Origin of the sequence: Vibrio bivalvicida, assembly GCF_001399455.2 — a bacterium.
GTDB lineage: Bacteria > Pseudomonadota > Gammaproteobacteria > Enterobacterales > Vibrionaceae > Vibrio > Vibrio bivalvicida.
Genome location: NZ_LLEI02000021.1, coordinates 634,070 through 691,504 on the forward strand (window position 1 = coordinate 634,070; position 57,435 = coordinate 691,504).

Here is a 57,435-nt window from a genome sequence, read left to right on the forward strand (position 1 = left end):
TCAGGCTTTGATCGATGGGCGCAAAGAATTATCTCTTAACCCCAATCGAGCTCGTCGGTACTTTGAAGATGAGTTTAGCCCAAACGCTGCAGGCTATCGTGATGAGGTGACAAGAGCGGATATATACAATGGCTTTGCCGCCAATATGGCAAATACTATCGTTCTTGCCCTAATTGGTTTGAACTTCTATCTCGCACTTGGGTTAGGTTGGGCTAGCTTTGACGTCGCGTCTACATTTGCATTAGTTATTTTGTTTATGCGTATGCCGTTAATGGCCGCGGTGGGTGCTCTGCCAGGGCTCATTGGCGCCAATATCTCTATGCATAAGCTTGAATCTTTAGATTTAAGCGACAATCAAAACCTCATTGAGTCAAACTCGACCCTTGATGCTTTTGTCAATATCGACCTGCAGCAGGTGACGTATGAGTATCGCGCAGACGGAGATGATCAACCCTTTAAAGTTGGCCCAATTAATTTCAAAGCTAACCAAGGTGAGATGATCTTTATCATTGGTGGTAATGGCAGTGGTAAATCAACGTTTGCTCGTTTGCTCACAGGTCTTTATCGACCGCACTCTGGTGACGTTTTCCTCAATGGAAAGCAGATGTTAAAACACAATTGGTCTGACTACCGTCAACAATTCTCTTCAGTGTTCAGCGACTTTCATTTGTTTCATCAAATCACGGATGGGCAAGGACAAGACATTCCCGAAAGCCAGATTAGCGAGTGGATGGATCGTCTGGAAATGAGCCACAAAGTGACTCAAGAGAATGGTCGCTTGTCGGATGTTCGCTATTCACAGGGGCAGCGTAAGCGTCTTGCGCTACTGATGGCCGTTGCTGAACAGCGAGGTTGCATACTTCTCGACGAATGGGCTGCAGATCAGGACCCTCGCTTTAGAAAAGTCTTTTACCAACAGTTACTGCCTCTGCTTAAGGTGCGTGGCGTGACTGTAATCGCTATTACCCACGATGACCGTTACTTCGATGCGGCCGATCGCATCTTCAAGATGGATAGTGGTCAGCTGACGGAACTCGATACTGTGGATAAATCACAAGCTCAGCAAGCAGTAGAAAGCGTCGTCGCTTAAACAAATATCAAAACAATAAAAACAACGAATCAGTTGAGGAAATTATGAGTATTGACAGCCCAAACACAGAATTCACCGTCGTTATTAACCTTCAAGAGCAGTACAGTATTTGGCCGACTTACCATCCTATTCCAAATGGGTGGAAGGCAGTTGGGGTAATAGGCAACAAAGAAACTTGCCTTGCCCACATTAATGAAGTGTGGACTGACATGCGTCCGAAAAGCCTGCGAGAAGCGTTAGCTGAGTAACATCACTCGCTTTTGCTTAATTTTGGTACCTGCAGTTTAGGTACCTGACATTTAACAGTTTTTAGGTATATGTATGTCAGTGGATGATATCACGATGACTCCGGCTAATGGTGGTTGGAGTCCACTTTCTCATTCTCAGCAACGTCTATGGTTGTTCCATCAACTCATGCCAGAGAGTATTGCGTATAACTTAGGTGGTGTTGCATGGCTATCGGGTGAGGGAATCACTAAAGAAAAAGTCCTAGACGCACTTTCTAAGATATTAGAAATGCACCCAGTCTTGCGTATAAAGATCGAACAAAGGGACGGACAACCTCAGCAGTCTGCGCATTATGACCGAATCCCTGTGGCTTTTGTCGATTTGACCGATGAAGCCGATGCTACTGACATTGTAAAGCGAGAAGCCAAAGCTCAGGCTTACCAGTCGTATAACTTAGGAAATGAGCTACTGTGTAGATTCCACTTATACCAGTTAGCTGAAGATAGGTTTGCTCTAAGCATTGCTGCGCATCATTTGATTACGGATGCTTGGTCACTACAGTTGTTTGTAAGCTCTATTGTTCAATTTGTATCGGGAAAGTCACCCAAAAGCCCCAAAGGAATCAGTTACTTTGATTTTTCTAAAAGTCAAAATGACTTCGATCCTGTAAAAGAGAAGGCGGACTGGGAAGCTCTGAAGTTAATGGGTGAAGAGCCCTGCATTCTTCAAGGCAAGACGACTCAGGAGCAGAGCGCTTATACCGCCGGGCATATAGAAGAATCATTGGGTATTGATGAATCAATCTTGGTCGAAAAGGCTGCCAAACATTTTAGTGTGACTAAATTCGAGGTGTTGTCTTCTGCGTTGTTGCTGACTCTGTCTTCATATGCCAACAATTCTCAACCAACGATCACCGTGCCAGCATTGAATCGAGACTCTGCGAATAGGAGGAATATCGGTTTTTACGTTAATAATGCTGTCTTGGGTGTTCAGGCAAATCCAGAGTTGAACTTGAAAGAAGTTGTGCAGCAGGTGAAAAGCAATCTGCGCAACTCATTGAAGTTCTCTCATTTACCTATTGAGAAGCTTTTAGGCCAGACGCCGCTTCCTACTATTGCATTCAATTATCGTAGTCACGGGCATAAGCTCACTGTGAAAAGCATCGGCGAGCATGGCAACACAATTAAAGGTGTTTTTGAAGAATTCCCAGTGACCGAAACACCCTTTGAACTTGTCCTTGATGCTATTGCAGGAGAGCAGCTATCGCTGCGACTTGTTTATGCACAAGAGAAGTTCACTCAAGCTCAAATTGACAGCATTTTAAGCACATACAAAAACGTCCTGAACCAGATCTGCCAATCTCCTCAACAGTCTTTAGCACAGACTAACGCGCTTTCTAGCTCAGATGCAGTGGCCTTAGAAGCGCACTCAACGGTACAACAAACATGGAATCCAGTGACCTTTATGGCGCTGGTGGCTGAGCAAGCAAAACTGCGTCCTGAAAAAGTTGCCTTAAAACATGGCGATAACACGCTGACTTACGCTGAGTTAGATGCTCAATCGAATGTAATCGCACACTCATTGCGTCAAAGAGAAGTTCAATCAGAAGGTGTTGTCGGTGTGATGATGGAGCGTGGCACCGATATGCTAGTCGCCATGCTGGGCATCATGAAAGCAGGTTGCGCATTCCTACCGCTTGACCCGGATTATCCTGCTGAGCGCATCGGCTTTATGCTTGAAGACAGTGAAGCTCAGCAGTTACTGACTCAGCAGCACTTGATGGATAAGGCTCAAGATCTTTTCATCCATTTAGAGAGTTCCGAAGAGTGCATTGATATTGAATCGTTGTTGGCATCTGAGGTTCCGGCACTCAATGATTGTTCATATCAAGAGATCAACCTAGACCAGCTGGCGTATTTGATTTACACCTCTGGCTCAACAGGTAAGCCTAAAGGCGTGGCAGTCAGTCATCGCGGACTGACAATGCATGTCCAGACGATTGGCGAGCAGTATGGCATGACGCCAGAAGACACAGAGCTGCATTTTGCCTCTATCAGTTTTGATGGTGCTGTTGAGCGTTGGACTGTGCCACTGGCGTTTGGCTCAATGTTGATCATTCGAGACCAACAGTTGTGGACACCAGAAAAAACGACTCAAGTATTGGTAGACGAGAACGTAACCATCGCTTGTTTCCCGCCAAGTTATGCAGGCCCTTGGCTAGATTGGGTTGAACAAACTCAGCCAGATTTGGCTCTGCGCTCATTGACACTAGGTGGTGAGGCATTTACCCGAGAAACCTTTGAGCGAATTCAACGTGTGGTGAACCCACCTCGTATCGTCAATGGTTATGGCCCGACAGAAACGGTCGTTACTCCGATGATCTGGCGTGCTTATCCAGAAGATAAACTGGAAAGCTCGTACGCGCCGATTGGTCAGCCTGTGGGTGACCGTAAGTTGTACGTGCTGGATGAGAATCTTAAACAGGTACCATTTGGATCGGTTGGCGAACTGTACATTGGCATGGAGTCTGGCCTTGCTCGCGGTTACTTGAAACGATCTGACTTGACCGCTGAACGTTTTATTCCGGATCCATTTGCCGCTAATGGCGAACGTATGTATCGCACTGGTGATTTGGTTCGATTCAGACAAGATGGTGCTGTTGAATATCTTGGCCGTGCGGATCAACAGGTAAAAATTCGCGGCTTCCGTATTGAGTTAGGAGAGATTGAATCCCGCCTACAAACGCTTGCTAATGCTGAGTTTTGTGCGGTTGTCGCGCATGAGTCACCGACAGGAAAGCGCCTAGTCGGTTACGTTCAATTAGCTGAAGCAGAGCAAAAATCGGAATCTCAATGGCGTACAGAGCTAGCTTCCCAGTTGCCAGATTATATGGTGCCGTCACGTATCATCGTTAACCAGACACTTCCTTTGACACCCGCTGGTAAGGTGGATCGTAAGCAACTTGCCGTACCGGATTGGGATGAAGAACAGAAAGCGGGAGCGCCGCTGGAAGGGGATATCCAACATCAGCTGGCTGAAATATGGCGTGAGCTCCTTAAAGTAGAGTCTATTGGTTCTGACAGTCATTTCTTTGCACTTGGTGGAGACTCCATTAGCGCTTTGCAAATGGTAGGTAAGCTTCGTCAACGAGGTTTGATGCTGACACCAAAGCAAGTGTTTGACCATCCGGTACTTGGTGAAATGGCGTTATGTGTTCTCGATAGCCAAATCAAACCAGCTGAACAAGGTGAGCTGAGTGGCAAAGTAGCCTTGCTACCAATGCAGAAGCGATTCATCGAACGTGGCTATTCTAATAAAAACAAGCTAGATAAGAATGGCCAGTTAGAATTGTGCAACCAGTACGCAAAACTCAACTTGCCAACTCCGGTTAATGCAGACGCGATTGTCCGAGCACTCAAGCAAGTGGTGCAACATCACGACGGTTTGCGTCTTTCTTTCGAAGCTCCGAATACAACAACATCTAACGCAGCAGAGTATCTAGCTGAATATGTTCCTAGCGCAGATTTTGCCTTCAACCTTTATGCAGAGCAGATAGACACCGATGCTGTGCAGAGTGCGATTAATCCGTCTGTTGGTAAGCAATTGTCTGTCGGCTTGAACGTTGAGACGGGCGAAATGCTGGTTGCCGTTCACCATCTTGTCATTGATGCGCTTTCTTGGCCGGTGCTTATTCAAGATTTGCTGGGGAGTTACCAGCAAGAAATAGGTGTTGACTCTTATGCATTCGCTTCTAAAACGCACAATCAGGCTGACTGGTGTGAGGCATTAGAGAGTCTACCTGTCAGTCATAAACAGTCCGAATTTTGGAATGCTCAGCGAGCAGAACCTGCTTTTGCAGAAGGTTGTGCTAAGCCAGGCGAAAGCAAAGGAATTCATAAGTACAGCTACCACATAGCTAAGGATCTCGCTGAACCTTTATTTGCATCGACTCATGCCTTTGCCAGAATGAGCAAGGAGCAGACTTTGATGGCCTTGTCTGCGCTTGCAGTAAAACAAATAACCTCTGTAAGCGAGGTCGTCATTCATCGTGAAAGCCATGGTCGATTCAGTGAGTCGTTTGGGTTGGATCTTTCACGCAGTGTTAACTGGCATACTGCGCTGTTCCCGCAAAAAGTTTTGTTAAGTGACAGCATTAGTGAACTCTTAGCGAGTGTAAAAGATGGCTCTCATGCAATCACCGATGGTGGTTTGAGTTATTCCGCGGGTGTTGTTCAGCAGAAATGGCAGTATCAAGACCATGTTGATGTGCTATTTAACTTCCTAGGCCGAGCAACGCAGGCTGATGTGGAGGGGGCTGAACTGGGTGAGTTTGGCTTATGGCGACCAGAAGACGCCAAAGCGGATGCCGCAATTGTATTGAATATCAGTGAAACTGATGATGGCTTTGACGTCGAATTGGAGTTTTCACTTTCTGCTCTGCCGAAAGCTCAGTGTGATGTGTATGTTCATCACTTAGAAGCGGCAATCAAAGCAATGACAGAACATTGCAAGTCTAACCAAGCCGTTTTGACACAAGCGGATGCGCCAAATACTAATCTCAGTCTCGCGACGTTAAGCCATGTAAGTAGTAATGCTCATCAACTTCCGAATCAAATTCTACCGCTGTCAACGTTACAGCAAGGGTTGTATTTCCACGCGCAGTTATCGCAAGACACAAGTACCTACGTCAACCAAATTACCTTACCTATATCGGGTGCTGATGCTAGCCAGTTAGAAGAAGGGTGGAAGGCCTTGATGAAGCGTCATTCGATTCTACGTAGTACGCTGCATCAAGTAGAAGGTCAGGCGCACCTGTATGTTTGGGGTGACCTTCCTATCACGAGCAGAGTCTTTGATGGGCGAGAGGAAGTAGGCTTTGAACTAGAGTCGTATAAACGTTCGCTCATTGAACTAGGTTTCGCACTGGAACAAGATGCGAGCGCCCAGCAGCTAAAACCTTTGTGGCGAGTAGATCTTGTGACAACGGGCGACAATGAGATCGCTTGTATCTTCACCATCCACCACATTCTGATGGATGGTTGGAGCACCGGTGTTCTACTTAGCGAACTGTTTGCTCACTACCAAAATATGAGCCTGCCTGTTGTCAGCCATGATTTTGCTGATTATTTAGAATGGGTTGTACAGCAAGAACCAGAAAGTGCTCAAGAGTACTGGCGTGAGTATTTGAATGGTGTTGAAGCGCCAACAATGTTGGTTGAACAATACGGTTCGCACACAGATAAACTAGGGCATGTGCGCCACAACGTGGACTACAGTGCCGAGGTACTGAGTGGCTGGCAGTCTCAACTCAAGTCATCTGGCATCACTCTGAACACTCTAATTCAGGGCGCCTGGTTACTGACGCTTCAACGCTACACGGGTCAGTCTCAGCCTGTTTTCGGCAATACGGTTGCAGGTCGACCATCGTCACTAGCAAACAGTGAAGCCATGGTTGGGCTTTTCATTAATACCTTGCCTGTTACATCAATGGTGGACTGGAAGGCGAAAACCAATCAATGGCTTGCCGATATACAAGAGCAGGCGAGCGCACAGCGTGAATTCAGCCATGTCTCTTTGTCAGAGGTACAAGCACTTTCTTCGCTAGGAGATGCACCACTGGCTGGTGAGAATCTGTTTGATTCGTTGGTGGTGTTTGAAAACTACCCATTGGATGAGAGCCTGTTTAGTGAAACTGGCCTTAAAATTGGCGAGCCTGACAGTTATGAGTTTACGCATTACCCGCTAACGCTGGCGGTATTGCCAGGTGAATCATTACGCATTGTTTTTGCGTACGACTCAGCGAAATTCTCTCAGTCAGATATTGATGCGCTGTCAGCAACGACATCTCATTATCTTGAGCAGCTTGTCGACAAACTGACTCACAACTTGAGTGACATTGATGCATTGGACGCCGAGCAACAGTCTCGCTTGTCTGATCATGTAAAAGCGTCTGAACCTTGGACTTACAAACCCTTCACTGAACTGTTAAAAGAGCAGGTGCTTGCTCAACCAGATAGTGAAGCGCTTGTGGCGAATCCTCTTGGGGGAACGGCCTTATCAGCTAATGGCTCGGAACGGCTTGCTTTGTCATACCAACAGCTAGATGACTTCAGTGATGGTGTGGCCGCTGATCTAATCGCACGTGGAATTCAACGAGACCAACGGGTTGGTGTGATGTTTGCCCGTGGATCCGACATGCTGGTGGCAATGATCGGTGTGTTGAAAGCCGGAGCTGCATTCCTACCTTTAGATCCTTCATACCCTCAAGACCGACTGGCCTACATGGTTGAAGATAGCGATGCACAATGGCTGATTTCTGACGATAGTTCGCAACAGCTGGCACGTGAGATTTGTCAGCGAGATAGCATCATTGCGTATTCTGATATCGATCTTCAGCAGCCTCTTTTAAGTCGTCCTGAAATTTTTGAAGAGCAGCTGGCGTATGTGATCTATACCTCGGGCTCAACTGGTAAACCTAAAGGTGTGTGTGTTTCTCATTCTGGTCTGAGCATGCATGTTCAAACCATTGGCCAACGATATGGCATGACGCCACAAGACATCGAGCTGCACTTTGCTTCAATCAGTTTTGATGGTGCAGTAGAGAGATGGACTGTGCCCCTGGCCTTCGGTTCAAAACTTGTGATTCGAGACCAGCAGCTTTGGAGTGCACAAGAAACATGTGAAGTGCTGGATCGTGAAGCTGTGACCATCGCGTGTTTCCCGCCAAGCTATGTTGGACCACTGCTAGAGTGGATTGAGGTTGAACAGCCAACATTATCGGTACGCTCTTGGACTCTGGGTGGTGAAGCCTTTACACGAGAGACCTATTTCAAGCTTCAGCAGGTACTGAATCCGAAGCGTATTATCAATGGATACGGCCCGACGGAAACAGTCGTGACGCCAATGATCTGGCAGGCTTATCCTGAAACGCCGCTAGAAAGTGCTTACGCACCTATCGGTACTGCTGTCGGTGCACGTAGTCTGTATGTATTGGACAGCGACCTTCGTTCGGTTCCGTCTGGTGTCAGTGGTGAATTGTATATTGGTGAAGAAGTTGGCTTAGCTCGCGGTTATCTTGATCGTCCAGACTTAACAGCCGAGCGTTTTGTTCCAGACCCATTTGCGAATAATGGAGAGCGTATGTATCGCACTGGCGACTTAGTTCGCTGGCGCAAAGATGGCGTAATGGAGTATCTGGGTCGGACAGATGACCAAATAAAAATTCGAGGCTTCCGTGTTGAATTAGGTGAAATCGAATCACGATTACAGAGTATCAGTGGCAGTAAGCTGAGTGCTATCACCGCCTTTGAAGGTTCAGCTGGAAAGTACTTGGTCGGCTACGTAGAAGGTCAGACTGACCTAATAAACTGCGATGATATTCTCGCTCAAATGGCGAAAACACTGCCTGACTATATGGTGCCTTCACAGCTTGTGGTGATGGGGTCAATGCCGCTGACGCCAGCAAGTAAAGTCGACAAGAAAAAACTGCCGCAGCCTGATAATCATGTTCAGCACAAAGCCTATGAAGCGCCAACAGGTGAGATTGAGCAGCTTCTTGCTCAAGAATGGCAAGCCTTGTTTGGACTGGAGCAAGTCAGTCGTAATGATGATTTCTTCGCTCTGGGTGGTCAGTCATTGCTCGCTACCCAGCTCGTTGGACGCTTGCAACAAAAACACCAAATTCGTCTTTTACTCCAGAGTGTTTTTGATTCTCCAAGACTAGATGTGATGGCAACTCAGTGTACATCACTCAAAGAACCCGCAGTTACAATCAAGCCAGTGCCGCGCATGGAATACATGCCAGTGAGTGCTTCGCAGAAGCGTTTATGGTTTGTTCAACAACTGATGCCTGAAAGCTCTGCGTATCACATGCCGCTTGGCCTTAAGTTAAAAGGCGAAGTGAATAGAGAATGGTTAGAACATTCGTTGCGCACTGTGATTGGCCGCCATGAGGCTCTGCGTACCAGCTTCGTGCAGGTAGATGGTGAGCTGATGCAGTCTATCCATTCTGATGACGATGTAAGTCAATTCGCATTAGCAGAATACTCAGCTGATGAGTTCTCCGACCTAGAGGCTCAGCGCCTCAACTGGATCGGTGAAACCTTTGATTTGTCATCGCCTTCATTATTGAGAGCTTACTTAATCAAGCATTCAGAGCAGGAGTTTGAGTTACTTCTGGTTGTCCATCACATTGTCTCTGATGGTATTTCGATTCAAAACCTAATGCGAGAGCTGTCAGCTGTTTATTCGTCGGACGGTCATTCAGGGCAGTTTGAGCCAAACATTGAGACTGACGCGCTGGATTACGCCGATTACGCTAGCTGGCAGCAAGAGTGGTTAAAATCAGACAGCGCCAAAGAATCACTGTTATGGTGGAAAGCGGCGTTAGCAAAAGATATTGAGCCGCTTGTGCTCCATAGCGATGTCGCGAGAGATCAGCTAGAAACCACCGGTCAGCGTCATCACTTCACTCTGACCAAGCAGCAGGTCAACGAGATTGAGACTCTTGCTGAACAAAGCGCAACAACCCCATTTAACGTTATGTTAAGCCTGTGGCACTTATTACTTCACAAGTATTCTGGGCGTGATGAAATACGAGTCGGTATCCCGGTTGCGGGCCGAACACAGTTGGACACTCAGCAGATGCAAGGCTGCTTCATTAACAATTTGGTGATCCCTGCGCAGTTAGATGCGGCCATGAGCTATGAAAATCTGCTCCATGAGACAAAACGTTTTACTGAGCAGGCGTTGACCCATCAGGATGTGCCATTTGAAGTACTGGTAGAGTCACTTGGTGTGACGGGTAATTTGCAGCACCATCCGTTGTACCAGACGAGTTTCAACTTCCAACGTATTGAGCGCTCAATTCTCACTGAATGGGGAGGATTACAAGCAGAAGCGTTTGATCCGGGCGTGGTTGCGGCTCAGTTAGAATTAAGCTTAGATGTTCAGGCTTATGATGACGGCGAATGGAGTGGGTTTGTTAACTACGCTGCGCCTGTATTCGATAAAACGTTTGTCGAAGCGTTACTTGGTCACTGGCTCAAGCTGCTTGAACAAGTTGCATTGCATCCTAACGCGATGCTGTCTGAACTCAAGTTGGTTGATTCTGACGAGTTCGCACAAATTGAAGCATTCAACGCGACGAAGAAATCTTGGGGTGAAATGCTCCCTCCACCAGTCGCTGTTGAAGCTCAAGCAAAGCGCAAACCTGAGGCGATTGCTTTGTCCATGGGGTTGCAGTCGATGACTTACGCTGAATTCGACACCAAAGTGAATCAGTTGGCTCAGTGGCTCCGTCAACAAGGTGTGGGCGAAGAAACCAGAGTTGGCCTTGGTTTACCACGTTCGTTTGAACTAGTGATTGGCTTACATGCGATTACTCGTGCTGGTGGTGCTTATGTGCCATTGGACCCAAGTTATCCAGCAGAACGTTTGAATTACATTCTTGAGTCTGCGGATGTATCCATTTTACTGACCGATAGTGAGACCTTGCCACAATGGCCAGAAAATCCTCAATGTCAGTATGTGGCGGTAAATCAGGCTGAGATCTTACAGCAAATCAACGAGCAGAGCTCTGAGGCTCCAGTGGTAAATTGGCAGGCTGATCAGTCTCTGTATGTCATCTTTACCTCCGGTTCTACAGGACTACCAAAAGGCGTGGTAAACACCCAGTCGGCACTGCACAACCGCTTGGCTTGGATGCAAAACGAGTATCAGTTAGATGCCAGTGACTGTGTCCTTCAGAAAACACCGTTTAGCTTTGATGTCTCCGTGTGGGAGTTCTTCTGGCCACTTATGTATGGTGCAAGACTAGCGATTGCTGAGCCAGATCATCACCGACAACCTGAGCTATTGCATAACACCATTCGAGAGCAGGGCGTAACGACGATCCATTTCGTTCCCTCAATGCTTCATGCTTTTGAAAGTGAAACGGATATTGGAGAGTGCAGCAGTCTGCGCCGCATTATTTGCAGCGGTGAAGCCTTACCTGCTGAGTTGACAGAAAAAGTGTTGACGGGTGCGCCAGATTGTCAGCTACATAACCTTTATGGTCCGACTGAAGCGGCTATCGATGTGACTTACTGGCAATGTGAATTGCCTGTCGGTAAGCGCATCCCGATTGGTCATGCAATTAGCAACACTCAACTTCATGTATTGGATGATTGTTGGAACCCAGTCCCAGTCGGTGTGCCTGGTGAGCTATACCTTGCGGGTGATGGTCTCGCGCGTGAATACCTATCCAGACCGGACTTGACAGCCGATCGCTTTGTGCCAAATCCGTTTGCGTGCGAGCAAGATGGGAACATTGGTTCTCGTATGTACCGCACCGGTGACCAGGTGGTTCGCATGCCAGATGGCAGACTTGAATATCTGGGTCGATTGGATCATCAGGTAAAAATCCGTGGGCTTCGTATTGAGCTGGAAGAAATTGAGAATGTTCTTAACCAACACGATGACGTCGATGAGTCTGCTGTTATAGCTTACGAGCATCAAACAGGCACGCAGCTTGTCGCCTACGTGGTTTGTGGTGATTGGAGTTTGGAAAAAGAAGTGGCTGCTAAAGCGCACTTGAATGACCAACTTCCAGACTACATGGTTCCCGCGATCTACGTTGCACTGGATGAGATGCCTCTTTCACCAAATGGCAAGCGTGATCGCAAAGCGCTGCCTTCTCCAGAGTGGAGTCAGGTGGAATATCGCGCCCCAGAGAGTGAACTGGAAATTTGGTTTGCCAACACTTGGCAGCAAGTCCTTGGCTCAGAAAAAGTGGGCTTAGACGATAACTTCTTTGCGCTCGGAGGTCATTCTCTGTTAGCCACACGTATCGTCGCTCAAGCACAAAAAGAGCTCGATTTAGCGATCTCATTAAAAGACTTCTTTGCCGCTGGGACGCTACAGGCGTTAACGGATGCACTTCAATCTCAGTATCAGGCAAACAATGAACAAGAACAGGATGAACTCGACGCCATGGCAGCACTAATGGACGAGTTGGAATTGTTATGACCCAAGAATCAAACTTAAAAGCACAACAAAAACCAAAAATAGACAAATTTGCATTAGCAAAACGTTTTCTAAACCTTGGTGAGCAAGAGCAGGCGAAATTTATCGCTTTGCTTGACGCCAAAGGAATGAGTTTCGAAAAGTTACCGATTGTCCCAGCAGAGGAGGTGCGTGATGTGCCTCTTTCTCCGGCGCAGAAAAGACTTTGGGACATTTATCAGCTTGATGCTGGTAATAGTGCTTACCATATCAGTGGTGGTTTTGAGCTAATTGGTGAGCTCTCTACCGATAAAATGGAACTGGCGCTTGCTGGTGTCATGAGTAAACACCACGCCCTAAGAACGCGCTTTGTTGTTTCGGACCAAGGTGAGCCGAAGCAACATGTTGACCAGCACTGTATTGCTCACGTTGAGCTTAAAGATGCTAGGCATTTAGCGGAAAGTCAGTTGAGCGAATGGACTGCGGAATTTATTGCCAAGCCATTTGATTTACTTCATGAAATGCCAGTTCGAATGGCGTGCATTCGCGCATCTGAAGATAAAACTCATGTGATCATTGTGATGCATCATATTGTGTCTGACGGCTGGTCTATTGGATTGTTTATGCAGGACTTGGTCACCGCCTATCAGGGTGAGTCTCTAGAGCCATTGAGCATTCAGTACAGTGACTTTTCTGTCTGGCAGGATGCACTGCTAAAAGTGGGTAAAGGGGATAAGGATCTTCAATTCTGGCAGCAAGAGTTAGGTGAGAAGCAGCCGCAAAAACTGTTTGAGTGGACGGGCGATATTGAACCTAATCAGCGTCGAGAAGCACAGCAGGTAAGCCTAAAGTTTGGTGGTAATGTTTCTGAACGCATTGCACGCCTTGCAAGGCAAAATAACGTCACCACTTCGAGCTTCTGGCTAGCCATTTGGCAGGCTGCGCTGTTCAAGTTGACAGGACGTAACGATATCAATATTGGTATGCCAATGGCTAACCGCGCCCGACCAGAAGTATCTGACGTTATTGGCTTTTTCGTAAACACTAATGTGGTTTCGCAAGACATACAACCTGAGCATAGCTTTGGTCAAACAATGACTAGATCTCACAGCAAAGTGCTGGAGATTCAGGAACACCAGCTATTGCCGTTTGATCGTGTGGTTTCTTCATTGTTGAGGGAAAGGTTGGTTGGCGAAACGCCTTACTTTCAAGTGTTGTTTAACCATCAGGTAAATCAAACCGAGTCGGTTGAATTTGCTCCGGGTGTGGCGGCAAAGCCGCTGGTGCTTAAAGGTAACTATGCTCTGTTTGATGTTGCCTTGGATGTGTTGGAATCTTCGAGCGGTACTTTGGTTACGCTGACCTATGCCAAAGACCGTATCGACCCCGAGATAATGGTCTCGCTTACTAGCACTCTGAACCTGTTGGTCTCACAAGCAGAGGAAAACCTAAATACACCATTGGCTGCGCTTAACTCACTGGATGAGGCTCAACTCGCCAGATTATCCGAACTGTCGCAGCCAGAAGGTGGGTGGCGTTATCAACCCGTGACTGAACTGTTCGACCTTCAGGGTATTAAGCAACCGTCAGCCACTGCATTAAAACACGGCCAGCAAAGTGTCACGTTTAAACAGCTGGAAGAAAAATCGAACCAGTTGGCGAACCAGTTAGTAGAGCTGGGTGTCGTTCGCGATCAAGCTGTGGGCGTTCTTTTTGAGCGCGGCAAGGATATGATCATAGCGATGATCGCCATTATGAAGGCTGGTGGTGCGTTTCTACCGCTTGACCCTGATTATCCGACCGACCGATTGGCTTACATGATCGAGGATTCTGCTGCGAGCTTGGTCATCAGCGAGCAATCATTGCGCTCACGTTGGGAAGAGATTAATTCACACGTCCTTTCACATTCAGATCAGGCGGCTTCAGTTTCACCGCTTTATCTGGATACGTTAGATTGGCAAGGCCTATCAAAAGCCAAGCCAGAAGTAGAACTCTTGCCAGAGCAGTTGGCTTACATCATCTACACATCAGGGTCGACGGGTAAGCCTAAAGGCGTCGCGATCGCCCACGATGGCCTGAGTATGCATGTGCAAACGATTGGTGCTCAGTATGGGATGACGCAAGATGACGTTGAGCTTCACTTTGCTTCAATCAGTTTTGATGGGGCGGTAGAGCGCTGGACAGTGCCATTGGCGTTTGGTTCTCGCTTGGTGATTCGCGATCAGCAACTTTGGAGTGCGGAGCAGACCTGTGATGTGCTCAAGGAGGAAGGGATTACGATAGCCTGTTTCCCTCCAAGCTATGTCGGTCCTTTATTGGACTGGATTGAGACGACTCAGCCTCAGTTGAATGTACGTTCTTGGACTTTGGGTGGTGAAGCCTTTACCCGTGAAACCTATGACCGCCTGCAATCTGTTGTAAATCCGCCACGTATTATCAATGGCTATGGGCCAACAGAAACCGTGGTAACACCAATGATCTGGCGTGCTTACCCACGTGATAAGCTGACCAGCGCCTATGCACCTATCGGTCAACCTGTTGGGGCTCGTAGGCTTTATGTGTTAGATGGCTTGCTTAACCAAGTTGCCCAAGGCGCAGTCGGGGAGTTGTACATTGGTGAAGAAGTTGGCCTCGCACGCGGGTATCTGGGCAAGCCAGATATGACCTCAGAACGTTTTATGCCGGATCCATTTACCAATAATGGCGATCGCATGTATCGCACCGGTGACTTAGTTCGTTGGCGGGAAGACGGTGTCATGGAATATTTTGGCCGTGTTGACCAACAGATAAAAATCCGTGGATTCAGAATCGAGCTGGGTGAGATCGAATCAAGGCTTCAGCAAATATCCGGTGTCGAGACTTGCGTGGTTGCGGCGCATCGTCATGGCTCTATGACCCACCTTGTGGGTTACCTGCACGGCGCTGAAGCAAATAAGATTGATAGCGTTTCGATATTGTCTGAGCTTGCTGAGTATCTGCCTGAGTATATGGTACCAGCGCATCTCGTAGTACTAGATGATTTGCCGTTAACTCCAGCAGGTAAGGTAGATAGAAAAGTGCTACCGGAACCAGAGTTCAAATCTGAGCTTTCGCAAGGTTTGCCACCGCAAGGTGAGAAAGAAACTCTCCTTGCTGAGATTTGGCAAGAGCTAATGGGTATTAATTCTGTTAGCCGAGAAGATAGCTTCTTTGCGTTAGGGGGAGACTCTATATTGAGCCTTCAGCTTGTGAGTAAACTAAAACTTGCAGGTCTCAACGTATCTCCAAAGCAAGTATTCCAAGCGCCAGTACTGAGCGAGTTAGCACAAGTACTCGAAGCAGCGGCTGAGCAAGAGCAAAGAGAGTTACCAAAAGAACCATTTGGTCTGATGCCAATTCAGGCTCATTTTATGGCGCAAAACTTTGCTCAGCCAAACCATTGGAACCAGCATGTGTGTGTTGAATTGAAGCAAGATATGGATATTCAGGCACTGGATACTGCGCTTAAAGGGTTAGTGGAGCACCATCCCGCGTTGAGGTTGTCGTTTTCTCAAAATGAGGGTAAATGGCAGCAGCAATACGTCGAGAATGTTTCCCATGATCTTGTTTGGAAAACTCAGCTAGATAGCTTAGAAGCATTCGAAGTGTTTGCTCACGAGTTGCAAACAAGCCTTGATATTGGAGAAGGTCGACTGATTCAGGCAGGCTACGCTCAAATCGAGGGACAGAAATCTCGCTTGGTGATCGTAATTCATCACTTGGCTGTAGATGGCGTCTCATGGCGAGTCCTGATGGATGACTTATGGCGGGCATATCAGCAAACGCTTTCTAGTGACGAAAAGTCAACGAAAACAGTTGAGCTACCGCCTGTTTACAGCTCTTTGGATATGGCAGTGAATAGCCTCAACAAATGGGCAGCAACAGAACAAGGCAAAGCTAGGAAAGCAGTGTGGGATAAACAGGCTTTCCATGCGGAAAATACACACACTAAAGCAACCTATGGCAACAAACATTCACTAAAGGTTGAGCTAAGCCGAGAGGTAACGTCAGCTTTACTGACATCTGAAAACATCACTGTTGAGCTTGTTTCTGCTTTGACTGTAATTATGGGAAACAGCGAAGATGGTCAAAGCGTGTATCTAGAGAGTCATGGTCGTGATGAGTCCGTCTTTGAAGGTTTAGATCTTAGCCGCATGGTGGGCTGGATGACGAGCCTATATCCGATGACTTTGAATGCCTCAGATTCTAGAGACGATATCGCCGATCGTATGGCGCTATTGAGCCAAGACTCAGGCATTGGCTATGGACTGCGTTACTTAGACGGTGAGCCTCAAGAACAAAGTGCGGCGCTAACCTTCAATTACCTAGGGCAGTATCAAGGCAATAGTTTTGCGCATTGGTGTCAACCGGTGTCGTCAAATTCGCATGATCAAGCAGATGGTAACACTATGTTGACGCCTTTGGTCATCAATGCTCAAGTTGTGGATGGTGTATTAAGCGCAGATTTTGAATATGCAACGAGTTATTATTCTCAATCAGATATCGAGGCCAAAGCGACTACATGGAAAGAAAAGCTTGAATTGGTACACTCGGCATCTAAATCTCAAAAAGGCGAGGCGATAGCAGCCAAAGCTGACCTCAAATTGATCGAAAAGCTTAATACCGATGTTGATGGGATTTCACCTGTATTCTGTATTCATCCAGTGACGGGCCGAACAGTTGGTTATCTAAAATTAGCTCAGGCATTGGCGGGCAAACGCACCGTTTATGGTATTCAGTCTCAAAGCTTCGTCTATCCAAATCGCTTTGACATTTCGTTTAGCGCAATGGCTGATACTTATTGCGCGACTATTCGTGAAATACAGCCATCAGGGCCTTACACATTGATTGGTTGGTCGCTCGGCGGCGCGCTTTGTCAAGAAGTCGCAGCTCGTCTCGAAGCAGCAGGTGAAAGTGTTGCTTTCCTAGGCCTATTGGATTGCTATGTACCGGGCACTGAAATTGCTGAAGACCAATGGGAATCACCGACAGCAAAAGCCAAGCTGATTGAGCATCTAGAATTGCTCTTGGGTAAGTTATCGGAAGTGCAAAAGCAAAGCTGTCTTGCAGGGTTTGACCAATCATCACCGGATAAATGGCCAAACGTGTTCTCATCTTGGTTGGTGTCTCAAAACTTCGATCACTATCTGTCTGAAACTGCACAGCAAATGCTGTACAGCTGGGCGGTAGAGCAGCACATGAGAGCGCTGTGTAACGACTATAAATTGCCGAAGACCCTCACTAAACCAACCGCATACTGGGCCGGTCAGCCAGAAGGGCGAAATAAACTACTGTGCGATGAGATATCTAAAGTTAACGCCCTCTCAACTAGTGAGGTGTTTGATACTGACCACTTAGGAATTGTTAAGGATGAAATGGTCGTTAACAAACTTAGGCACTTATTAATAAACAATACATTATAGATCCATGACAACTAATTTATAGATTCCATTTTTATATAAAACTCGTTACACTCCATTATGATTTGAATACAAATGATAATAATTATCATAAGACATACGAAATATATCGGTTCAGCCGAATGTTAAGGAGAAACATATGAATCGGCAGTTTATGCTGAGCCCAGCTTGTTTGGCAGTAGCCTTTGCTTTATCTGCTAGTGTGGTTAATGCAGCAGAAGACGAAACAATAGTAGTAGTAGGTCATCAACACGAAAGCTCTGTTGGGCCTGACTTTAGCTATCTAGGACAAAAGAGTCGTACAGCGACCAAAACAGATTTGGCTATTCATGAAACACCGCGTGCTGTTTCTGTTGTCACTCGCGAACAAATGGATGACCGAGCGTCTATCAGCATTTCTGATGCACTACAGTACACACCAGGTATTCAGACTAACCATTACGGTGATGATAATAAGCAAGATTGGTTTGTTGTCCGCGGTTTTGCTCAAGCAGGAACTGGCCTTTACCAAGATGGAACACGTCTTTATTCAGCCGGTTTCTACAGCTGGCAGATTGACCCGTTTGGTCTTGAGCGTGTAGAAGTTCTGCGCGGTCCGGCATCAGTGCTATACGGACAAAACCCTCCTGGTGGCTTGATCAATACAGTCAGCAAGCGCCCACAGTTCGATGGTGGCTCAGGTCAGGTAGCTGTTGAGTATGGATCGTTTGATAGAAAGCAGATTAGCGTAGACGTCAACCGCGAGATTAATGAAGACGTTGCCTTTCGTTTGGTGGCAATGGGCCGAAAGAATGGTACTAAAGTCGACAATGTTGATGCTGAGCGTATATTAATTGCACCATCATTAGCGTGGAACATTAGCGACACGACTAACATTACTTTCCTAACTAGCTATCAGAAAGATGACTCAGACCCGTACTTACAGTTTTTGCCAGTTGAAGGCACGTTAACACCAAACAAAAATGGTCAAATACCGGATAACTTGGCTATAGGTAATCCGGACTGGGAAAAATTTGAGCGTGAACAGTTATCAGTGGGTTATGAATTTGACCATGAATTCAACAATGTAGTGAGTTTTGGTCAATCGACAAGATACAGTCGTATGGATATAGATTTACGCCAAATGTACTTCTCATCATACGCTAGAGATGTCCAAACGTTAGGTCCGCTTCTCGATCCTACAAATGATCGCCAAACTATAGTTCGCAACGCGACGACAGATAAAGGTCATTCAGATGCGTTTAACATCGATAATCGATTAGTTTTCAACTTTAACACAGGGCCAGTTAAACATACTTTATTAACGGGTATCGATTACCAACAAATCAAAATTGATAGTCAAGATTACGCGGCAGATCCAATTGTTGCAGATGGAAACAGCCCAATCCCTGTTCCTGGACTTGGAACGGTTTCTGACCCAAGATTCAACTTATATAATCCAAGCTATAGCAACAACGTAGTTCTACTTAACTCAACTACTCTTCAGCCACTAACGGATGCTGATTTAGAAACAACCGTCACTAAAAATCGTCAAGCTGGTCTCTATCTACAAGATCAAATGCGAATTAATGATTGGGTAGTGCAAGCAGGTGTGCGTTACGATGACACGTCGAATCAGCAACGTAACCAGACTACAGGGAAGGCTTATGAAGCTGATTACCAAGAATGGACTTCAAATGCGGGTGTTGCGTATGTAATGGGCAATGGTTTTACGCCTTATGCTAACTACGCTCAATCTTTTGAACCACAAGTCCGTACAGTAACCAATCAGCCAGCGAAGCCAGAGCGCGGGGCGTCGTTTGAAATTGGTTTGAAGTATCAGCCTCGAAGCTTCGATGGTTACTTTAACCTGTCTGTTTATGATGCAGCTAAGACAAATGTCGTACAAGTTGATGGCTCAGATATCAAGCAAGTGGGTGAAATCCGTAACCAGGGGATTGAACTTGAAGCAGTTGCTAATGTAACTCAATCTCTAACTCTTATCGGTAACATCACTCATCTTGATTCAGAAATCAAAGATGACAAAGACAAGTCGCTTGTTGGTAAAACGCCTCAGCAAGTGGCAGATACGCTAGCTTCAGCGTGGGCTAAATACCAGTTCTTTGATGGTGTGCTTAACGGTCTAAGTGTTGGTGGTGGTGTGCGTTATACAGGCGATACTTATGCTGGTAACGATAATACCCAGAAGGTGTCAGCTTACACATTGTATGATGCGACGGTGAGTTACCGTTTCCAAGACTACAAGTTCCAAGTCGCTGCGAAGAATATCTTTGATAAAGAGTACATCGCAACATGTACAAGTAATTACTGGTGTTACTACGGTGACCGCCGCAACGTCATTGCGAGCTTGAGCTATGACTGGTAACCGTCATGCCCTAAACACTCTGCCTATAGGGCAGAGTGTTCAGCAGCAAGGGGATAAATGCTGCATCGATCTTGGTGAAGGTAGAATAACGGTTAGTAACGAGAGCGATGGATACTGGATAGTTAGTGAGAATACATTAACGGATTCAGAGTATGTTAAAGCTTTGGTAGTTTTGCTTGAGCAGCGCAAAGATATTCGATGTATTGAGCTTAACGAAAATTCTGCCTCTGCTTTAGAAGACATCGTTCAAGTTAGCGCAGAAGGAATTAGACTTGTTTGGCGAGAGAGCTTACTTCAACTGCCGGAGTTTTGGTTGCAGCAGCAACGTCGATTAATTCCACACAAACAGATTCTTGCGGGTAATGGCTACCATCCTTTGCGTCCAAGACCTCAAAAAGGCGAGTTGTACAGCCGCTACATTCCTGAGCTAGGGCAGACGCTGTCTCTTATTGGTCTTGATGTAGAGCAACACGCAGAGCTGTTTTCAAAATGGCAAAACAGTGAACGAGTGGCCGCGTTTTGGGAGCAGACAGGCACTTTAGAAGAGCATAAAGCTTATCTAGAGGAGCAGTTGGTCAATGATAAAAATCAGCTATTGATTGTGTGCCTTAATAACGAACCCTTTGCCTACATTGAAGCCTACTGGACAAAAGAGGATCGTATCGCGCCGTATTATGCAGCAGGCGATTACGACCGCGGTATTCATATGCTTGTTGGTGAAGAGCATCACCGTGGCAGTCATAAAGTGGCCGCTTGGCTTCCTTCAGTATGCCACTTCCTTTACCTGTCCGATCCTAGGACAGAGAAAATCGTCAGCGAACCAAGAGCAGATAACGCCAAGATGATTGGCTATCTGCAGAAATTCGGTTTCGCCAAGTTAAAAGAATTCGACTTCCCTCATAAGAGGGCAGCTCTAATGTGTCAGTTGAGAGATACCTTCTTTAGCGATTGCTTTTAGTATCGCAACCCAGTTTTAGGGTGTCTCGGGGATAGAGAGCCAAAGAGCTCAACGGAAAAACATGAGGTTACAAAAATGACAGACCAGATTAAGGAATATGATGTGCTTGGCGTGGGCTTTGGCCCTGCTAACCTGTCAATTGCGATTGCGTTAGAAGAAACGGCGCAGAACCAAGAATTAAGCTACTGCTTCCTAGAGCAGAAATCTCATTTCGAATGGCATGGTGGCATGTTGCTAGATGGCACTCGAATGCAGATTTCTTGTTTGAAAGATTTGGTTACGCTGCGCAATCCAACCAGCCCTTATTCCTTTGTAAACTACCTACATTCACATGACCGCTTAAGTTCATTCATAAACTTGGGTTCTTTGCACCCTTCACGTGTAGAATTCAATGACTACCTGACTTGGGTTGCAAACCAGTTTGATTCTGTCGTGACCTATGGACAACGCGTTATCGATATCGACCCGATTGAAGTTGACGGAGAAATTACTAAAGTTCGCGTTGTTTCGACAGATATCAACGGCGAGAAAACAGTCCGTATTGCCAAAAACCTATTGATTGGAATGGGAGGTATGCCGAAGCTGCCGGAACTGTTCAACGGTATAGAGGATGAAAAAGTGATTCACTCTTCTAAATACAAAGTGTGGCGTGAACAGTTCAATGCGAGTACTGAAACACCTAAGATTGCGGTCGTAGGAGCAGGTCAGAGTGCAGCAGAAATTTTCGTTGACCTAACAAATCGTTATGAAGAAGGCGAAGTACACTTGGTTAACCGTAACTTTGCTCTACATCCCGCCGATGACAGCGCATTTGTAAATGAGATCTTCGACCCAGAGTTTACTGACCACGTTTATTCAAGCTCGGATGAAGAGCGTAAGACGATTCTGTCACGCTTTAATGGTACAAACTATTCCGTGGTAGATACTGAAGAACTGAGTGCGATTTATGAGCGCTTATATTTGCAAAAAGTTACAGGGGAAGGTAAGCACGAACACCTGCGCTGCCATGATATTCAAGAGGTAGGGCAGAAAGAAGGTAAGATTTCGCTTCGATACAATGACCGTATTCATTCGCAGCAGAACTGGCACGATTATGATGCAGTTGTTCTCGCAACGGGTTACCGCTATGACCAATTCAACCGAATGTTGGATAAGCTTGAGCCTTTGATGTCTGATAAACAAGTTGAGCGACACTACCGTTTACCAATGCAAGATTCTTGTAAGGTAAATGTGTTCCTCCAAGGTTGTTGTGAGTCGTCTCATGGGCTAAGTGACACCCTGTTGTCCGTTCTTGCCGTCCGCTCAAAAGAAATTGTTGATTCACTCTACTCAAATATTGTGCCGGAAAAAGAGCTAACACAAGCTTAAAGCAACTCAATAGAACTTGTCGCATCGTTAAGCTTGCGACAAGTTTTGTTTTAATTAACTCTTTCTTATCTTTATCCCCTTTTGTTATTTTAGATATTCCTCGTTATCAATTGGTGAACTAATTTCGATGTAAAGGAGAGAGAAATGAGCTATTTAGTCGAAGGTTCTTGTCAATGTGGTCAGGTTTCTTACAAACTTAGCCAGCCACCAAAGATGGTGATTGCGTGCCACTGTATAGAATGCCAAAAATTGTCTACGGCACCATTTAGTGTGACAGCCGTTGTTGGCGCGGATGACATTGAATTTCGTGGTGAGTTAAAAGAGTGGCGCCGCTTAGCTGACAGCGGTAATAAAAATTATGCTAAATTCTGCCCGGAGTGCGGTAACCGAGTGTATCACTTCAACCCAGATGACCAATCAACACTCAAGCTCAAACTCAAAGCCAGTACGCCAACCAATCATGATGTTTTTGAACCCACGGTGCACGTTTGGGTGAGTGAGAAACAAGAATGGTACCAATTACCTGAAGGTGCCAAAGTTTTTGACAAACAGCCTTAGTTCTCGTGTGCTAACTGGGTTTCATCCAAACGGGCATAGAAAGAATGGACTTCAATGATGGTGCTTAATTCGCTTAGGCGTCGGATCAATTTAGCATTAAGCTTTGTTCCTGCTTTGAGTAAACAGCCCCCCGTTTTTGCACAGATGTTCTCAAGTACAATCATGTCTTCCTTGAGCTCGGAGAGGTTTTCAATCTTAAATACGTGAGAAGAAACCTCTCGAATTCTCGGTGCGTTAGGTTCTGGATCTGTGATTGAGACTTCAAAGTTGACCTCTGTTGAAACTGTGCCGTAGAGGTGCTTTTGATATAAACGCTTTGGCTCAGAGACAGCAGATTTTATTTGCTCTTGAGCATTTTGCACCGTGACAGGTTTAACCAAAAAGGCATCAATTTCCAATGTCATGCAAGCTGCGATGGTTACGGTATCTGAAAGTGTTGTTACAGCGATGATACTTGTTACATCAGCAGCCGCGCTCTTGCCTTCACGCACCAATTTGATAAGTTCGAGCCCGTTGATTTTTGGCATGTTAATGTCTGTGATAATTAAGTCAACTTTGTGATGGTCTAACTTGGAGAGTGCTTCTTCACCATTTTGAGCACTTAGTAAATTTTCATAGCCTGCTCTTACTAGCATATTGATGAGGGCTCTGCGGGAGAATTTATGATCTTCGACAATGAGAATCGTATAGTCACGCGGATTAAATGGATTCATAACGAGGTTTCCGTATTTTCGATAATCGATTGTTCTATTAGATATACTCTTAGCCTTTCTGCCTCAGTCGTGCTTTCCTCAAGGCTCTCTGAGAGCGTTATCCAGTCTTTTTGCGGCGCTATGTTCTGAATTCTTTCAAAGGTATCGGCCAGAGCTTGTGCCCCGGCTGAGCGCGCTGCTCCCTTGGCGGCATGGGCAATCTGCTGAAGGTTACGTTCGTTTCGTTCTGATAGAGCATGTTTTGCTGAAGTCAGGTCTTCAGAAACAGACTCCCAATAACCCTCTAGAAGAGGGAACACGATTGACACATCCATTGTACCCAGTATTTCATTAAGAGACTGCATACAAATTGGGGACTTCGCTTCTGTCATTCTTTTGGTGGCTTGATCGTTTTGCTGTAACGTAGGGGACGATAGGGTTAACCACTTGGAGATGGATGAATTGAGTTTTTTTAGTTCAACGGGTTTGGTTAAATAGTCATCCATTCCACATGTCATGCATTGCTCTGAGGCTTCTTTCATTGCGTTGGCAGTAATGGCAATGATGGGGGTATGTCCCAAGCTCTTGTCCTCACGCTCGATTTGTCGTATTTGTTTGGTCAGCTCGTAGCCATCCATCACTGGCATATGGCAATCAGTTAAGATCAGATTGAAGTTTCCGGTTGACCATATTCGAAGCGCCTCTTGGCCTTGGGAAGCGAGTTCACATTGATACCCTAGATGTTTTAGTTGGCGCTTTAGGACATCCCTGTTGGTAGGCTGATCATCGACGACGAGTATCAGCTCACCATGTTCTTTTTCGGGAGTAAGCTCACCCCTCATACTATCAATATGGCTGACATCTGGGCTGATAAAGCCTTTAACAACAGATATCGCAGTAGTCAGTTCACTTGGCTTAAATGGACTGCAGTTCATGACGTAGGTATTAGGATTTAAGAACTTGGTTTTGGTGCCAGCATCTGAGGTGAAAAGAATTAACTTACTCTTATCGAGTTGTTCTTGCTCAAACTTGGAAAGTTTTTTATTCATGTAGCTTTGATAGATATCTGGCCCCAATATGACTACATCGATCTGAATTTCTGTTTTTTCAGCGTGATTGAGGACGGTGATTGCTCGCTGGATGGTTGGGACAAAGTGTACTTTGCAGTCGTAGTTGGACAAATTGATATCGCAGAAGGTAATTACATCTTGCTCATTGGACACAAGAAGGACTCGTGTGCCATTGATGTATTGAGGTAGCAAGTCAGTAGGAGGCGACTCCACTTCAATAAAAGGCAACTCTAAAGTGAATCGGCTACTGACTCCAAACTGACTTTCGACGTTGATGCTGCCACCCATCAGATCCAGTAAAGAATGGGTAATTGATAATCCAAGCCCTGTACCACCGTATAGCCGAGTAGTGCTGGTATCTGCTTGAGTAAAGGCGTTGAACAGGTTTTTCAACTGCTCTTCTGTCATCCCGATCCCGTTGTCTTCAACCATTAAATCAATGCAAGGAGCGATGCCATTAGAGCCTAATGAAGCGGATACCCAGACCTTACCCTTAACTTCGCTTGTACTGTCGGTAAACTTAACTGCGTTACCGAGTAAATTGAGCACAATCTGACTAATGCGAACACTATCACTCATGATCACCTTAGGTAGGTTAGGATCATAGGTAAGGTACATTTCTATACCTTTGTTACTTGCTTGGAGGTGTAAGACGTCCATAGAGCGCTCAAGCAGGTTTTGCAATTCAACAGGTGTGCTCTCAAGTGACATTTGCCCAGCTTCGATTTTAGAGAAATCAAGAATATCATTGATAATATGTAACAGTGTAAGTGCAGAGTCCTTGATAGTGGAAACCATAGAACTTTGTTCTGAATCAAGCTCACTTTCGCTAAGTAAACTGAGCATGCCTACGACGCCATTCATGGGCGTTCGGATCTCGTGGCTCATATTTGCTAAGAACATAGACTTTGCTTCGTTGGCCGCTTGGGCTATTTCACTTTCTTGTTGAAGAGAAGCCTGCGCTTTCTTTTCTTTGGTGATATCTATATTGACCCCGCCCATTCCAATTGGGAGAGTGCCGTTTTCTGAGAAAACTACGTCTGCCGCGGCTTTGACCCAGCGCACGTCCCCATTGGGAAGCAATATTCTGAATTCTGAGATAAACTGGCTTAAATTTTCTCTCGCAGACAAAAGGGCTTGTTCTGCGAAATCGACATCTTCTGGGTGTACTCTTTCCTGCCACATTGCATAATTGTTGTCGCAGGTTTTAGAGTCAACGCCGTAGATGTCGTACATGCGTTCATCCCATGTAACTTCATTGCTCTCAAAATCCCAGTTCCAGATTCCAATTCCCCCTGCCTGTGTTGCAAGGTTGAGATTTCTCAACACACTTTCTAATTCACTTTCGCTTTTTTTAAGTTCAAGTTTTACGTCAAATTCAGAACTTCGGTCATGAATCGTTATAAGTATATATTTACAGTTTTTAACCGAGATATATCGAGCTGAAACGGACAGCGAGAGAATCTCAGTATCACGATGTATATAGAAAAGCTGATTGAGTGAAACTTCTTGATACATAGGAACATGGTTGAGCTGCTCATGGATTTGGCTTGGTTTTATGTCACCCAGTAAAGAGTTGATATCTAGGCCGATCAGATCCGAACGCTGGTGACAGAAAAGAGATAGTGCGGAGTCATTTGCATCAAGAATTTGATTATTTTCATTGAGCAAAAGCATTGCGTCGACGGCCTGTTCAAAGATCACACCTATTTGTAGTTCATGCTCGCTAATACGCTTTTTTTGATCGGCGACTAATTCTTTGAGTTGTCGGTTGCTGTTTCGTAGCGCCGCTTTCGTTTTTTGAATCTCAGAGATATCGGTATTGGTTATGACTAAGTAGTTGAGAGAGCCATCATCTCGATACATAGGCTGGATATCAACTTTGAGCCATGTAGTCGAGTTTCGTGACCGAGTAACAAAGTCTGAGCATATGCCCTTGTCAGCCTCAGTACATAATTTGTCGAGGTCGGCAGAAGAAAGAAGTGGTGAGTAAAATTGAGTTAGGTTTTGTCCGACAATAGTAGAACATTTACATCCAAATAATCTGCCAAAAGCTGGATTAGCATAGAAGATGGAGTGCGAACCTTGTACGCCATCACAGATAAGGATTCCTTCAGGTAGGACGTCTAAGACACTTTTTTTAATTTCATCGGCAGGAGGGCCGAGCCTATCTTTTTTAACAAGGATAGTGGAAAAAGGATTTTTCATGGTGCCAACCTTGGTTGTTATCTTTTTCAGTCCATGAACTCATATCTCTTTATGTGTTCTATTTCATAATATAGTTGGCGATAATCACTTGAGCAAACGGAAATAACTCATTGTGTTTTCTGTCATTGTAGTATTCGAACACGCATAAAAAGAAAGGAAGCTTAATTATCAAACCTCATAGAACATAACTTTGAATATAAAATATTAGTGTGCGAATTATTCGTGGATAGGCGTTGTTTGTTGGCAAGGTGGTAAGTTAAATATTTGTTTGGCGAGCTTTGTTGGTTTGTTGCGTCGTTACTTGCTTGTAATGAGTTTGCTCCATGAAATTATGTGGTTTTCACCTCTATTTTAAGCGTTTTGTAATGTCTATGTTTCATTGTGACGGTAGGGGCGAGTTTGGTTGATTGTTTCGAGTTCATAGTAATTTGACGCGATATTTTCTGCTGTTCTGTCAATGTTTACGAAAAATCATTTGAGTACAAAGTAAAAATGAGGCATTTTATATTTAATTGATCGTTCAATTAAAAATGAAGGGAGCAACAGATGCCAAAGGTTGGTATGCCTGATATACGCAAGCCTCAGCTTGTACAAGCGACTATGGCCGTGATTGATCGAGTGGGTTTGCAATCAGCGAGCATTTCGTTGATCAGCAAAGAAGCTGGAGTCTCATCAGGAATCATTAACCATTACTTTGGCGGTAAACATGGGTTACTCGAAGAAACCATGCGCGAAATATTGCGTCAACTTTCTTCTACCGTGACTGAGAGACTGAGTAAGCTACCACAAGGTGCTCATCAGCAACGGATTAACGCTATCATTGATGGAAACTTTGTCGGCTATCAAGCAGAAAACAAGGTAGCAAAAACTTGGCTAGCCTTCTGGTCCTACTCGGTTCATGACCCAGCGTTGAAACGCTTGCAAAGGGTTAACGAAAAACGATTACTGTCACATCTAAGAATCGAATTGAAAGCACTATTTAATCAGGATCAAGCAGAGATCATTGCTCACGGTATCGCTGCGCTTATTGATGGTATCTGGTTACGTGGGACGCTCAACCCACAAGGTATTGATGCAGAAAAAGCAAGATTGATCATCAATGATTACCTAGATAAACAGCTCACTTTCTATTCTCATAAATAATCACAAAAGTCAGATCTTTACATGGAAATGAAATCACTATTTATAGATGGCAAAACTTGCCAAGCAACCTCTAATGAAACTTTTACGACCTTTAATCCAGCCAATGGAGAGCCGTTAGCTGAAATTCGACAAGCAAGTGAACATGACCTTGCCCTAGCGATTGAAGCTGCCAAACGTGGTTTTAAAGTTTGGTCAGCGATGTCGCCAATAGAGCGTAGCCGCATAATGTTAAAGGCAGTAGCAATTTTACGTGAACGTAATGATGAGCTAGCTGCGTTAGAAGTTGCAGATACAGGTAAACCACTGCAAGAAGCTATCGCTGTTGACATTGAAACAGGCGCAGACGTTATTGAGTACTTCGCTGGCTTAGCTCCTACGATGCAGGGTGAACAACAACCGCTAAGTGAAACACAGTTCTTTTACACGCGCCGTGAACCGCTTGGGATCTGTGCAGGTATTGGTGCATGGAATTACCCAATTCAAATTGCAATGTGGAAGTCAGCTCCAGCGCTTGCTGCGGGCAATGTCATGATTTTTAAACCTTCTGAAGAGACACCTCTATCGGTACTTAAACTTGCTGAAATCTTTACTGAAGCAGGTTTGCCTAGTGGGGTATTTAACGTTGTGCAAGGCGACCATCGTGTCGGGCAAATGCTGACCGCTCACCCTGATATTGCCAAGGTGTCATTCACCGGTGAATCAGGGACAGGCAAATTGGTCATGGCTGATAGTGCCAAGACATTAAAACAGGTAACGATGGAGCTGGGCGGAAAATCTCCGATGCTCGTATTCGATGACGCCAAGCTTGATGATGCGGTATCTGCAGCCATGGTGGCGAACTTCTATACCCAAGGTGAAGTTTGCACACATGGTACTCGAGTCTTTGTCCATGAATCCCTGCATGATGAATTTGTCGCACAGCTCAAAGCGCGCACTGAAAAGCTTATCGTCGGTAACCCAATGGATATGGAGACTCAGATTGGCGCGCTAATTTCACGTGAGCATCTGAACAAAGTTCTAAGCGCCATCGAAAGTGCCAAGGCGAGTGATGCCACGCTGCTTACTGGTGGCTATCAAATCAAAGATAACGGATTGGACAAAGGAAACTTTGTGGCTCCAACGGTGTTTATTGATTGTGATGACGATATGGCGCACGTTCAGGGAGAGATATTTGGCCCCGTCATGTCCGTTCTTAAATTTAGCGATGAGTCTGAAGTGATCCAGCGTGCAAACAATACCGATTATGGCCTAGCAGCAGGCGTATTTACGCAAAATATCTCTCGCGCGCATCGAGTGATTCATCAACTTCAAGCTGGAATTTGCTGGGTAAACACTTGGGGGGACTCACCTGCGGAAATGCCAGTAGGCGGATATAAACATTCTGGTATTGGGCGCGAAAATGGCCCGGAGACGCTGCGCCATTACACGCAGACGAAAAGTGTCTTGATTGAGTTAGGCGGCTACGAAAGCCCTTACGAGTAACTTGTAAGAATACGGAGATTCACAATGAAACAAGACTACGACTATATCATCGTAGGAGCTGGCTCTGCAGGTTGTGTATTGGCTGACAGACTTAGTGAGAGCGGAGAACATCAGGTTTTACTGCTCGAAGCCGGTGGAACAGACAAGAGTATTTTTATTCAGATGCCGACCGCTTTGTCTTACCCGATGAACACCGAAAAGTATGCATGGCAGTTCGAGACTCAGCAGGAATCAGGTCTAGATGGCCGTCAGCTACACTGCCCACGGGGCAAAGTGCTCGGGGGTAGCTCGTCTATTAATGGTATGGTTTATGTTCGTGGCCATGCTTGTGATTTTGATGAATGGGAGCAACACGGCGCCGCTGGTTGGAATTACCAGTCGTGTCTACCTTACTTCAAGCGCGCGGAGTCTTGGAGTGGCGGTGGCGATGATTATCGTGGTGCTGAAGGTCCATTGGGCACGTGTGCTGGTAACGATATGCAGCTCAATCCTTTGTATCAAGCTTTTATTGATGCAGGTAAAGAGGCAGGTTATCCAGAAACCCCCGACTATAACGGTTATCAGCAAGAGGGTTTCGGCTCAATGCATATGACTGTTGACAAAGGGGTACGTGCATCTACTTCTAACGCCTACTTAAGGCGCGCGTTAAAGCGCTCTAACCTTACATTAGTCAAAGGTGTAGTCGCTCGGAAAATTCTCTTAGAAAATGGCAAAGCGGTCGGGGTTGAGTTTGAAAAGTCGGGCTCGGTTAGACAAATTGTTGCGCAAAAAGAAATTATCTCTAGTGCGGGCTCAATTGGCTCTCCGCAACTTCTGCAACTGTCGGGCATCGGGCCAAAGTCGGTACTGGAGCAAGCGGGTGTTGCATTAGAGCTTGAATTACCCGGAGTAGGGCAGAATCTTCAAGACCATTTAGAAGTCTATTTTCAATACCATTGCAATCAACCAATTACGCTTAACAGCAAGCTTGGCTTAGTCAGTAAAGCCAAAATTGGCACAGAGTGGATTCTGACTCGCAAAGGACTTGGTGCGACGAATCATTTTGAATCTTGTGCATTTATTCGCTCTCGCAGCGGACTTAAGTGGCCAAATATTCAGTACCACTTTTTACCTGCTGCGATGCGATACGATGGCCAAGTCGCGTTTGATGGGCATGGGTTTCAAGTTCATGTTGGACCAAACAAGCCAGAAAGTCGCGGCTCAGTTGAAATTACGTCAGCGAATCCAAGTGCGAAACCAAAGATTGAGTTTAATTACATTGCGACCGAGCAAGATCGTCAGGATTGGCGCGACTGTATTCGCTTGACTAGAGAAATCCTTCAACAGCCAGCGATGGATGCTTACCGAGGTGATGAAATACAACCGGGGTTCAGTGTTACGACAGATGAAGCGATTGATGATTGGGTAAAGCAAAATGTCGAAAGTGCTTACCACCCTTCATGCAGTTGCAAAATAGGTTCAGATAGTGATCCGCTAGCGGTACTAGATCAAGAGTGTCGCGTTCGAGGTATTGAAAGATTACGAGTCGTGGATTCATCAGTATTCCCGACTATTCCAAATGGGAACTTAAATGCGCCAACCATCATGGTTGCCGAGCGAGCTGCCGACATGATTTTAGGCAAACCGTTGCTTAAAGCGTGTGACCTACCTGTTTGGTTAGCTCCTGATTGGGAACAGCAGCAAAGAATTAATAAACCTAAAAGAGCGGTGGAATCTGCTCAACAAAGTCAGTAATCATTACAAGGAAAACATTATGTCTATGATGACAAAAACACTAACTACTATAGTAATAAGCTCGTTTGCACTGAATGCTTATGCAAACCAATGTGAAACGGTGCGTTTTGCCGATGTCGGTTGGACGGATATTACTGCAACCACAGCGGTAACTTCTGAGCTGTTAAAAGGAATGGGGTATAAAACTAAAACCGACTTACTGTCTGTCCCTGTTACGTATTCTTCGATGGCAAACGGTGATATCGATATCTTCCTCGGCAACTGGATGCCAACTATGGAGGGAGATATCGCTAAATACCGTGAAGCAGGCAGCGTTGAAACCGTTCGCGCTAATTTAGAAGGAGCAAAGTACACATTAGCGGTGCCCAAATATGTGTATGAGGCAGGTGTGAAGAGCTTTGCTGACCTTGCTAAACATGCAGATAAGTTTAAAGATAAAATCTATGGTATTGAGCCTGAAAACGATGGCAACAGGCTTATCCAATCGATGATCGATAGCGATGCCTTTGGCTTGAAAGATTTTAGCCTAGTTGAATCTAGTGAAGCTGGTATGGTTTCTCAAGTATCTCGCGCCGTACGCCGCAACCAATGGATTGTGTACTTAGGTTGGGCGCCACACCCAATGAACAGCAATGTTGAGATGACCTACCTTGATGGCGGTGACGAATTCTTTGGCCCTAATTATGGTGGCGCGAACGTCTATACCAACGTAAGAGCAAACTACTTGTCTGAATGTCAGAATGTGGGGCTAATGCTTAAAAATCTACAATTTAGCTTGGAGATGGAAAATGCGTTAATGGAAGCCATTCTTAACCAGAATGTTAAGCCTTCCAAAGCCGCACAGCAATGGCTGAAACAAAACCCTCAACAAGTTGAAGCTTGGTTAGACGGCGTGAAAACGCTTAGTGGCGATGATGCTGCAACAGCAGTTAACAGCTACATCAACTCAAACGCATAATAAAACGGTGGGGTAGCCTCGCTACCTCACCGACAAATTAAGGTTCTATCGTGAATTTTATTACAAACAACAAAATCCCAGTGGGTGAGTGGATGGAAACGGGCGTTGATTGGTTGACTCTCAATGCAGCGGGTTTTTTTGATGCCATCTCTATCTTTCTTGAAACCGTTATTCTTTTTGTTGTCGATATTTTTAAGTGGATGCCACCAGCGTTGCCGATAGTGTTGACAGCGGCTATTGCTTGGTATCTACACCGTAGCATTCCTTTGGTGATATTTGTCATCGGAGCTTTATTGACCATTTTAAATCTTGGCTATTGGCAAGAAATGCTGGAAACCTTTGTTCTTGTCTTTGCAGCGACAACGATTTCCGTATTAATTGGTGTTCCAATTGGTATCATGGCTGCGCATCGTCCGTGGTTGTATACGTTACTTCGGCCAGTTCTTGACTTAATGCAAACCGTACCCACATTTGTGTATCTGATTCCGACATTAGTGTTGTTCGGACTAGGAATTGTTCCTGGCCTAATTTCGACCATTATCTTCGCGATTGCAGCCCCAATCCGATTAACCTACCTTGGTATGACTAAAGTACCTGAAGAGCTAATTGAAGCGGGTAAGGCTTTTGGTGCCAGTCGGATGAAACTGTTGTTTAAAGTAGAGTTACCTGCCGCAATGCCGAGTATTATGGCGGGCGTTACTCAATGTATCATGTTGTCATTATCTATGGTGGTGATTGCGGCTCTAGTTGGTGCAGATGGTCTGGGTAAACCAGTGGTTCGTGCGCTGAATACCGTCAACATCTCGCAAGGTTTTGAGGCCGGGTTAGCCATTGTATTGGTTGCGATTATTCTAGACCGCTTATGCAAAACACCCAATCAAAAAGAGGCATAGTCATGGATGCAATTACGATTACTAACTTAGATGTGGTGTTTGGTGATAAACAAGAACAAGCATTGACACTCCTTGACCAAGGTAAGTCTCGTCAAGAAATTATTGACAAGACAGGGCAAGTTGTCGGGGTTGATAACGTTTCTCTCAGTATTAAAGAGGGTGAGATTTGTGTGTTAATGGGGCTATCGGGTTCCGGAAAGTCGAGCTTATTACGCGCGGTGAATGGCTTGAATGATATTAGCCGCGGAGCTTTAGAGATTAAGGATGGAGACCAGATTGTCGACGTCGCTGATTGTAGTGAAGAAACCTTGCGTCATCTGCGTACTCATCGTGTCTCTATGGTGTTTCAAAAGTTTGCATTAATGCCGTGGCTAACTGTTTTGGACAATGTTGCATTTGGTCTGGAGATGCAAGGTATGGGCAAAGCAGAGCGCCGTAAAAAAGCACGTGAACAGTTAGAGATGGTGGGTCTAGCAGAGTGGGAAAGTAAATACCCCCATGAACTGTCCGGAGGGATGCAGCAACGCGTCGGGTTAGCCAGAGCGTTTGCTATGGATACCGATATCTTGTTAATGGATGAACCATTTTCTGCTCTTGACCCACTTATTCGTGCTCAGTTGCAAGATGAACTTCTTCAACTACAGAGTCGGTTGAATAAGACGATTCTGTTTGTTAGTCACGATTTAGACGAAGCGCTTAAGATTGGCAACAACATCGCGATTATGGAGTCAGGCAAGCTGATTCAGCATGGAAAACCTGAACAAATTGTCCTTGCACCAGAAACGGAGTATGTGAAAGATTTTGTTGCTCATACAAACCCACTAAATGTACTTAAAGGTCGCTCTCTAATGCAGTCTCGTGAAGAGCTAGCAAGACGCAATGATCAATGGGAGATTTGTTCGTCAGACGAGCTTTGGGTTGAACAACTGCCTCAAGGCTTGAGTTTGGTTGATTCGAATAAAACGCTGGTTGACTGGAATGATGATTCTCTTGCGATAGATGACATTAACAGCTCTATGGTTGTTCAAGCCAGTCCTGAAATCGGGATGCGCGAAGCGATTGAGCTTAAACAACGTAGTAACCAACCTATATTACTTGTTGAAGAAGATGAACTTGTTGGTGTATTAAGTGACAACGAACTCTACGACGCACTGCTGGGTAACTTTAAAACCAAGCAAGTTGCCTAACTACTTCCCCTAACGCTTCGTTAGGTGTCGTTGATTAATAAATCTTAATCTATGCTCAAGGCTGGCTAAATCTGACTTTTTGTATTCTTTGGATGTAACGATGAACTAACGGGGACAAAAAGTCGGTAAGGCGCTGATGGTGCCTATCGCACTTTTGCTATCGCTTGGGGTTATAACGAATAAGGCTCGCGTGACTAATGCGAGCCATATCTAAACGTTTGACTATCCGCGCATCATAGCGCAGGCATATGCGGTGGTGAATGCTTGCTCTTGGTATTGCTTAAGGCCCGTATCTTTAAACTGGATTCCAAGTGGGTTTCTTTTCAAACTTTCCTTGATAGCTGTAGGGGCGACCACTTCAGCTTTCAAGTCTTCAATGAGTTGGATCGCAGCTTCAAGCTTGAAGCCAACCGCTCCGCCTGCAAATTTACCTTTTGTTTGGCGTTGACGAATGACAACTTTTTCAATTTTGTAGTCCTCAATCAACTTGGCAAAAGAGAATTGGAATTTTCTTACCTCTTGTGTGTCGTTTGCATTGCCAATGCTTAGCTTTGCTACGCGGCAATCAGGCAAATGAACGACACCATTTTCATGAGAAAGAAGACAAATTACCGCATCGTTACCTTTTAGCTCTACACCACAAATTTTCATGTTTTCACCTAGTTGTTTGTTAGCGACGCCATTATATCGACCATTTGTGACTTATCGAGCTTTTTATGCATGGATAATAAGGATAATAGAGAGGGGAAGAAGCCCAGAAAGAGTTGAGCTTCAGAAAGCATAGGTTCGAAACAACAACTTTATGAGCAGATCTTACCTAACTTTGGTTCTTGAGTGATTGAGTATTCATCGTTAAGAGATTGGTAAATGATCGCATTCCAAACTTCACCATTTTCAAGTTCAAACTCAACAGCGTAGTTCATTCCAGCAACGACTTGAGTGCGTACATCAGTGATCTTCTTTAACGGAGAAGACGTTGTGATTTGGCTGAGGACAAGAGCAACGGCTTTTTCTACCTCAGGTGATACGTGACCTAGAGGATGCCAACCTCCCGGCATCGCTTCGTTGTTACACATGGGTTTGTGTGGCATAGCTGAAGTCTGCTCTTGGTTGGTTGAAGTTGCTTGATTGCAACCCGAAAGGATGACTACACAGGTTACTGACAATAAAATAGCTTTCTTCATGTTTACTCCATGACTCAATCATTATTGAGTCAAGTTTTCCTTGTGGATTATCTTGACTCTATTAATAGATGAAATTGTACTCATAATTGAGTTTTTAAAGTCATGGGAATGCAATAAAAAAGCCGCTTTAGATAAAGCGGCAGACAGGTGTAACTAAAAACGGTTAGCTATTGCCGCTTTCGCGGTATTTATATTGATAGTCAACATCTAGCACTGCTTGGTACTGAATGTTTCCGGGTGTACTTGCTAGCTCTTCGATCTGTACCGTCATATCATTTAGCTTGACGCTTGGATAAACGACATTTGTTTGTGAAATGTGTAACTTGTTTTTCAATTGTGCTGGGTTCATTGTCTTCATCTCATCCATGAGGTCAAACGCGGCATCATAAGCTTGTTGCTTAGTTGAGTATGTGTCAGTGGTGAAGCTTGTACTTGATGAGGCTGTATCGGTTGACGCAAATACTGACGCGCTCATAACTAACGAAGCCAATAGAATCACTTTTTTCATAATCTTTTCTCCTGATGGGTGACCTTCACGTAAAATACTACGCCAGTATGCGTAAGGAGTCTGTCAGGCTGTGTAAGGAGAAGCCCAGTTTTTGTAAAGCTTTCCTTTACGTTTGTAACCCGCTCATGACTAAGTCAATATAGGGTTAGTCACCGAGTGGAAATGTTATGGCTAGGTCAACGGGTATCTATTGCCGCTATGTTACAGTGTGTTGTAGGTAAACTTGCTTCGAACAGCATTTAAGTGCTTGCTCTGGTAGCACTTAAATACTAATTGACCTAGATTGGTATTGAAGTTGCTAGAATTGTTGTTACAGACACCAGTACTTAAAGTGTCTATGTTAAGAATAATGGTGTTTGCAGTGTGTTGCGCAGGACGAAGCAATGAGAAAACTAGGAATACTGTTAACCGTGTGTTTAGCTCTATCCGGATGTAGTACCAAGTTTGTGTATAACAATATGGATTGGCTATTACTCGAGTACTTAGACGATTATGTTGAACTCAATGACTCTCAGGAAGAGATAGTCAGTCAGAAGATTGCAGTGCTGAGTGAATGGCATCGAACGGAAGAAATCCCGAATTACATTGAACATCTCGATGAGTTAATGACAATAGATCCCACTACTTTTACGCTAGAGCAACTTGAAGTGCAGGAAGTGAAGTTCCAACAACATTCACAGCGCCTTGTCGCGAGAGTTGCACCAGAACTTTATGCTGTTGCCCGCGAGCTATCCAATGACCAAGTAGAAGAGTTGATGAACAGCATTCGTGTTCGTCACACTAAATACAAAAGGAAATACCAAAAGCTTCCAGACCCAGAAATTAAAGCCCGCTATAAAGCTCGTATTGAAGAGAATTTGGAAACTTGGATTGGCAACCTTACCAAGCAGCAACACATACTATTGGATAAATGGGTCGACGAATTGTATGTGACTTCCCACGACTGGATTCACCACCAGACTAAAATGCGTATCGAGGTCAATGCCCTTTTATCTAACAGGCTAGATATGGCAAAGTTTCAACCTGAATTTCGACAGCTAATGTTTAACCCCAATAGTTTCTATGCTCCAGAACTAGAGCAAAAAATTGATTTCAATAAGCAGGTCGCAAACCGTTACCTTATACAAGTGATCAATTCAATGACCTCTAAACAAACCAAGCACTATCGTGATGAATTGCAGGATTGGAAAGAAGTTGCGCTAGATATTCAGTAGATTAAGCCACAAAGTTCACCACTCGGTATTTGTTTGATGTCGGGTTCAGGTTAGAGTGACAGACTCCTAACACAACTTAGCGAACACTATGGAATGGATTCTGTTGTTTGGGGCAGGTGTTCTAGGAGGGATACTGAATAGCATTGCTGGTGGTGGGAGCTTTATCACCTTTCCAACACTTATGTTCGTCGGTGTACCTCCTGTTATTGCAAATGCGACCAATACTTTTGCGGCATGCGCGGGCTATCTCAGTGGGACTTACGGCTTTCGTCAAGACATTGCCAAGTCAAATGCCTCTCTCACGCTGATCATTACTCTTAGCTTAATTGGCGGAGGGTTAGGCGCGTATTTATTGCTGAGCGTATCGGAAAGTCAGTTCCTTATTGCAATCCCTTGGTTACTATTGTTTGCAACCTCTCTTTTTTTGTTTGGAAGCCAAATCAATAAGTTGGCGAGTCGCTTGGCAAAATCGACATCGTTGCATCCATTTTGGGCGTTGGGTTCAGTTTCTTTGCTGTTAGTTGTCGTCTCTGCATATGGAGGCTTCTTCAATGCGGGGCTTGGTGTAGTCGTACTCAGTTATTTGGTGTTGGCTGGGTACACGGATATCAACCAAATGAATGGCCTTAAATTATTGATTTCATTGTCTGTTTCAATCATTGCGATAGCGGTGTTTATTGCCGAAGGGTCAATCGACTGGTTACGTGGGGGAGCGGTGATGCTGGGCACATTATCAGGCGGTTATGTGGCGGCAAGAGTTTCTAGGCAAGTTGAACAGTACTATGTGAAAGGTTTTGTTGCCCTTTCAAGCGTGGCAATGACGGTCTACTTTTTTTATGACGTCTATCTATAAACACTACTCAACCAGCATGCGGGCCTTCACACAGATAGCTATTTTGAGGTCTATTTAGGTTAATTTAGCTTGCTCAATGGCATAATTCAGTGAGTCAAGTTGAGGCCAATTATTTGTCTTATATGGCCACTTTAACCAATGATTAGGAGGCTTTATGAGTAGAAAACTCGGCAGAGTCATGTCTAGTAGCCGCATGATTACCTTCGTAGCATTTCTTGCAGCAACATTCGCTTGGATTCTAAAAATGCCAGCATTGTTTACTGTATCGCTTCTTGCCCTTGTCGCTAGTGGTGCTCTTTATCTCAATGATAAATTCAAGCGTCGGAATCAAGAAAAGAGCGCCTCGAGGCGCTCTGAGAGCGAATTAGAAGAAACCTAGTGGGTTTACATCGTAGCTGATTAACAGGTTTTTCGTATTTTGGTAATGGTCGAGCATCATTTTGTGTGTTTCTCGTCCTATACCCGATTTTTTGTAGCCACCGAAAGCTGCGTGAGCGGGATAGGCGTGGTAGCAGTTGATCCATATACGTCCAGCTTCTATGTTTCGGCCCATGCGGTAAGCCAAGTTCGCATCACGAGTCCAGACCCCTGCACCCAATCCGTATTCAGTGTCATTGGCAATCGCCAACGCTTCTGCTTCATCTTTGAATTTGGTAATAGCAATGACTGGACCAAAGATCTCTTCTTGAAACACGCGCATCTTGTTGTTGCCTTCAAGCAACGTAGGTTGAATGTAGTAACCAGATTCAATATCGTCTTTTTGCTCTGCTACTTGACCTCCAAACACAACCTTTGCACCTTCTTGGCGACCAATTTCAAGGTAGCTTAAGATCTTGTCAAACTGCTCTTGAGAAGCTTGCGCACCTACTTGGGTATCGGTATCAAGTGGGTTGCCTTGCTGGATGCTCTTAGCTCGCTCTGCCACCTTGGCAACGAACTTATCATAGACAGATTCGTGCACTAATACCCGCGAAGGGCAGGTACACACTTCCCCTTGGTTAAAGAAGGCCAATAAAGTCCCTTCAATACATTTTTCAAGGTATTCGTCTTCGTGTTCGAAGATATCTGGGAAATAGATATTTGGGGATTTACCCCCAAGCTCAACTGTCGACGGGATTAGGTTCTCTGCTGCACATTTAAGGATATGGTTGCCGATTTCAGTAGAGCCTGTAAATGCGAGTTTGGCAATGCGGTTACTCGTCGCGAGTGCTTGGCCTGCTTCACTACCAAATCCATTAACAACGTTGATCACTCCGGCTGGAATGAGGTCACCGATTTTTTCCATTAGTAGAAGAATGGATGTAGGCGTTTGTTCAGCAGGTTTTAACACCACGCAGCAGCCTGCTGCAAGAGCAGGAGCAAGTTTCCAAGCCGCCATTAACATCGGGAAGTTCCATGGGATAATTTGACCAACGACACCAATGGGTTCAGGGAAGTGATAACTCGCAGTATTGGCATCTAGCTCAGCGGCACTGCCTTCTTGGGCGCGGATACAACCGGCAAAATAACGGAAGTGATCGACAACGAGTGGTAAATCGGCCGCCAGTGTTTCACGTACCGGTTTACCATTTTCCCACGTTTCAGCGACTGCAAGTTCTTCAAGGTTTTCTTCAATGCGATCCGCTATCTTTAGCAGAATATTCGAGCGCTCGGTTACGCTCGTAGCAGCCCAACTTAATCTGACATTATGAGCGGCATCAAGCGCTAGGCTAATGTCCGCTTCACCTGAACGGGCAACTTTACAATATGCTTTGCCATTGACGGGGGAGGTGTTAGCAAAATATTCGCCCGAAACGGGTTTTACCCACTTTCCCCCAATGTAGTTGTCATAATGGCTTTTAAAGTTAACGACGGAGTTTTGGCTGCCCGGTTGTGCGTAAATCATAAAATGTCCTTATTTTTCTCATTCATTATTGGCTTGATGTCATCACACTGAGGTGAACACTTCTTATGGCATCGTGTTAGTTAACGCAAATCACAGACCATATGTTAATAACTTGTTGTATTTATTTTCAGGCGCTAGAGTGGTCAAGGCTTAAGCTGGCATGTTTAAAACAATGGTGAGAGGAACGGCTTGTTAATGAATTGTTCAACTGTTCCAAAATGGTACAACCCAATTGTTCAAAGTTGGAACAGGTATGGAACTACAAACGATACAATCTGATAAATGGCTAGCTTCTTCATGGCAAAGAAGCGAAATCGCAGGCTTAAAGCAAATCAAAAAGCCGGAAGATATCAATGTTTCAAACGCGTTACTAAAAGAGAGGCGATACAAAGCGCAAGGTGTAATAGAGGCTGTTGAAGAATGTGCTCTTCCTCTATTCAGTCAAGTGTTGTCGCGCAGTGATAGCCGATTAATCTTGACTGATGACGAAGGGGTGATTCTTGCCAGTTGGGGGCAAGAGAAGTTTCGTGAGAAATTGATGTCTATTGCCTTGGAGTCGGGAACCTGCTGGCAGGAAAAACTGAAAGGAACTAACGCCATAGGCACTGCCCTGTTCGAAAAGAGAGCGGTATCTATTATTGGCGAGCAGCACTTTATTAAACAGCACCGATTTATAAGTTGTTCGGCAAGTCCATTGTTTAACCACTTTGGCGAGCTAGTGGGGATTCTGGATATAACTAGTGAGCAAAGTAAGCATGATATGACTACCCAACTTTTGGTACAGAACATGGTGCAGTTGGTTGAAAACTACATGCTGACACACATCCCAGAAGGCGCATTGCAGATAAACCTTGCCCACAATGAATCAGTATTACAAAGCGGCTGGCAGGGAATTGTTATTGCAGATGATAGCGGCCACGTGATCGCTCATAATCAGGTGGCGAGCCGGCTTATCCCTCACGTGTCCCTAGTCGGGGAACACTTTGAAGACTTGCTAAATCAGCCTCAACAACAGTGTCAGTTTTTTGTTGAAAAAAAGAGTTTGGGCAATAAATTTCGCGGTAAGAAATGGCTGAGTGTGGCAAGTGAACTCCATTACGGCGATGACAAAGTAGAGCAAGCGTGGCAGCAGGCCAATAAGGTCATGGGTTGTGACATTAGTTTATTGATACTGGGTGAAACAGGAGTGGGTAAAGGTGAGTTTGTAAAAGCGCTACATAAACATAGTGCACGCAATAAACAACCACTTGTAACAGTTAACTGCGGCGCTTTGCCCAAAGATTTAATTGAGTCTGAACTGTTTGGCCATGCATCAGGTGCGTTTACGGGGGCGAATAAACAAGGCTATTGTGGGCGTATAAGGCAAGCAGACAAAGGAATCTTGTTTTTGGATGAAATAGGGGAGATGCCGCTAGATGCGCAGTGTCGTTTGTTAACTGTGTTGCAAGACAAGATCGTTATGCCAGTAGGATCTGCCCAGTCCTATAAAGTGGATATTCAAGTAATAGCGGCGACACACCAAGAGCTCACTCAATTGGTTGCTGAGGGGAGATTCAGGCAAGATCTCTATTACCGCCTCAATGGATTAGTGGTTAGCTTACCTTCTCTCTATCAACGTGAAGACAAACTAGCAATAATTCATGCGATACACGCTAAACACCAGCAGAACGGGCAAAGAATTACCTCTTCCTTAATACAGTCGCTACTTCGTTATCGATGGCCGGGCAATCTAAGGGAGCTAGATAACCTGTTGAAGGTAACCTGTTTGATTGCAAGTGATGTTAGCGAAATTGGGATTGAACATGTTCCATCACACTTTGCCCAGCCGTTACTAGAAGTAGCAAGCGAGAGCGAGATTGAAACATTGGATTTGAAGTCGACATTGAATTCAGCATTAATCGATACCTACCATACCCATAATGGGAATGTCAGTAAGGTATCTCGCGTTCTTGGAGTCAGCAGAAATACGGTTTATCGCAAACTGAAAGCATTGGGTCTCATTAAAACGAAATGAACGGCTTAACCGCCCAATTATATAAATATCATCGAATTATTCATCGTCAATCAAAAGCGCTATCTACTGTGCTTCATTAAATCCATAACCTAACCTTGAATATCACCTTTTGTGGTTTTATAAAATTCTCAACTCAATCACAGGTTGATAATTTATTGAGATTGTCAAATAGAATGCAATAAATAAGTGTCGGTCTGCCAATTTGTCTTAAATGTGATAATTGACGATCTTATGTCCAATAATTGAGAATGCCTGGTAGCTTTGCTGGCTATTAAGCGATAATGAGATCTAATCTCCATTTATTGAAGGGTTTGATAATATTTCTGTAATATTTTATGGCTGAGATTTAACCATCTAAAGAACTTATTTTGTTTATCAAAAATGAGACTTTACTTTCTGCTTGTTAATAAATGAAAATGATTGCGCTTTTATTTATCTATGTGGAAGCCATACGTAGAAATTAAATGTTTATTAACTCAATAACTCTAAGAGCTACGACTTAGAGGCGGTAGCGTACCTAAATATGGATATGACAACGCACAGTAAGGTTAAATTCGGTGAAAATGAATCAAGCGCTCTCTATCGAATAGTTGATGGAATTGTGATTGTTTCATTTCTTTTGGCAGTATCCACAATTTACCTAGGTGATTTCTCTAAGATTTATACTATTTCAGGACTATTGTCGGCTCTCTTGTTTGTATTTTTTGCCGAGCAATCAGGGCTGTATAGATATAATGGGGTGTTTGTTCAACGACACGAATTTAAGAACATTATTGGTGCTTGGCTGCAAACTTTACTTGTCCTTTTACTTTTCGCTTTTTTTACCAAATGGACGGAAGTGCATTCTAGAGTGGTGATAACTACATGGATGCTTGCGACGCCGCTCCTAATCATCTCAAGTAGATTAGCTGGAAACCAGCTTATTCGTTCGCATTATAAAAAGCACCAGTATAAGCAAAAGGCGATAATTGTTGGCGTGTCAAATGCTGGTATTCGCTTGGCGCATGATATTGCTAATGATAAGTCTTCTAGCCTTGATTTTGTTGGCTTTTATGATGACAGAGAACCAAGTCGTTTGGCTAAAGATGGCTTGAGTAAGCCGATACTAGGAACCATAAAAGATTCGGTCGAGAAAGCCAAGAAACGCGAAGTTCGACACGTTTATATCGCTCTGCCTATGGGAGAAGTTAAGCGAGTAAAAGATGTGGTTAAAATGTTTTCTGATACTACTGCTCGAGTCTATTTGATACCGGATATTTATACTTATGAATTAATGCAAGCGCGTTGGAGAACCATTGGTAATAGTCCAACAATTAGCGTTCAAGATACTCCATTTTATGGACTGGCGAGTGTTGTGAAACGCATCGAAGATGTTGTGCTAGCGACTCTGATTGCGTTGTTAATTAGCCCGGTTTTATTGTTCGTAGCCATTGGTGTCAAGTTATCTGGGCCAGGGCCTATTATTTTCAAACAAATACGCTACGGATTAGATGGAGCGGCAATTAAGGTGTGGAAGTTTCGCTCTATGAATACGACCGATAACGGAAATATTGTAAAGCAAGCGACGAAAAATGATCCCAGAGTGACGAGGTTTGGCGCTTTTATTCGACGAACCTCTCTTGACGAACTGCCTCAGTTTATCAACGTAATTCAAGGAAGAATGTCTATCGTCGGACCACGACCACATGCTGTTGCGCACAACGAAGAATATCGCCAAATCGTCGACAAATATATGTTGAGACATAAGGTTAAGCCCGGAATTACCGGATTGGCCCAAATTAGTGGCTATCGAGGTGAAACCGATACGCTTGAGAAAATGGAAAAACGCGTCGAGTACGATCTCAAATATATCCAAAACTGGAGCCTGTCATTAGATTTGAGAATCATATTTCTAACCATATTTAAAGGTTTTGTCGCAAAAACAGCATATTAAGGATTTTAGATGAAACTTAATAAATCAACAATCGCACTTTCACTGCTTACAAGTTGTGCCTGCTATGCTGCTCATGCGAATGAAGAGCGTGGCTATGTTACTGAGTCGGGAATAAGAATCACACCGCTGTTTGAAAGTAGCCTCGAGCACAATGATAACATCGGTCGTTTTTCTAGCAGTCAGAAGCCAGAGTCGTCAGGTGTTTTGGTATTGGAGCCAGGTATTGCTTTTGAGTCTGACCGTGGTGGCAACGAGCATCTGGTAGCATACCAGATTTCTTCAGGCACTTATTTTGATAGCAGTGACGACAATTTTTTAGATCACAAGTTTATTACCAACAACTTTATCAGGTTAAATTCTAAGCACGGCGTGTCTTTGAATTATAACTTGCTCTTGCTCCATGAGGAGAGGGGTACCGGACTGAGTGCGGGTGATTCACTTTCAACCGTAGTTACCGATCCGGTTGAGTATCTGATTAACGACATCAATAGTACTTATGTTTACGGTAGTGAAGGTGCCAAAGGAAGGCTAGAGCTTTCATTGGGTTACTTGGATCGTAGTTATAAGAATTACCGTGACATCAGCAATCCTAACCTAGCTCAGTTGAGTACTAAATATAAAGATTTTGATGAAGTTAGTGGCGGTTCGGCATTTTACTATCGAGTGATGCCTGCGACTCAGGCCTTGTTTGAAATTGAGTTAGTCAAGCGCAACTATGATTTAGCTGACCCGGCGACAACCCGCTCTCAAGATAGCCTTGATCAATTCTATATGATTGGCTCCAAGTGGGATATGTCTGGAAAAACAACCGGTAAGCTTCGACTTGGTCTGCAAAACAAAGATTACGAAGATTCTCAAAAGGATCAGTTTACCGGATTTAGTTGGGACGTTGATTTGACTTGGAATCCACTGGAACACTCGCAGGTGACGTTATTGGGTGGGCAGCGCGTTCGTGACCCTGAACAAGGACGAAACTATGTGAAAGACAAGTTTCTAACATCGGGCTGGAAGCACCATTGGAAAAGCAACTTTTACAGCGATATTGAACTCTTGCTACGAAATAGCGACTACTCAAGCTCAAACCGTGATGACGATTTTTATTCAAACAGATTAGCACTTGGTTACACCTTAAATGATATCACTGATTTAGTTCTAGGTTGGAAGTACGAGAGGGTCAACTCGACCATAAATGAAAACAGTTACAAACAGAACGTTTGGTATTTGTCTGTAAACCTAGTTCTGTAATTGCACCAAGATATTAAGGATATTTGAAATGAGGTTGAGCTTTCATACCTTGCTACTGTTAGCCACTGCATTGTTCAGTTTACAGGCAGTCGCTTTTCAAGGGACATACAAATTGGGTGCTGGGGACAAGATCCAAATCTCTGTTTATGGTGAAGATGATTTGTCTATAGATGAGCTGTACATAAATAATAGCGGTAGCTTTGACTACCCGTACCTAGGCCAACTCGAGGCGATTGGTAAAACTCCTGAACAGCTAAAACAAGAGATTTACATTGGATTGAAGGGTGATTACTTGATCTCGCCAAAAGTACGCGTCTCAGTCGTTGGTTTTAGAAGTATCTATGTCAATGGTGAAGTTAAAAAGCCCGGTGGTTACGAATACCAGCCAGGATTAACCGTTGATAAGGCCATTGCTTTGGCGGGTGGTTTTACGGATAGGGCTGCTCGGAACAAAGTATTCGTATCTAAGGCAGGCGATGATGAAACGAAGAATAAAGCCAAACTTTCCTCTTCCGTATTGCCTGGTGACATCATTGTCATCGAACAAAGTTTCTTTTAGCCCCGTTTAACATGGATTTAAAAATGAATTCCCAATCTGAGACTGTTCCACATTCTCAACTTCTAGACCTAGGCTACTACATACACTTGATTAAAACGAGGTGGTTGCCAATAGTGATTTTTGCAGTGCTTTGTAGTGCCATCACGGTACTCGTAGTGTTGTCGATCACACCAGTATACAAGGCGACCGCAACTTTGCTCATTGATTCGTCGACAAAAAAAGCGGTTTCCATTGAAGAAATCGTTGGTTTTGATACGAGTACAAAAGAGTACTATCAAACTCAGTTAGAGATACTCAAGTCTAACCAAGTCGCGCAACGAGTTATTGACAAGTTAGACTTGGCAAGTGTCGAGGAGTTTAACGCGTCATTACGACAGGTTGATCCCGGTCTTTTTTCTCAGCTTAAATCGGCGCTAAGTGAACTCACTATTCTTAAAGCTTATCTGTCAGAGAAGGATAGGGAACAATCGGCCCAAATTGACGAAGAGCAACAGGTAAATCGAAAAGTTCTTAAAGCATTTAAAGCGAAGCTATCGATTGAACCTATTCGTAAAACCCAACTCGTTAAGATTAGCTTCGAGGCGGAAGATCCAAAGCTTGCAGCACAGATTGCCAATGAAGTAGGCCATGCGTTTATTGAGAACAATTTAGAGTCAAAGCTTCTCGCTACAGAACAAGCGACAAGTTGGATCAATTCGCGTCTGAGTGAACTAAAGAACAAGCTCGATGAATCTGAAACCAAATTGTTAGCGTTTCTAAAGCAGCAGGAGTTGATTGATGACAGTGGCATCGTAGCGTTAACCAGTTCAGAGTTGTCGAACTTAACGGATCGTATTGCAAAAGCGACAGAAAAACGTATAGAAACACAGTCTATCTATAGCGCCTTAAGAAAAAGCGAAAGTAAAGAGGTGGCAGCCTTAGCTTCTATACCATTGATTTCTAATCACCCCCAGATTCGCGATATTCGTCAAGCTGAATCAGAAGCCGTGAAACGGGTGAGTGAACTCTCTAAACGCTACGGACCTAAGCACGATAAAATGATCCAAGCGCAGGCTCAGCTGGAAACTATTTCACTTCGTGCAAATCGCGTGGTTGCCAAGTTGGTCAATGGTATTGAGAAAGAACTAGCAAGCGCGGTTAACCAAGAAATGTTGTTAAGAGAAGAGCTACTAGCCAAAAAAGATGAGTTTCAATCACTCAGTATCGTTAAGAGAGAATACGATGTTCTAAAGCGAGATGTTGATACCAACGCCAAGCTTTATGACTTGTTTCTAACGAGACAAAAAGAGGCTTCTGCAACCAGTGACTTCAGTTCTTCTAATGCTCGATTCAGCGACTATGCCCTTATACCGGAGTCACCAAGCAAACCAAATAGAAAACTGATCGTGGCACTTGCCTTTGCGCTGAGTTTGGGATTTGCACTTGTCGTGGTTATTGCCCAAGATGCTTTCAATAATACTATCGAATCATCGCGAGACTTTGAGAATAAACTCGGGTTGCTACCGACAGGTACTATTCCGAAGATCAAAGATAAGATGTATAAGAAGTCACCGCTCGACTCTAGTGTGTTTGGTAATAACAAGTTTGTTGTTTTCCAAGAATCTATTGACTCAATTCGTACTTCTTTAGTTTTGAGTCTGCACAACACGCAAAGAAAGCTCATCGCTGTTTCATCCTCTGTTCCAGGAGAAGGAAAGACCACAACTTCTGTGAATCTGGCGCTCTCTTTTTCTAAGTTAGAAAAGGTTCTTTTAATCGATTGTGACTTGAGAAAGCCTTCAATTGCTCAACGATTCAAATTAAACCCATCTACACCTGGGTTGGTTAATCACCTGCTGATGAATCACCCGCTTGAAGAGAGTATTACAAGTATTGAAGGAAGCAACTTAGATGTTATGAGTGCTGGTATGGTTGCTCCCGATCCTCAGGAGTTGTTAGGAAGCCAAGGCTTCGCAGAAATGATTCGAGATCTAGAAACTAAATATGACCGAATTATCATCGATACGCCGCCGATACTGCCAGTAAAAGACTCGTTTATTGTCGGAAAAATTACAGGGGGAATTATCTTAGTTCTTAAAGCGAATAGTACGACTAAGTCTGTTTACAAACATACGATGACGCTCTTTACCAAACACACAATTGCTATCGATGGAGTGGTGCTAAATCAAGTTCCAGCACCGAAAAAAGGGAAGCATACATATTCAGAGTACGCCACTTATGCGTATGGACAATCGTAGGGATGACAATGGATAAGAATATTAAGGTACTTTCAGTTTTTGGGACGCGTCCAGAAGCCATCAAGATGGCACCATTAGTCCATGAACTGGCTGGCGCAGAGGGGATCGATTCCAAAGTGTGTGTGACGGCGCAGCACAGAGAAATGCTTGATCAAGTCTTAGAACTTTTTGAAATCAAGCCCGATTTCGACCTAAATATTATGAAGCCAGGTCAGTCCCTCTACGAAGTAACGTCAAACATTATGTTAGGTTTAAAACCAATTTTGGAGTCTTTTAAGCCAGATATTGTGTTAGTTCATGGTGATACGGCAACAACCTTATCAACCAGCCTAGCAGCTTATTATCAGCAGATCGCGATTGGTCATGTAGAAGCAGGCCTGCGCACGCAGAACATATACTCCCCATGGCCAGAGGAAGGAAATCGCAAGTTAACGGGAGCGATATCTACGCTGCATTTCGCACCGACAAGAACTTCGTACAACAACTTGCGTAAAGAAAACATTGAACAAGGGATTCATATCACTGGTAACACCGTCGTTGATGCGCTACTTGCTGTTACTGAAAAGTTAGAGAGTGATCCGGAACTCTCTGTACTGTATGCAAATACGTTTGCGCAGATAGACAGCGATAAAAAAATGATCCTTGTAACCGGACATCGACGCGAGAGTTTTGGCAGTGGTTTTGAGAATATTTGCCAGGCATTGAAAGAGATCGCCAGTAAACATTCAAATAGTCAAATTGTCTATCCAGTGCATTTAAACCCAAATGTGAGAGAGCCAGTGAATCGACTGCTTTCAGGTGCAGATAACGTTGTTTTAATTGAGCCTCAAGACTATTTACCTTTCGTTTATCTGATGAACAAAGCACATATCATTCTGACGGATTCAGGCGGTATTCAAGAAGAAGCGCCTTCTCTAGGTAAGCCTGTACTGGTTATGAGAAACACCACAGAGCGTCCAGAAGCCGTAGAAGCAGGAACTGTTAAATTGGTCGGTACAGACAAAGATACCATTGTTCACGAGGTCGAAACGCTGCTGCTAAATGATGAGGCTTATCAGAAAATGAGTTTGGCGCATAATCCTTACGGTGACGGCAAGACAAGTAAGCGCATCGTTAACATCATCAAAGAACATTTTTAGCAGTTATTTCAATTTAGTTATTTTTCAAATTTTGGCATTTAGTTGAAGGGATTTTTATGTCTTTTAAAACAGTTTCTGTAATCGGGTTAGGTTATATCGGTTTGCCTACGGCAGCCGTCGTCGCATCACGAGGTATTAACGTTGTTGGTGTCGATGTTGACCAAAATGCTGTAGAGACTATCAATGCGGGCAATATCCATATTGTTGAGCCAGATTTAGATATTATCGTCAAAGGTGTTGTAGCTACTGGAAACTTAAGAGCAACGACTGCCCCAGAAAAAGCAGACGCCTTTATGGTAGCCGTACCAACGCCATTTCTACACAGTGATTGTGGTGATCATAAACCCGATCTGTCATATGTTGAATCGGCGGCACGCTCAATCGCTCCAGTTTTAGAAAAAGGCAACCTAGTTGTATTGGAATCGACTTCACCTGTTGGTGCGACAGAGAAGTTAGCCAACTGGCTCAAAGAAGCACGACCAGATCTTAGCTTTCCTCAAGATTGTGGTGATAGCGCAGATATCAAAATTGCCCATTGTCCAGAGCGGGTTCTACCGGGTTATGTTATTCAGGAACTAGTCTCTAATGATCGCGTCATTGGTGGTCTATCAGCAGCATGTAGTGAAAGGGCTTCTGAACTGTACCAAACGTTTGTTCGCGGAGAGTGCATCGTTACCAATGCTCGAACTGCCGAAATGGCCAAGTTGACAGAAAACTCTTTCCGAGACGTCAACATAGCGTTTGCCAATGAGCTTTCCATTATTTGTGAAAAGCTAAAAATTAATGTATGGGAATTGATCAAGCTATCTAACCGCCACCCAAGGGTTAATATTTTGAACCCTGGTCCGGGTGTCGGTGGTCACTGTATTGCCGTTGACCCTTGGTTTATTGTCGACAGTGCCCCTGATGACGCGAAACTCATTCGTCAGGCAAGGCTTGTGAATGATTCGAAGCCATTCCATGTCATAGAGCAAATTGAAAAATCTGCCGATGAGTTTAAACGCCCAGTTGTCGCTTGTTTGGGGCTAGCATTTAAAGCTGACATTGATGATCTGCGTGAAAGTCCAGCACTACAAATAGTTGAAGAGTTGACTCAACGTAACGTCGGTGAACTGTTGCTCGTAGAACCTAATATTGATGAGCTTCCAGAGAAATTGAAACAAAAAGATCTAGAGTTAACCTCATTTGAAAGCGCGATTGAACGAGCGAATATTGTTGTTGTTCTCGTTGATCACAAACAATTCAAATTGGCTGATAAAACAAGCTTTGCCAAAAAAGTGATTATCGATACACGAGGTCTATAAAGCATGGCTAAACTGAATAACTATGATGGTATTGTGTGTTTTGGCGGTGCTGACTGGTGGTATCACAACAAAGGCCACTTTGATATGAAGGTGATGCGAGAGCTGTCAAAAGAACAAAAGGTACTGTTTATCAATTCGGTAGGTATGCGTGTTCCTACATTAGGAAAAACTTCCAACATTGCTGATAAAATTAAGCGGAAATTGAAGAGCATTTCTCGTGGTTTTGTACAAGTTGAAGATAACTTTTACGTTTATTCACCAATCTATGTACCAGGAAAAATGCTTTCGTTTCTCTCTAATCTTTTCCTAAAGGCTCAAGTCGCATACATCACTAAAAAGTTGGGCATACGTCAGCCACTTATGTGGGTGGTAACGCCAACGATTTCAGATGCTATCGATCTAAAAAAAGACAATGTGGTTTACCAGCGTACGGACAAAAATGAAATGCTGGCGGATGGAGATACCCAGTTTATTAAGAAGAGTGTTGATAAACTGATCAAAGATTCGGGATTAGTCATCTATTGTTCGAAAGCGTTACAAAACGAAGAACATAAACTAGCAAAATCAACTTTACATGTCTCTCATGGGGTTGCTGATGTGTTTTTTGATCAACAGCTAAAGCAACGAGAAACCGAGCTAGCATCAACGACTAAACCAAAGATTATGTTTGTAGGGGCCATCGATTCTCACACGTTTGATATTGACCTTTTAATGTACTCAGCTAAGCAGATTCCGGATGCTGAATTTTTTCTAGTAGGAGAGGTCAGTATGGGAGAGCACTTTTCGAAACAGTCGATACCGAAAAATATTCACTTCCTTGGTAAAAAGAGCCAAGAAGAAGTGCCTGCTTACCTACATGCATGTGATGTCCTGACTATGTACTGGCAGAAAAACGAGTGGATTAAGTTCTGTAGTCCAGTCAAGTTTAAAGAATATTTGACCGCTGGAAAACCAATTGTTTCAACGTTTTTCAATGGTTGGGATGAGTTTGGTACATCGAACATCGAAGTCACTAATGATTATGATGAATTTGTTGAGCACTTACGTACAGCTGTTATTAAAGGGGAATGCCAAAAGCTTAATATGGACAGAGAGCGCTGGTCTTACAAAGCAGGCTTGATCGCTGAGAAAATCAATGAAGCTTAAGGTCTTTACCGCTCTTGCGGATCAAATGTTTTACTCTGGGGGAACGTTTGTCTTCTTTGTGTTTTTGGCCAACGTGGCGAGCGAACATGTTCTGGGCGCATATTCCCTTTGTTTAGCCACGGTCATTTTCTTTCAGGGAATTCAAAGAAATTTGATTTCGATACCTTTATCGATTTCCAGTGATTTCACTGAATCGTTTGTGAGGTCTTTAAATCAGACCTCATTTTTCTCATCACTGATTATCGGCGTGATTAGTACGGTAATTGTTGTTGTTTTCTGCATTATGAATTCTCTTAGCGTTATTGAGTGGGCGACGTATTGCTTGGTATTGAGCTTGTCTTTGTGGGTCTATGAGTTTAAGAGAAGGCTATTATGGCGTAGAGGTGACTACCAGAACATTCTTAGGCTATGTATTACCAATGCGTCGTTTCTATTCGTCTTGAGCTCGGTTCTATATGTTTTATCTCTCGACGTTATTTATGCCTACCCAGCTTCATTCATTATTGCTACGTTGTTGGTAAAGGCTGAAGTTAAAATAAGCTGGCGTTTCGATAGGCAGTTCGTAAGTAAACAACTCAAATTGCAGAAATATGAAATCTTGAGCGGGTTTGCTTTTGGTGGCTATAACAACTTATTAATTATCTCTTCAGGGTTTATTTTCGGTCCAGGAATGGTTGCATTGTTATCTGTTGCTCGAAACCTTCTTCAACCTGTACAAGTATTGATCAGTGCAGTGGACTCGTTTGATAAAGTGGACTCTTCAAAAAAGTACCATTCACAGGGTAAGTCAGCATTAATAAAGAGCTTGATGAAGTCGATGGCGATTGTTGGGCTGATTGCAATGCCATATATGACAGCTACGATTTTCTTCTCTGATGAAATAAACGAATTGCTGTATTCCGGGAAATACCAAGATTTGGTGCAAGTGCTCCTTCCGTTTTCTATTGCTTACGTATTCATGATATTTGGTCACTTTCTAGAGAACGCGTTGTACATAACGAAAATGGCCAAACAAATGTTTATCAATCGGGTTGTGTGTGCACTGAGCGCTCAACTGTTTTTAGTTGCATCTATTAGTTACCTTGGTGTGTTCGCAATGCCGAGTTCGATGGCAATTGGCTGGCTCATTATCGTCGCACTTTCCTTACACAAAGTTATGGGAATAGATCGTGATCATCAGAATTAGCAACAAGTTCGTATTGGCAATATATATCTTGCTGATTGTTGCCACTGTTTCTACGTTTAGGAATAGAGGTGTCGAGTCCGAGGGTATGGACCTACAGTTGGTTATTAAAGCGTTTGTTTGGTTGTTCTGCGGTGCGATTAGCCTGTTCTTCGCATTAAGGATTAACTTGAGGCCAATGTCATTGCCTCAGTGGATGATTTTAATATATGCAGCTTTAATTCTGATTCAGTCACCAACTTCTCCAGCAGGAAGCTATTCGATAATGGCATCGCTTGTTTTTTGCATATTCGTGCTAACGAGCATCGTCATGTTTCGCCTGTTTGATTATCAGCAGGCAACGAATGCGTTCCTATTGGCCTCACTAGGGATCTGCATACTTTCCTTGATTTTCTATGTCGCCATTCCAAGTATTGCTCTTCAAGAGTACTGGAATGATATGGGGTATATCGAAGGGGTAAGGTTCAAAGGTCTTGGGAGTAACGCCAATGCTATTGGCCAAGTTTCAGCGCTAAGTTTATTTCTACTATTGGTAGTAAAAGGACATGGTCGACCAGAACGAATAAAATATGTCTTGTTTACCGCTATTCTTGCTGTTCTTTTATTGTCGCAAAGTAGAACGTCAATGTTAGCGCTCATTTTGGCGACTAGTTACTACTTTTTGCACAGGCGCTATGCGTCTATCGTCTATTTGCTATTTATCGGTTTGACTTTAGCGACGACTATTTGGGCGACAGAAATTTACTTGAATATATTACCATCACTAACCAGAAGTGGAGGTCTTGAAGAGCTATTTACCTTTACTGGACGAACAATGATTTGGGAGGTTGTTACCGAATTGATCGCTGAAAAGCCGTGGCTTGGGTACGGGTATGCTGCATCAAAACAACTCCTTCCCCTTCATTTTGAAACAAGTTGGGGTTGGACGACAGTCAATAGCCACCAATTTATTCTGCAGCTTTTGTTGTCATCAGGTGTTATTGGTTCATTGCCTGTATTCATTATTCTAGCAATTCAAGTCTACTTTTTGGTTACTTTTAAATCAAAGTTAGCTTCTTCACTTTTTATTTTTATCCTCGTTACTGGAGCGTTGGAAAGTGGGGCGATTGGACCAATTCCCAACTATTTAACCCTCCTATGGTTAGTAACAATATCAATGTTATTTAAAGAGTATGAGCGAGAGAAAAGCACCACCGAGCTTGATGTTAGGGGCTCATGTACGACTATCTTGCGGAGAAGCTGAGGTGTTTTTTATACAGGCACAAGTTTGTGATAGCCATTTTCGAATTAAATTCTCATTTCTGCATAGAAATGATTGGTAAACAAGGAAAGAAAAAGTGACGTTAGCAGAGGTCCGAAATAATGCTCTTGTGGTTAAACAACAAGTATTGTCAGAGTCAGTCTTAGATGAGTTTAGTGGTTATGACCCATTTGATGGATTGAATAGTCGTCTATTTGATGTTCTTCCTAGACTAAAGAAAGGATTGGTGGGTTTAGCTTGGATCCAGCTCTTTAAACGCTCTCCAATCAATTTTCGCCCTTTGGCGGGTGTTCCTAAAAAACGTAATCCGAAAGGGATAGGTTTGTTTATTCTGGGCATGCTTGAAGACTACAAAAGAACGAAAGAAACAAAGTATCTCGATTTAAGCGTAGAGCTTGGCGACTGGCTATTGACTCAAGAGTGCGATAAGCAGCAATGGAAACACAGTTGTTGGGGTTACCACTTCGACTGGAAAGCGAGAGCTTTCTACGTGCCCAAAGGTAAGCCAAACGTAATCACAACCGTTTATGTTTCTCAAGCTTTGTTAGAACTAGCCAGAATCCTTGATAAACAGGGGCTGAGTGGAAGTGAAAGATTCAAAGCTCCTGCGCTTGATGCAGCGAATTTTATTGTGAACTCACTCTATACGGAGTCTGATCGACGTTGCTTCTTTGCCTATATCCCAGGAGAAACCGCGTTTGTGCATAATGCGAGCTTATGGGCTGCTGCTTGGGTGGCGACGGTTGCTAATGAAACTGATAACGATCATTACAAACAACTTGCGTTAAAGGTTGCCAGACAATCTGCACGAGAACAGCGTTCAGATGGTTCTTGGGTCTATGGTGCAAGGCATCACCATCAGTTTATTGATGGCTTCCATACAGGGTACAACTTGGAAGCTCTCGACATTGTTCGACGTTGCCTAGCAACGGTGGAATTCGATGAAGTTATTGGTAAAGGGTTAGATTACTATCGCACCCATTTTTTTGAGCAAGATGGTTTAGCTAGGTATTACAACGATAATCCATATCCGCTCGATCCACATTCGGTTGCGCAGTCGATTATTACCTTTTCAAAGTTGTCTAAATCGAAGAGTGACGCTGAGTTGATCGGCAAGATCATAAAGTGGTCAGTCGAGCATTTGTATTTGCCAGGCAAAAAGCAATTTGTTTATCAAGTTAATAAAAAAGGCACTAACAAAATCAACTATATGCGTTGGACACAAGCGTGGATGTATTACTCATTTTCTTACTACTTAAATCAGGATGAACACTAATATGCAGCGAATTATGGTTATGAATAGCCCTATGGATTCTGGCACGATGACTGAAACCGTAGATTTGATAAAAAGCAGGATTAGTGACAAACAGTTTACCCAGCATGTTGTTGTTAATGTGGCCAAGATCGTCAACATGCGAAAAGACGAAGCGCTATCAGAAAGCGTCACCGAGTGCGATATCATTAATATAGACGGTATGGGTGTGGTTTGGGGCGCTCGTTTTCTTGGTCATCAAGTGCCAGAACGCGTGGCAGGGGTCGATCTTTTCCATTCACTTAATGCGATGGCCGAAGAGGAGTCATTTCCAGTGTTTTATCTTGGAGCAGAAGAGAGCATTGTTCAAGAGACAGCAGCTAGGATGCACAAGAAACATCCAGATCTCGCTATAGCAGGAACACACCATGGCTATTTTTGGGATGATGAAGAGAGTGTTGTGCAATTGATTAAGCAATCTGGAGCGAGACTGCTCTTTGTTGCAATTACATCCCCCAAGAAAGAGAACTTCATTAATAAGTGGAGAGATCAGTTAGGTGTCGACTTTGTTATGGGGGTAGGTGGTACTTTTGATGTTGTCGCTGGCAAGGTTAATCGCGCTCCTTCTTGGATGCAAAAGTACGGTCTAGAGTGGTTATACCGAGTAATCCAAGAACCTCGAAGAATGTGGAAGCGTTATTTGGTGACAAACTCGAAGTTTGCCTGGTTACTCCTAACGGAGAAATCAAAGCGATTGTTGGCCAATAAATAGCGTTTATGCACATTCTTCCTCTATTTATAGCGTTGATCTTAGTTATCTCCTCGTTATTCCAGTTGGTTCAGGTTGCATATACAAGCAGTCTGACTTATTCACTTTCACTGTACAGTGATGAAGCAAACTTCGAGTTTGATGAGCAACGTGTTGGTAACGAGAGGCTGTTGGTTGAGACGACTCTTTATCTGCCCAATGTTGGTGCTCATCAATATGAACTGGCTGCGAATATCTTAAGTTGGCATTCCTTTTTACGCTACCAAAACGCATCGCTTGAAGAGGTTAATCAGTACCTAATTGAGAGTATTCGGTCGAGACCGACTTGGTATGCTCCCTATTTGCAGATGTCTCGTTTCTCTGAAAAGCATTCTGTGCCAGCGGCGATAGAGTATCCGGAAAAATTGGCTATGCGATTTGGGCCATACATGAATGAGACGAAGTTAGTGCTGTATGACAAAAAATTCTCACAGTGGGAAATGCTTACCGAAGAGGAACAAATTGCGCTTACCGTAAATTTTTTGGCTAGCGCACAAAGCTACCGATTCCGCAGATCTTTAAAGGATTTGCTCGAGTCGTCTAAGGGTGCTGAAAGAATGTGTAAGCTTCTGGCGTTTAACGCGATTGACCATTCGTCATGTCGCGAATCATAACTTGTCACTAGTATATCTACAGACAGGTTAGAATACAGGATTGTATATTGTGTGGATAAATTCGTTCAATAATTTCAGAGCTATCGCTATTGTGTTTATTGTGGCAGCTCATAGTTATGGAATATCAGGAGTACAAAGAACGGATTTCTTTGACTATTTTATAAGCAATATAATAGCAGGCGGAACCTCATTGTTTGTTTTTATTTCTGGATATCTTTTTTATGAAGTTTTTTATAAAAATTTCGACTATATCTCTTTTTTAAAGAAGAAGGCTAATAATGTTCTATTGCCGTACTTGTTCCTAGGAATTGTACCGATATCGGTTTACTTGGTGTTTATTCAAGGTGAATTTAATGGCTATTTTGATGCAACACAACCAGGTTTGATACACGAATACCTTATTCCGTCGATAAAGTACTACGTCTCAGGTCGGTTCTTGCCAGCGTATTGGTATATTCCATTTATATTGATCACCTTTGTGTTGTCTCCTCTACATGTTCGCTATGCGAATTTATCATTGAGGTTACAAATTATTACCATTTTTAGTCTTTGTACAGTCGCCTTGTTAGTTCATCGGCCAGTAGAAAATGTCAATGTATTTCAAAGCTTATTTTACTTTTCTCCGGTCTATTTGATAGGGATTACTACTGCGATAAATAAAGAATATGTTTATAGCAGCTTGAAAGGGCTTTGTTGCTTAAATCGATGGAACTAAATCAAGAAGCTACGATCTGATCGGCT

At 44.0% G+C, this 57,435-nt stretch carries 37 protein-coding genes (1 of these 37 running past the window's edge); 31 read left to right on the forward strand and 6 right to left on the reverse strand.

Annotated elements, in window-relative coordinates; genetic code table 11:
• The 8 genes from APB76_RS08120 to APB76_RS08155 all read left to right on the forward strand — a co-directional run.
• A protein-coding gene (locus APB76_RS08120) for a multidrug ABC transporter permease/ATP-binding protein (RefSeq protein ID WP_054962193.1) crosses the window boundary here: on the forward strand, positions 1 to 1,090 show its 3' portion. The gene continues 566 nt to the left of window position 1, outside the view; the window shows 1,090 of its 1,656 coding nt (coding positions 567–1,656); its start codon lies beyond the left edge, outside the window; the stop codon is at positions 1,088 to 1,090.
• 44 nt (positions 1,091 to 1,134) lie between these two features.
• Positions 1,135 to 1,338: an MbtH family protein gene (locus APB76_RS08125; protein ID WP_054962194.1), complete on the forward strand. Its 204-nt coding sequence runs from the start codon at positions 1,135 to 1,137 to the stop codon at positions 1,336 to 1,338.
• Between the two features lie 73 nt (positions 1,339 to 1,411).
• On the forward strand, positions 1,412 to 12,325 hold the full coding sequence (locus APB76_RS08130) for a non-ribosomal peptide synthetase (protein WP_054962195.1): 10,914 nt from the start codon (positions 1,412 to 1,414) through the stop codon (positions 12,323 to 12,325).
• Positions 12,322 to 17,742: a non-ribosomal peptide synthetase gene (locus APB76_RS08135; protein WP_054962196.1), complete on the forward strand. Its 5,421-nt coding sequence runs from the start codon at positions 12,322 to 12,324 to the stop codon at positions 17,740 to 17,742. The genes APB76_RS08130 and APB76_RS08135 overlap by 4 nt, the downstream gene beginning before the upstream one ends.
• 136 nt (positions 17,743 to 17,878) lie before the next feature.
• Entirely contained in the window at positions 17,879 to 20,104 is a 2,226-nt protein-coding gene (locus tag APB76_RS08140; protein WP_054962197.1) for a TonB-dependent siderophore receptor, read from the forward strand.
• Positions 20,094 to 21,062, forward strand: a complete 969-nt coding sequence (locus tag APB76_RS08145) for a GNAT family N-acetyltransferase (protein ID WP_054962198.1) — start codon at positions 20,094 to 20,096, stop codon at positions 21,060 to 21,062. The genes APB76_RS08140 and APB76_RS08145 overlap by 11 nt, the downstream gene beginning before the upstream one ends.
• A gap of 75 nt (positions 21,063 to 21,137) precedes the next feature.
• The gene (locus tag APB76_RS08150; RefSeq protein ID WP_054962199.1) at positions 21,138 to 22,430 is read left to right on the forward strand and encodes a lysine N(6)-hydroxylase/L-ornithine N(5)-oxygenase family protein; all 1,293 of its coding nucleotides are present in this window, start codon (positions 21,138 to 21,140) and stop codon (positions 22,428 to 22,430) included.
• Positions 22,431 to 22,574: 144 nt separating this feature from the next.
• On the forward strand, positions 22,575 to 22,988 hold the full coding sequence (locus tag APB76_RS08155) for a GFA family protein (RefSeq protein WP_054962200.1): 414 nt from the start codon (positions 22,575 to 22,577) through the stop codon (positions 22,986 to 22,988).
• Here the strand turns inward: APB76_RS08155 and APB76_RS08160 are convergent.
• Complete coding sequence (locus tag APB76_RS08160; protein ID WP_054962201.1) at positions 22,985 to 23,701, reverse strand: response regulator; 717 nt, start codon at positions 23,699 to 23,701, stop codon at positions 22,985 to 22,987. The genes APB76_RS08155 and APB76_RS08160 overlap by 4 nt on opposite strands.
• Positions 23,698 to 26,958: a response regulator gene (locus APB76_RS08165; RefSeq protein WP_054962202.1), complete on the reverse strand. Its 3,261-nt coding sequence runs from the start codon at positions 26,956 to 26,958 to the stop codon at positions 23,698 to 23,700. The genes APB76_RS08160 and APB76_RS08165 overlap by 4 nt, the downstream gene beginning before the upstream one ends.
• Positions 26,959 to 27,504: 546 nt before the next feature.
• Here APB76_RS08165 and betI point away from each other — a divergent pair.
• From betI to choV, 6 genes are read left to right on the forward strand one after another with little or no spacing between them, the layout of a single operon-like run.
• Entirely contained in the window at positions 27,505 to 28,101 is a 597-nt protein-coding gene (gene betI / locus APB76_RS08170; RefSeq protein WP_054962203.1) for a transcriptional regulator BetI, read from the forward strand.
• A 21-nt stretch (positions 28,102 to 28,122) separates the two neighbouring features.
• A complete protein-coding gene (gene betB / locus APB76_RS08175; RefSeq protein ID WP_054962204.1) occupies positions 28,123 to 29,583 on the forward strand; it encodes a betaine-aldehyde dehydrogenase in 1,461 nt (486 codons plus the stop codon).
• Positions 29,584 to 29,607: 24 nt separating this feature from the next.
• Positions 29,608 to 31,317 carry a choline dehydrogenase gene (betA, locus tag APB76_RS08180; RefSeq protein ID WP_054962205.1) on the forward strand — a complete coding sequence of 570 codons (1,710 nt, stop codon included), beginning with the start codon at positions 29,608 to 29,610 and terminating at the stop codon, positions 31,315 to 31,317.
• A 19-nt stretch (positions 31,318 to 31,336) separates the two neighbouring features.
• Complete coding sequence (locus APB76_RS08185) at positions 31,337 to 32,275, forward strand: choline ABC transporter substrate-binding protein (RefSeq protein ID WP_054962206.1); 939 nt, start codon at positions 31,337 to 31,339, stop codon at positions 32,273 to 32,275.
• 50 nt (positions 32,276 to 32,325) lie between these two features.
• Positions 32,326 to 33,168, forward strand: a complete 843-nt coding sequence (gene choW, locus APB76_RS08190) for a choline ABC transporter permease subunit (RefSeq protein ID WP_049846061.1) — start codon at positions 32,326 to 32,328, stop codon at positions 33,166 to 33,168.
• 2 nt (positions 33,169 to 33,170) lie between these two features.
• On the forward strand, positions 33,171 to 34,355 hold the full coding sequence (choV, locus tag APB76_RS08195; protein ID WP_054962207.1) for a choline ABC transporter ATP-binding protein: 1,185 nt from the start codon (positions 33,171 to 33,173) through the stop codon (positions 34,353 to 34,355).
• Between the two features lie 222 nt (positions 34,356 to 34,577).
• Here the strand turns inward: choV and APB76_RS08200 are convergent, their stop codons facing one another.
• The 3 genes from APB76_RS08200 to APB76_RS08210 all read right to left on the reverse strand — a co-directional run bounded on the left by APB76_RS08200 (position 34,578) and on the right by APB76_RS08210 (position 36,047).
• Positions 34,578 to 35,006 carry a DUF3010 family protein gene (locus APB76_RS08200; RefSeq protein ID WP_054962208.1) on the reverse strand — a complete coding sequence of 143 codons (429 nt, stop codon included), beginning with the start codon at positions 35,004 to 35,006 and terminating at the stop codon, positions 34,578 to 34,580.
• A gap of 149 nt (positions 35,007 to 35,155) precedes the next feature.
• Positions 35,156 to 35,539, reverse strand: coding sequence for a cystatin domain-containing protein (locus tag APB76_RS08205; protein WP_054962209.1), 384 nt, complete (start codon positions 35,537 to 35,539; stop codon positions 35,156 to 35,158).
• Positions 35,540 to 35,702: 163 nt separating this feature from the next.
• Positions 35,703 to 36,047, reverse strand: a complete 345-nt coding sequence (locus APB76_RS08210; protein ID WP_049846065.1) for a DUF3316 domain-containing protein — start codon at positions 36,045 to 36,047, stop codon at positions 35,703 to 35,705.
• Between the two features lie 383 nt (positions 36,048 to 36,430).
• On the opposite strand from APB76_RS08210, the gene APB76_RS08215 reads away from it, so the two are divergent.
• The 3 genes from APB76_RS08215 to APB76_RS08225 all read left to right on the forward strand — a co-directional run bounded on the left by APB76_RS08215 (position 36,431) and on the right by APB76_RS08225 (position 38,493).
• Positions 36,431 to 37,261: a DUF6279 family lipoprotein gene (locus APB76_RS08215; protein ID WP_054962210.1), complete on the forward strand. Its 831-nt coding sequence runs from the start codon at positions 36,431 to 36,433 to the stop codon at positions 37,259 to 37,261.
• Between the two features lie 88 nt (positions 37,262 to 37,349).
• Positions 37,350 to 38,114 (forward strand): sulfite exporter TauE/SafE family protein, encoded by a 765-nt coding sequence (locus tag APB76_RS08220; RefSeq protein ID WP_054962211.1) that lies wholly within the window; start codon positions 37,350 to 37,352, stop codon positions 38,112 to 38,114.
• 154 nt (positions 38,115 to 38,268) lie between these two features.
• Complete coding sequence (locus APB76_RS08225) at positions 38,269 to 38,493, forward strand: hypothetical protein (RefSeq protein WP_054962212.1); 225 nt, start codon at positions 38,269 to 38,271, stop codon at positions 38,491 to 38,493.
• Here the strand turns inward: APB76_RS08225 and exaC are convergent.
• The gene (gene exaC / locus APB76_RS08230; protein WP_054962213.1) at positions 38,479 to 39,999 is read right to left on the reverse strand and encodes an acetaldehyde dehydrogenase ExaC; all 1,521 of its coding nucleotides are present in this window, start codon (positions 39,997 to 39,999) and stop codon (positions 38,479 to 38,481) included. The genes APB76_RS08225 and exaC overlap by 15 nt on opposite strands.
• Before the next feature lie 253 nt (positions 40,000 to 40,252).
• On the opposite strand from exaC, the gene APB76_RS08235 reads away from it, so the two are divergent.
• From APB76_RS08235 to APB76_RS08300, 14 genes are all read left to right on the forward strand, one after another.
• The gene (locus APB76_RS08235; protein WP_054962214.1) at positions 40,253 to 42,013 is read left to right on the forward strand and encodes a sigma-54-dependent Fis family transcriptional regulator; all 1,761 of its coding nucleotides are present in this window, start codon (positions 40,253 to 40,255) and stop codon (positions 42,011 to 42,013) included.
• 523 nt (positions 42,014 to 42,536) lie between these two features.
• Entirely contained in the window at positions 42,537 to 43,946 is a 1,410-nt protein-coding gene (locus APB76_RS08240) for an undecaprenyl-phosphate glucose phosphotransferase (protein WP_054962215.1), read from the forward strand.
• 9 nt (positions 43,947 to 43,955) lie between these two features.
• Positions 43,956 to 45,191 carry an outer membrane beta-barrel protein gene (locus APB76_RS08245; RefSeq protein WP_054962216.1) on the forward strand — a complete coding sequence of 412 codons (1,236 nt, stop codon included), beginning with the start codon at positions 43,956 to 43,958 and terminating at the stop codon, positions 45,189 to 45,191.
• Between the two features lie 28 nt (positions 45,192 to 45,219).
• A complete protein-coding gene (locus APB76_RS08250; RefSeq protein ID WP_049846073.1) occupies positions 45,220 to 45,750 on the forward strand; it encodes a polysaccharide biosynthesis/export family protein in 531 nt (176 codons plus the stop codon).
• Between the two features lie 23 nt (positions 45,751 to 45,773).
• A complete protein-coding gene (locus APB76_RS08255; RefSeq protein ID WP_054962217.1) occupies positions 45,774 to 47,987 on the forward strand; it encodes a GumC family protein in 2,214 nt (737 codons plus the stop codon).
• 8 nt (positions 47,988 to 47,995) lie between these two features.
• Positions 47,996 to 49,126, forward strand: coding sequence for a non-hydrolyzing UDP-N-acetylglucosamine 2-epimerase (gene wecB, locus APB76_RS08260; protein WP_049846075.1), 1,131 nt, complete (start codon positions 47,996 to 47,998; stop codon positions 49,124 to 49,126).
• Positions 49,127 to 49,182: 56 nt separating this feature from the next.
• Entirely contained in the window at positions 49,183 to 50,430 is a 1,248-nt protein-coding gene (gene wecC / locus APB76_RS08265) for a UDP-N-acetyl-D-mannosamine dehydrogenase (RefSeq protein WP_049846076.1), read from the forward strand.
• Between the two features lie 3 nt (positions 50,431 to 50,433).
• On the forward strand, positions 50,434 to 51,576 hold the full coding sequence (locus APB76_RS08270; RefSeq protein ID WP_054962218.1) for a glycosyltransferase: 1,143 nt from the start codon (positions 50,434 to 50,436) through the stop codon (positions 51,574 to 51,576).
• A 199-nt stretch (positions 51,577 to 51,775) separates the two neighbouring features.
• Positions 51,776 to 52,762 (forward strand): oligosaccharide flippase family protein, encoded by a 987-nt coding sequence (locus APB76_RS08275; protein WP_237767891.1) that lies wholly within the window; start codon positions 51,776 to 51,778, stop codon positions 52,760 to 52,762.
• Positions 52,746 to 54,002 carry an O-antigen ligase family protein gene (locus APB76_RS08280; RefSeq protein ID WP_054962220.1) on the forward strand — a complete coding sequence of 419 codons (1,257 nt, stop codon included), beginning with the start codon at positions 52,746 to 52,748 and terminating at the stop codon, positions 54,000 to 54,002. Before APB76_RS08275 ends, APB76_RS08280 begins: the two co-directional genes overlap by 17 nt.
• A gap of 94 nt (positions 54,003 to 54,096) precedes the next feature.
• On the forward strand, positions 54,097 to 55,296 hold the full coding sequence (locus tag APB76_RS08285; protein ID WP_408058670.1) for an aspartate-semialdehyde dehydrogenase: 1,200 nt from the start codon (positions 54,097 to 54,099) through the stop codon (positions 55,294 to 55,296).
• 1 nt (position 55,297) lies between these two features.
• Positions 55,298 to 56,044 carry a WecB/TagA/CpsF family glycosyltransferase gene (locus APB76_RS08290; protein ID WP_049846080.1) on the forward strand — a complete coding sequence of 249 codons (747 nt, stop codon included), beginning with the start codon at positions 55,298 to 55,300 and terminating at the stop codon, positions 56,042 to 56,044.
• Positions 56,045 to 56,049: 5 nt separating this feature from the next.
• Entirely contained in the window at positions 56,050 to 56,694 is a 645-nt protein-coding gene (locus APB76_RS08295) for a hypothetical protein (protein ID WP_054962221.1), read from the forward strand.
• A gap of 49 nt (positions 56,695 to 56,743) precedes the next feature.
• Positions 56,744 to 57,409: an acyltransferase family protein gene (locus APB76_RS08300; RefSeq protein WP_082880285.1), complete on the forward strand. Its 666-nt coding sequence runs from the start codon at positions 56,744 to 56,746 to the stop codon at positions 57,407 to 57,409.
• Positions 57,410 to 57,435: the final 26 nt, after the last annotated feature.

Excerpts from the sequence above, each read along its gene's own strand:
- APB76_RS08220 (WP_054962211.1), top strand. The coding sequence starts at position 37,350 with ATGGAATGGATTCTGTTGTTTGGGGCAGGTGTTCTAGGAGGGATACTG.
- APB76_RS08200 (WP_054962208.1), bottom strand. The coding sequence starts at position 35,006 with ATGAAAATTTGTGGTGTAGAGCTAAAAGGTAACGATGCGGTAATTTGT.
- APB76_RS08290 (WP_049846080.1), top strand. The coding sequence starts at position 55,298 with ATGCAGCGAATTATGGTTATGAATAGCCCTATGGATTCTGGCACGATG.
- APB76_RS08135 (WP_054962196.1), top strand. The coding sequence starts at position 12,322 with ATGACCCAAGAATCAAACTTAAAAGCACAACAAAAACCAAAAATAGAC.
- APB76_RS08125 (WP_054962194.1), top strand. The coding sequence starts at position 1,135 with ATGAGTATTGACAGCCCAAACACAGAATTCACCGTCGTTATTAACCTT.
- APB76_RS08270 (WP_054962218.1), top strand. The coding sequence starts at position 50,434 with ATGGCTAAACTGAATAACTATGATGGTATTGTGTGTTTTGGCGGTGCT.
- APB76_RS08235 (WP_054962214.1), top strand. The coding sequence starts at position 40,253 with ATGGAACTACAAACGATACAATCTGATAAATGGCTAGCTTCTTCATGG.
- APB76_RS08225 (WP_054962212.1), top strand. The coding sequence starts at position 38,269 with ATGAGTAGAAAACTCGGCAGAGTCATGTCTAGTAGCCGCATGATTACC.
- betI (WP_054962203.1), top strand. The coding sequence starts at position 27,505 with ATGCCAAAGGTTGGTATGCCTGATATACGCAAGCCTCAGCTTGTACAA.
- APB76_RS08140 (WP_054962197.1), top strand. The coding sequence starts at position 17,879 with ATGAATCGGCAGTTTATGCTGAGCCCAGCTTGTTTGGCAGTAGCCTTT.
- exaC (WP_054962213.1), bottom strand. The coding sequence starts at position 39,999 with ATGATTTACGCACAACCGGGCAGCCAAAACTCCGTCGTTAACTTTAAA.
- APB76_RS08295 (WP_054962221.1), top strand. The coding sequence starts at position 56,050 with ATGCACATTCTTCCTCTATTTATAGCGTTGATCTTAGTTATCTCCTCG.
- APB76_RS08145 (WP_054962198.1), top strand. The coding sequence starts at position 20,094 with ATGACTGGTAACCGTCATGCCCTAAACACTCTGCCTATAGGGCAGAGT.
- APB76_RS08205 (WP_054962209.1), bottom strand. The coding sequence starts at position 35,539 with ATGAAGAAAGCTATTTTATTGTCAGTAACCTGTGTAGTCATCCTTTCG.
- APB76_RS08185 (WP_054962206.1), top strand. The coding sequence starts at position 31,337 with ATGTCTATGATGACAAAAACACTAACTACTATAGTAATAAGCTCGTTT.
- betB (WP_054962204.1), top strand. The coding sequence starts at position 28,123 with ATGGAAATGAAATCACTATTTATAGATGGCAAAACTTGCCAAGCAACC.
- wecB (WP_049846075.1), top strand. The coding sequence starts at position 47,996 with ATGGATAAGAATATTAAGGTACTTTCAGTTTTTGGGACGCGTCCAGAA.
- APB76_RS08165 (WP_054962202.1), bottom strand. The coding sequence starts at position 26,958 with ATGAAAAATCCTTTTTCCACTATCCTTGTTAAAAAAGATAGGCTCGGC.
- APB76_RS08210 (WP_049846065.1), bottom strand. The coding sequence starts at position 36,047 with ATGAAAAAAGTGATTCTATTGGCTTCGTTAGTTATGAGCGCGTCAGTA.
- APB76_RS08150 (WP_054962199.1), top strand. The coding sequence starts at position 21,138 with ATGACAGACCAGATTAAGGAATATGATGTGCTTGGCGTGGGCTTTGGC.
- choV (WP_054962207.1), top strand. The coding sequence starts at position 33,171 with ATGGATGCAATTACGATTACTAACTTAGATGTGGTGTTTGGTGATAAA.
- APB76_RS08130 (WP_054962195.1), top strand. The coding sequence starts at position 1,412 with ATGTCAGTGGATGATATCACGATGACTCCGGCTAATGGTGGTTGGAGT.
- wecC (WP_049846076.1), top strand. The coding sequence starts at position 49,183 with ATGTCTTTTAAAACAGTTTCTGTAATCGGGTTAGGTTATATCGGTTTG.
- betA (WP_054962205.1), top strand. The coding sequence starts at position 29,608 with ATGAAACAAGACTACGACTATATCATCGTAGGAGCTGGCTCTGCAGGT.
- APB76_RS08240 (WP_054962215.1), top strand. The coding sequence starts at position 42,537 with ATGGATATGACAACGCACAGTAAGGTTAAATTCGGTGAAAATGAATCA.
- APB76_RS08215 (WP_054962210.1), top strand. The coding sequence starts at position 36,431 with ATGAGAAAACTAGGAATACTGTTAACCGTGTGTTTAGCTCTATCCGGA.
- APB76_RS08255 (WP_054962217.1), top strand. The coding sequence starts at position 45,774 with ATGAATTCCCAATCTGAGACTGTTCCACATTCTCAACTTCTAGACCTA.
- APB76_RS08245 (WP_054962216.1), top strand. The coding sequence starts at position 43,956 with ATGAAACTTAATAAATCAACAATCGCACTTTCACTGCTTACAAGTTGT.
- APB76_RS08155 (WP_054962200.1), top strand. The coding sequence starts at position 22,575 with ATGAGCTATTTAGTCGAAGGTTCTTGTCAATGTGGTCAGGTTTCTTAC.
- APB76_RS08160 (WP_054962201.1), bottom strand. The coding sequence starts at position 23,701 with ATGAATCCATTTAATCCGCGTGACTATACGATTCTCATTGTCGAAGAT.
- APB76_RS08250 (WP_049846073.1), top strand. The coding sequence starts at position 45,220 with ATGAGGTTGAGCTTTCATACCTTGCTACTGTTAGCCACTGCATTGTTC.